Origin of the sequence: Ilumatobacter sp. (genome assembly GCF_030065885.1) — a bacterium.
GTDB lineage: Bacteria > Actinomycetota > Acidimicrobiia > Acidimicrobiales > Ilumatobacteraceae > Ilumatobacter.
Window position 1 is genome coordinate 1 of sequence record NZ_JASJCS010000027.1, and the last position, 44220, is coordinate 44220.

A 44220-nucleotide genomic window follows, 5' to 3' on the forward strand; every position below is an offset into this window, starting at 1 on the left:
CCCGGCGGCCGCCCGAGGTGTTCACGACCGGCGCAGAGCTTGCCGGAGCCGGGCCCGCCATCGGCCCGGCCCCGGCGATGGAGCGGTCGTCGCCGCCGACGGGTGCAGGTCCGGCGGCGGCTCGTTCGGCTCCAGGGACGTGCCGAGCAGCGCGTCGCTCGTGTACTGGTCGCCGCTGTACTCGGTGATGCCGGTGATCGACCCACCGTCGACAGCGAGGTGGAAGCCGACCTCGAAGTCGAACGGACCCCGGCGTGACGACCCGCGCATGGCGATCACGACGAACGCTCGCTGCCCATCGACGAGGACGTCGGTCACCTCGGCGTTCTCCACGACGACGCCCGCCTCGGCCGGCGGTGTCAGCGCAGCGAGCACGGCATGGCGCCCGCGGTGCAAGCCCGCCGAGGCGGCGCGGCCCGGGGCGAGATAGACCACGTGCTCGGCCAATCGCCGCGCCACCGAGGCGGGGTCGGTGACGAGAGCGTCGGCGAACGCCGTCGCCAGATCCCTCGTCGTCGTGTCGTCCATCTCTGCCGCCGGGCCGTCGTCGGCCAGGGTCGTGTCGAGGTCGTGGGGGACGTCCGCGGTCCGGATGTCGTCGGTGCTGGTCATGCGCGCAATGCCTCCGTGGGTGCGAGCCGTGCGGCTCTGGTGGCCGGGTACAGGCCGGCGATCGCGCCGATCAGGAGCGCGGCGACGAAACCACCGGCGGCGGCCTCGGTCGGGATGATGACCCGCCAGTCCTGGGTCGCCGAGTAGACGTACGTGGCGACGATGCCGAACCCGACGCCGGCGATGCCGCCGAGCGCTGACAGCAGCACCGCCTCGGTGAGGAACTGGCGCCGGATGTGGGCGCGGGTCGCGCCGAGCGCTCGCCGGAGGCCGATCTCGCCGCGCCGCTCGATGACGGCGATCACCATGACGTTGGCGATGCCGATGCCGCCGACCAGCAGGGCGACGGCGCCGAGGCCGAGGAACAGCGTCGTGAGTGCGTCGTCGGCCGCAGCTTCGGCTTCGAGTGCGTCGGTCGGCCGGCTCACGGTGACCTCCTCCGGGCTCTCGGCATCTGCGGTCGCCGGAATGATGTCGCGGGTCGCGTCGACCTCGCCGTCGACGACCCGCGTGTAGATCGTCGTGGGTGCCTCACCGGCGTCGTAGAACGCCTGGGCCGCATCTCGACCCATGATCACGGCACGGTCGAGGTCCGCCGAGAGCGGGAACTCGTCGAGGATGCCGACCACCTGGACGTACTGCTCGCCGACGTAGACGTACGTCGGTTGATCGAGGCTGGTGATGCCGAGCCGCTCGGCGGACACCGATCCGAGCGCGACCGCCGGGTACTGGCTGGTCGCCTCGTCGAGCCACTGGCCGTCGACGACGGCTCCGTTCAGCGTGTCGAGCAGCTCGGTGTCGGCGGCGACCACGCTCAGGCCGCCGGTCTGGCCGGGGTCGACGAACTCGTTCTTCAGGATGCTGGCGTCGACGGTGTACACGGCGGCTGCCGATTCGACGGTGTCGAGCCGTTCGATGCTCGCCACCGCGCTCTCCGGGAGCTCGCTGTTCCCACCGCCGAAACCGGCCCCCGCCTCGACGGTCAGGAGGTTCGTGCCGAGCGCCGAGATCTCGTCGAGCAGCGCCGACTTCGACGACTCGCTCAGGCCGAGCACCCCGACCATCGCTGCGATGCCGATCGAGACGCCGAGCGCCGAGAGCGCTGTCCGCATCTTGCGAGCGCGGGGCCCGGCAGCACCAACACGGAAGATGTCGCCCGCACGCAGCCGGCTGCCGTCGACGCCGTTGTTCGGTGCGTGTGCGGCGGCCGTCATGACGTGGCTCCCTCGAGTGCGGAATCGGACTCGATGCGGCCGTCGAACACGGCGACCTGGCGGGGGAGCGACGCCGCGATCGCCGTGTCGTGGGTGATCACGACGATCGTGGTGCCCTCGTCGTGCAGGCCACCGATCAGGTCCATCACGGCCGCCGTCGACTTCGAGTCGAGGTTGCCGGTCGGCTCGTCGGCCAGCACGAACGCCGGCTCGTGGACGAGCGCCCGGGCGATCGCCACCCGCTGCCGCTCGCCGCCCGAGAGGTGGTTCGAGTCGTGCCGCAGGCGGTGCCCGAGACCGACCCGCTGCAGCGCGACGACCGAACGCTCGCGCCGGTCCCGGGGCGGAACACCCTGGTAGAGCAGGCCGTTCGCGACGTTGTCGAGGGCCGTCATGCCGGGGAGCAGGAAGAACTGCTGGAACACGAACCCGATCCGGCGGGCGCGCACACCGGCGACCCTGCGGTCGCTCAGCGTCGACGTGTCGGCGCCGTCGATGCTGACGACGCCGTTCGTCGGGCGGTCGAGCGTGCCCATCACGTTCAACAGCGTCGACTTGCCGCTCCCGGACGGACCGACCACGGCGACGAGCTCGCCGTGGTCGATCCGCACCGACACGTCGTCGAGGGCCCGGACCGGGGGGTGTCCCGGGTACTCCTTGACGACGTTGCGCAGCTCCAGCGCTGCGGGTCGCCCGCCCGCCGCCACACCCGGCGTCGTGCCGGGGGTGACGGTCGGGCGAGCGCCCACCGCAGGGAGGTGCGAGGTCATCTCGGCTGTCGTGGTGGTGGTTGCCGGCGTGGTCGTGGTGGTGGTCGTCGGGGTGGTCATGACGGCACCACCACCTGGGTGCCGGGCTGGATGCCGCTGACCTCGACGAACCCGTCGTTGAACATGCCCGGGTCGACCGGCACGAACGTCGTGCCGCCGTCGCTGGTGAGCGCCTCGATCACGAAGCTGCCGTCGCCGGTGGCGACCAGGGCGCTGACCGGCACGACGGTCACCCCGGCGGCGATCTCGTCGACGAGCTTGACCTCGACGTCGAGCTCGTTGAGTGCCGCTGCGGACTCGGGGATCGACGTCAGCAGGATCTCGACCGCGAGGGCCGCCTCGGCGTCGGCGTCGGTCGGATCGACCGTCGAGGAGTTGGCCACGTCGATGACCGTCCCCTGGACGATCTCGCCGCTCGGGAACTCGATGTCGACGGTCGTGCCCTCGGTGAGCTGGTCCTGCTCGGACACTGCGATCTCGGTCTCGACGATGCGGTTGCTGGTCGACGCCTCGAGCGACCACAGCTCGGTGCCCATCGGGAGCACGTCGTCGTCGGTGATGCTCGACGTCCCGACGACCGTGCCGGGCTCGAGCACGACGTACTGCGATCGCTCGAGCACCCCGTCGACGGCGACCGTGCCGTACACGTCGGAGAGCTCGTCCTCCCAGTCCTCGACGGCTTCGGTCGTCGCCTCGTCCCACTCGTCGTCGACGTCGAGCTCGCCGTCGGCATCGAACCCGAGCGCGAGGAGCATCTCTTCGATCGCCTGGATGTCGTCGCCGTCGTCGACGCCCTCTTCGAGGTCGCGGTCGAGCTCGGCGTCGGTCACGACCGCCGTGATCGGGATCTCGCCGACGGTGTAGAGCACCGTGCCCGAGCTGATCTCGGCGCCGGGCGCGGCGATCAGCTCGAGCTCGCCCGTGTGCTCGACGTACCCGGTGCTGACGCTGCCGGCGCCGGTGAGCTCGAGGACGGGGGTGCCGGTCGAGGCGCGGTCGCCCGACTCGGCCGTCACGTTCGTGACGATCGCCGGCCCGTCGAGCACGACGACGTCGCTCGGCGACATCGAGCCGGTCGTCGCTCGACCGGTGTCCTCCTGCCATCGCAGCACGGCGTCCTCCGTCGCCTCGTCGAAGATGTCGTCGACGACGAAGCCGGTGTCGACGAGCTCGCCGTCGTCGTCCTCCTCGGTGTGGTAGCCGAGGCTGGCGAGGTTCTGCTCGAGCAGCTCGACGTCGTCGCCGATCGCGCCCAGCGACAGCTCGCGATAGAGCGCCACGTCGCCGTAGAACACGGTGATCGGCGTCGAGTCGACCTCGTACAGGGTGTCGCCGCGTGCGACGGTCGCTCCCTCGGCGACGAGATCGGTGATCACGCCGTCGCTCGCGCCCGTGACGGCGATGCTGTCGGCGTAGACCATCCGGCCGTCGAGGTCGGTGAACTCGATGAGGTCGCGCTGCTCGGCGCTGACGACCGAACGGGTCGCCTGTGTGGTGGTCGTCTCGGCCGCGTCGTCGCCGTCGCCGAGCAGTAGTGCACCGGCGACGGCCGCCGCGGCGACCATGCCGAGGAGCACGACGACGGGCACCCATCGACGCCGGGGTCGACGTGTCGCGACCGGGGCGGGCGTCGTGGCGGCCGGGGGAGTGGCCGAGGCCGGTGCCGGTGCCGCGGTCTCGGCCGAGTCGGTGTTCGAGCCCGGCGGCTGTTCGATCGTCGCCGGCTCGTTCTGGGGGTTGGTGACGACGGGCATGTCAGTTGCCCTCCCCGCCGCGGTTGCCGCCCTGCCCGCCGCCGGGGCCGAAGCCGCCGCCGAACAGGCCCTGGCACGCTTCGATGGCTGCCTGGCTGTCGGGGTCCTGGGGGTCGAAGTTCTCGCCGAACAGACCGCCGCCGCCACCGCCGCCCTGGCCGGGCTGGAAGTTGCCGAAGTCGGGGTCGTCGACGTCGAGGCCGTTGTCGCGCAGGCACTGGGCGAACTCGAGGAACTGGTCCTGGAACTCGGGATCGTCGAAGCCGCCGCCGGCACCGCCGCCGGGCAGGAAGCTGGCACCCTCGATGATCTCGCCGCAGACCTCGAACGCGGCCTGCAGCTCCCCGGTCGGGCCGCCGTCCTGGCCGCCGCCCAGGCCGCCGCCACCGCCGCCGGGACCGGCACCGCCGAGCAGGTCGATGCTGCCGTCCGCGCTGGTCGTCGGGTCGGGCCACTCCTCGATGCCCTCGTCGCGCATGCACTGGGCGAAGGCCAGCGCCTGTTCCTCCTCGGTCATGTCGCCGGTCGATGCTGCGCCGTCGCTCGCCGCCGCGTCGCCGCCCGAACCGGCGATGACCAGCTCGCCGGCACCGGCATCGTCGGCACCCCCATCGGTACCGTCGCCGGTCGCCACATCGCCGGGACTCTCGTCGACGACGATGGCCGCGTCGCCGGCGCCGTCGACGACGATGCCGGCGGCACTCTCGCCCGCCGAGTCGTCGTCGCCGCCGCACGCTGCGGCGATCAATGACGTCGCGGCGAGTACCACGACCAATCGTTGCTGCTTCACGCTGTCTCCTCAGGTCAGGGGGCTGGTGAGAACCAGCGTGAGGGAGGGGAGTGAGACGAGCCTGAGCCCGACCTGAAGCGTCCCTGAAGCTCAGGCGCCGACGAGGGTCGTGAACAGGAAGCCGCCGAGGGCGGCGAGGCCGACGAAGCCACCGGATCGGTCGAGCGCCTCGGGCATCATCGTCTGGGTGATCACGGTCAGCATCGCGCCCGCGGCGACGCCTTCGACCACCGCGAACAGCTCGTCGGGGGCCTTCTGGAACACCACGCTGCCCAGTGCGGCGCCCAAGCCCGTGATGAGGATGACCGTCGCCCACAGCCATCCGATGTTCCGCCACACCAGCCCGTGCTCGCGCATGCCGACCGAGCTGGCGAGCGCCTCGGGGTAGTTGGACAGGAAGATGCCGACCACGAACGAGACGCGGATCGAACCGGCGGTCGCGCCGATCACCAGCGACTCGGGGATCGCGTCGAGCAGCAGACCCAGCCAGATCGCGATCGGCGCGCCCCCGGTCGTCACCATGGTCGCGACCGGGCACAACGAACCACGCCGCAACGCCGACACCGACCGGCGGCGGACCGCTGTGACGTCGTCGGGGTCCAGACCGTGCTCCTGCCGGAGGTAGCTCGCCACCCGCGGGCTCTCGACGAAGTCGACGATGGCATCGCGGAGCTCCGGCTGCTCGTCGACCAGCTGGGCGAGATCGGCGTGGCGCAACACCCAGACGTCGGTCTCGGTGTGTGTGATCGCCGTCGCCGTGTGGTGCATCCCGGTCAGCACCGAGAAGGAACCGAACTCGTCACCCGCCTCGAGCGTCGCCGTGGCGTCGAGCTCGGACGCCGCATGAACCAGGCTGATCTCGCCGTCCGACACCACGTAGATGCGGTCCGACACCTCGCCCGGCCGGAAGAACACGTACCCGGGGTCGTGCTCTTCGGGGAACATCACCTGCGCCACCTCGACGAGCACGTCGTGGGAGACGCCACGGAAGGGCCCGGCGTCGGCGAGCCGGTCGACGACGCGCTCCGGGGCTGCGGTGCCGGCGATCTCGACGAGCGGTGGCAGCTGCTCGATCCCGTAGCGCTGGATCGTGGTCCGCCACCGCTCGATCTCGTCCTCACCGATCTCCGAGTGGTTCGAACGGAGGTACTCCAGCAGCTCGTCGCTCGCCGTCCGGGCTCGCAGCCGTTCGGCGAACGTCGGGCAGCCGCCCAGGATGCTCCGCAGCCGACCGTGACTCAGCCGGAGCACCTCGCTCTCGGCCTTCGCGATCGCCGTGGACCGATGTTGCGTGCCGGTGACGAAGGCGAGATGCCCGAACGCCTGGTGCGGGTGGAGCTGGACCACGCCGTCGCGCGTGGTGAGGGCGATCTCTCCCTCGGCGAGCACGTTGAGATGATCGCAGGGATCGCCGAACCGGTAGAGCGTCTCGCCCGCGTCGAGTCGCTCGGTCCGGAACGCGTCGGCGATCGCGTCGAGCTCACGGTCCGGGAGGCCCTCGAAGACGTCGATCCGTTCGAGATCGTCGAGGATCTCTCGCTTGCGACGCTGTTCCCGGTCGCGCAGGAAGGTGATCGACGTCGAGGCCTTGCGGAGGAAGCCGCCCCGGGCGTTGATCGTGCGGTTGAGGCCCTCGAACGCCAACCCGCCTGCGACGGCGCCCACCGCGAGCCAGCCGAACTCGCCGACCTCGACCGACGGAGCGACGATGTCGATCGTCACGGCCGACAGCAGCGCTCCGGCTCCGAACGCGGTGAGCAGACCGAGCACGAAGTTGGTCGGCTTCCAGATCCGGGCGGTGGTGACGCCGAGCCCGAGGGACGCCGCCGAGAGCACGCCGAGCAGGAACGCGCCGAGGACGTCCGTCACCCCTCCATCATGGCATCGGGGCCGCCGGGCGGTCTCGGGCCGTTCGGCCGTGATTCGACGACGTCACAGCAGCGTGTGCGACTGCGCGATGCTGTCTCACCGGGCCCGAAACGGTGGCTCTCGGCAGCTCATGAGCACTTCGACCCGTCCGACCGTCGACGACGTGATCGTCTTCGAGCCACCACCCCGCCGCCGGCCGTTCTCACCGGGGGACGTGGTGCGGCTGCTCGTCGGTCTCGTCCTGGTCCTCGCCGGATGGCTGCTGACCGAGCTGGGCCGCGAGACCATCTCGGGCATCGAACGCGATCTCGTCAGCGCGGTCGCCCGCCTCCCCGACGACCTCGAGGACCTGATCCTCGGAGCGGCCCGCCTCGTCACCAGCCTCGTGCCGCTCGCCGTGCTGCTGTACCTGCTCGCGACCCGCCGCTGGCGGCGCTCGGCGTTGCTCGTGCTGGCCGGCGTGGCGGCGAGTGGCGCGATCGAGATCGTCGACGACCTGGTGCTCGAACCACGGCTCGCCGACCTGGAGACGTCGGCCGACGAGACCGACCGTGCGTTCACCGGGCGCGCCTGGCCGGGGTCCGACGTGATCGCCTCGACCACCGCCGTCGTGACGGTGGCCGCGCCGTGGCTCAGTCGGCGGTGGAAGCGCGCGCTGTGGAGCAGCATCGGCCTGCTCGTGCTGTTGCGGCTCGTCGCGGTCGCGCTGCCGGCACTCGACGTGCTGATGGCGATCGGTGTCGGCACGGTCGTCGGTTCGCTCATCCTGGTGCTGTTCGGGTCCCCGACCAACGAGCCCGGGCCGGGTGAGCTGCTGTCCGCGCTGCGATCGGCCGGTGTCGACCCGGCGCGCATCGACCGCTCCGAACCTCGTGAGGACGCGTTGCGGTACCAGGTGGTCGAGCGCGACGGCACCGAGCTCGTCGTCCGCCTGCGGACCCCCGACGAGTACGACGCCGACCTGCTGAACCGCTTCTATCGCGGCCTGCGCTACCGCGGCTCGGAGGTGCGCTCGCCCTACGCGACGCTCCAGCGGCGGATCGAACACGAGGCGCTCGTGCTCGGCCTCGCCCGCGGGGCGGGCGTCCGGGCCGCCGAGGTCATCAGGATCGGGACGACCGAACGTGGATCTGCCTTCTTCGTCGCCTCGAAGCTGCCCGCCCGGCCGGCGACACCCGAGGACCTGGGTGAGCCCGGCCTCCTGCTCGACGTGTGGGACCAGGTTGGCAGGCTGCATCGGGCCGGCCTCGCCCACCGCCATCTCGCGGTCGAATCGATCGGCGTGGACGACGACGGTCACGTCTGGATGCGCGACTTCGATCACAGCGAGACGGCGGCGACCGAGCGTGAGCGGGCCCGTGACATTGCCCAGCTCCTGACCGAGACGGCCGCCGTGGTCGGTGCGCCGCGCGCCGTCGCCGAGGCGGTGTCCGTGTTGGGTCCGGCCGCAGTCGCACCGTCGCTGCGGATGCTGCAGCCGCTCGCACTGCCTCCCGCGACGCGGGCACGGGCCGCGGGTGTCGCCGACCTGCTCGAGGACGTCCGGGCAGCCGTGACCGCGGCCACGGGTGAGCCCGAGCTCGAACTCGAAGAGCTCGAGCGGTTCAAGCCGCGCACGTTGCTGATCATCGCGGTGTCGGCACTCGCGTTCTACTCGCTGCTGCCGCAGTTGGTGAACCTCGACGAGACCATCGACGCGTTCGGCGATGCCGAGCCGTGGTGGATGGTCGCCGCCGTCGGCGCTTCCGCGCTGACCTACGTGTTCGCCACCGTCTCGCTGCAGGGGGCGGTCGCGGATGCGTTGCCATACGGTCCGACGCTGCGGGCGCAGGTGGCGGCGTCGTTCGCCGGTCTCGTGGGGCCTGCCAACCTGGGCCGGTACGCGCTCACCGAGCGCTTCCTCGAGCGTCTCGGCGTGCCGCGTGCCGAGGCAGGCGCGTCGGTCGCCGTCAACGCGATCGCCGGGCTGGTGGTGCACCTCGCACTGATGGTCGGCTTCTTCGTCTGGGCAGGCAGCTCGAACATCGGTGGGTTCTCGTTGCCCGACAGCGGGACGCTGCTGCTGGTCGTGGCGGTCGCGCTCGCCGTCGTCGGCGTGCTGCTCTCGGTTCGTCCGGTCCGGCGCAAGGTGTTCGTGCCGTTCTGGTCGGGCGTTCGCGACGGGACCGCGGCGATCGGGCGGGTGTTCACCAACCCGACCCGCGTGGCAGAGCTGTTCGGCGGGTCGGCGGGGATCACGCTCAGCTACCTCGCCGTCACCGTGTTCTCGGTCGAGGCGTTCGGTGGTGGGCTCGGTGTGGCCGAGATCGGAGCGGCTTATCTGGGGGCGATCGCAATCGCGACATTCGCGCCGACACCCGGCGGGCTGGGCGCCCTCGAATCGGCGATGATCGCGGGTCTCACGGCGTTCGGCCTGCCGGCCGGCGTTGCGGTGTCCGCGACGCTCACGTTCCGACTGTCCACCTTCTGGCTTCCGGTCCTGCCCGGCTGGGTGGCGTTCGGCTGGATGCAGCGCAACGACGAGCTCTGACCCGGCCGCCGACGAGCTCGGGTCGACGGACGATCGTGAGCTGAGCGCCTCAGCGGTCGGCGCGCTGGTCCACGAGGTCGAGGAGGTGGGTGAGGTCGAGGTCGGCGAGGATCGTGCGGGCCTCGTCACGCAGCGCCGTCGACGCCGCCTGATCGCCTGCGGCGGCGGCGACTGCCGCGCGGTCCGCCAGGGCGAGTGCACGGTCGCGCTCCATCGCGGCACCGGCGAACACCGACGCGCTCCGCTCCAGGCACTCCTCGGCACCGACGAGCCTCTCGTGGTCGCCCGGCACGGCGATGGGTCGACCGCGGGACGCGGCGACCAGCCCCAGCACCCGCCAGCCGTGCCCGAGGTGGTCGGGGTTCTCGTCCTGCTGGGCGAGCTGCAGGGCGGTCCGCACCTCCCGTTCCGCGCGGGTGTCGTCGCCCAGTGCGAGGTGTGCCTCCGCGAGGAAGCGGTGTGTCTCCGACGAGTGTTCGGTGCCTCCGGTGCGTGTCGCGGCGCGCACCGCGTCCTCGAGGTGGGCGACGCCGACGGTCGTGTCGCCGACCTCGACGAGCGCCCCGCCGAGGTTGTTCAGGGCGAGGGCCTCCTGGTCCAGATCGCCGATCTCGCGGACGATCTCGACCGCGTCGCCGAGCATCTCGATCGCCTGCCGGAGCTCGCCCTGGAGGCGTGCGACCTCGCCGAGGTTGATCAGGTTCGCGGCTTCGCCCCGACGGTCACCGCGTCCGCGGTCGAGCGCCAACGCCTCGGTGAACTGCACCGCCGCCTCGGCGTAGTGACCCAGCGTGAGATGGGCCGCCCCCAGCATCGAGCGCACGCCTCGCAGGCTGCGAGGGCTCGTGCCGCCCTCGATGATCCCGAGCGCCTCGATGCCCTGAGCGACGGCCTCGTGCGCGTCGCCGAGCCGGAGCAGCCCCCATCCCAGCTCGATCATCGAGTCGACCAGCGCCTCCGCCGCAGCGTCGCCGCGACGAAGGAGAGCGTTGGCTCGCCGTGCGACGTCGAGGGCTTCGCGGCTACGGCCGGTGCGGATGTGCAGGTGGGACTGGTGGAGGAGTGCCGACGCGACGTCGCGCTCGTCGCCCGACGACGCGGCGACCCGCTCCATCTCCTGGGCGGTGTCGAGCGCCTCGTCGTACTGCGCCGCGATCGTCAACGACTCGCAGAGGTCGTCGAGGACGCGCATGGTGGTGGCGGCGTCGAGGATCTCCGGTTCGAGGGCCGAGCGACATGCGTCGATGGCCTCACCGATCGCGTGTCGCGTGCGCGCCTGGTTCGCGGCGCGCGCGAACCACTGTGCCGACTCGGACACGGCGCCGCCGGACGCGTAGTGACCCGCGATGGTGCTCGCCGACGCCGACGCCTCGCTGCGCGACGCCATCCAGTCGGCGACCGCCCGGTGCAGGTCAGGTCGATCCTGGCGGAGCACGGTCTCGTAGGTCACCTCGCGCAGGATGGCGTGCGTGAAGTGGTATTCGACGGTGCCGGTGAAGACCGACGTGCTCTGCCGTTGGATCAGGTCTCTGCTCGCCAGGGTGTCGAGCGCCGCGTCGAGATCGGCGGGCGCCACACCTGCGCTCGATGCGACCTTGGGGATGGCTGCGTCCCAGAAGACCGACCCGACCACCGCGGCGCGCTGCAGGGCGGCCAGTTCCGAGTCGGCGAGGAGGTCGAGGCGGGCCTGGATCACGCCCGTGACCGTCGGGGGGATCGACAGATCGCCGAGGCGCTCGGCGTGCAGCTGCCATTCGTCGCCGTCGATCACGATCACGCCCTCGTCGACCATCATCCGCACCAGCTCCTCCACGAAGAACGGGTTGCCTCCGGTCGCCTCGACGATCCGCTGTCGCGGCTCGGGCGGGACGGCGCCGATGCTCTTGAGGACTTCGTCGACGAGCTCTTCGGATTCCGTGGGCGAGAGCGGTCCGAGGAAGATGCCGTCGGGGTCGGCCCGGGTCGGTGTGCCGATCGGTTCCGTGGGCCGGCTCAGGGTGACGACGAGCACGGGGCTCGCGGCCACCTCCCGACGAACTCGCGCGAGCAGGTCGAGCGAGGCGCGATCGGCCCAGTGCAGGTCCTCGATCAGGACGACGATCGGCATCTCGACCGCGGCTCGGGTGAGCAACCGTCCGATCGCGAGCGCCGCTCGGTCGGCGACCTCACGGGTGCCGGCGAGGTCGGCGTCGGCGCCGGTGAGCGCATCGACATCGACGTCGACGCCGATGAGGTGACCGACCCACGGCGCATCGGCTGCGGCCCCCTGACCGGCGAGCTCGCGGAAGCCCACGGCCAGCTTGGCGAGCGCGATCTCGCCCGGATCGTCCTCGGCGATCTCGAACCTGGCGAAGAGCAGGTCGCGGATCAGCGAGTAGGGGACGCCCTGGCGCCCGTGATCGGCGCGGCCCGTGAAGAGCCTGACCTCGCCCGGTCGCACCCGGAGCCAGTCCTCGAACTCGTACAGCAGGCGCGACTTGCCGATGCCGGCGTCGCCGACGATCGCCAGCGAGGTCATGGCCGACGCCTCGATCGTCGTCGACAGTGCCTGCTGCAGCCGCTCGAGCTCCTGCCGTCGACCGATCATGTCCGTCTCGACGCCCTCGATGCCGCGGCTCGGTAGCCGGAACGCGCGTGGCCGGACCCCCTCCACGAGGTAGGTCCGCAGCGACGCTCGCTTGCCCTTCACCTCGAGCGGCTCCTGCACTCGCACGCTGAAGACGCCCCGGACGTGGCGATAGGTGTCGTGCCCCACCAGCACAGCGCCCTCCGGGGCGGCCCGCTCGAGGCGGGCTGCGACGTTCACGGTGTCGCCCATCGCGGTGAACTCGTCGGTGCTCGCGATCGCTCCGAGCACCACCGGACCCGTGTTGACGCCAATGCGCATCGTGAGCTCGGGGACGGCCGCCTCGTCGCGTAGCGCGCTCAGCATGGACTGCATCTCGAGCGCGGCCCGGATGGCTCGCTCAGGGTCGTCCTCGCGGGCTTGGTCGGCGCCCCAGAGGCCCATGACCGCGTCGCCGATGTGCTTGTCGATCCGACCTCCGAAGCGCTCGATGACGCCGTCGAGGTGCTTCCAAAGCGCGTCGAAGCGGTCGCTCAGCTCCTCGGGGTCCAGTGTCTCGCCCAGCGCCGTCGACCCCGACACGTCGGCGAACAGGACGGTGATGAGCTTGCGCCGCTTCGCCCGTGATGGCCCCGACAGCGCCGTGCGGCGCTCTTCGAGCGTCGCGATCGTGGCGTCGACGACCTCGTCCGGCACGGTCCCGCGCAACTGCTCCTGCGCCGCGATCGCGATGCGGAGCTGCTCACGCTCGTCCATGTCGACGTCGCCGGAGGTCGATCGTGCGCTCAGGTCGGCACGGAGGCGCGCCGAGGCCGGAGCGTCATCGCGTCTTCGATGTCCCCAGGACGTCGGGGAACTGCTGGTAGTCGTCGTCGATGACCTCGGAGCTGCCACCGTTCTCCTGGTGAGCGCTGGACGCCGAGTGGCGCTTGCGATCGTCGTCGCCGACGGTCTGGTCGCATCGAACGCATCGGTACATCGGTCATCCTCCTCGATCGGACGGGCATCGCGGCCGTCTCGTCGATCCACCCAGGATCGATCCCCCGGAGCCGCACCTTACAGCAGGCCCTCCTGCCGCCCGGCGGATCGACCTGCTCGCCATCGTCGGGCCGGCCGACGGCTCGATGCAGCGCAACGTCGAGGTCAGGCTCGAGCTCGAATCATGGAGCGGCGATCACGCCGGCTTCGTCGCCCGGACGAACGCCGAGATCAGGCGACCGTCGATCGCCGTGACCTCGTCGACGTCGAACCCGGCCGACCCGAGCAACTCGCCGGCGTCCGCCAGGTCGTACACGCGGGTGGGCGCGATGTCGATGCCGATGAAGCCGGCCTGGGCCAGCAGCGCGCGGTACTCCTCGTCGTCGAGCGCTCCGGCGACGCACCCGACCCATGCTTCGACGCTCGAGCGGATGCGGGGGTCGATCGCGCCCCGGACCACGACGTCGGCCACCGCGAAGCGCCCGCCCGGTCGGAGCACGCGGAACGCTTCGCGGAGCACCTGGGCCTTGTCGGCCGACAGATTGATGACGCAGTTGGAGATGACGACGTCGACCGAGTCGTCGGGGAGCGGGATGTCCTCCATCCGGCCGTCGAGGAACTCGGCGTTCTCGACGCCGGCCTCGGCCTGGTTGCGGCGAGCGAGCTCGAGCATCTCGTCGGTCATGTCGAGTCCATAGGCGAACCCGCTCGGGGCGACCCGCCGAGCCGAGAGGAGGACGTCGATCCCTCCACCCGAGCCGAGGTCGAGGACGACGTCGCCGTCGCGGAGCTCGGTCAGCGCGGTCGGGTTGCCGCAACCCAGCGACGCTGCGCCGGCCGCGTCGGGAATCGTTGCGGTCTCTTCCGACGTGTACAGGTCGCGGGTGATCGGATCGTCGTGGCCGCAGCAGCTCGAGCTCTGCGCGGAGGGCGTGTCGAGGACGTGGCGGGCGATCCGGCCGTAGTCGTCGCGGACGCGCTCGACGAGGCGCGTCTCGTCGGTGTCGGAGCTGTGGGTCACGGGAACCTCCTCGTGGTGTTCGCATCTCCATCATATCGATAGTTCTCGATATGTCGAGAGCCAATCGCGCACTCCGATGGCGAAGGCGATGGAACCCGTGATGATGAACGGCGACGCCGAGCCCAAGCGTCCCGCCAAGAAGCAGGCCGAGCCGGTCGCGAAGGCAAGCCCCCCGCCGCACGACCCGACAGGGGGCTTCGGTTCCCGCGCGATCGAGCGGGCTGGCCCGCTCGGCCGTTCGCGTCTCGGCGTCGAACCGGACGCAGTGGCTCCTAGTGCTCGGCGAGCCAGAGGAGGACCGAGCGCACCCGGCGGTTGCTCTCGGGTTCGTCGCTGAGGTGCAGCTTGGAGAAGATCGAGTTGATGTGCTTCTCGACCGACTTCTCGCTGAGGTGCAGCCGCTCGGCGACGGCACTGTTGCGTAGACCCTCAGCGACCAGCGACAGCACGTCGCGCTCGCGCTCGGTCAGGTCGTCGAACGGCGACGGCCGGCGCGACCGTGCCTGGACGAACACCTCGATCGCTGCAGCGTCGATCGACGAGCTCGACGAGCACACGGCATCGATCGCGCTCGCCAGCTGGCGGCGGTCGGCGACGTTCTCCTTCAGCAGGTAGCCGAGTCCCTCGGTGCCGTCCTCGAGCAGCTCGATGACGTAGTCGGCGTCGAGGTACTGGCTGAGCACGATGACGCCGGTGTCGGGGTAGCGCGACCTGATCTCGCGCGCCGCCGCGATGCCTTCGTTGGTGTGCGTCGGCGGCATGCGGACGTCGGTGATCACGAGGTCGGGCCGGTGCTCGTCGACGGCAGCCATCAGGCTCGGGTGATCGTCGGCCTCGGCCACCACCTCGACGCCGTCCAGGGTGGTCAGTACCGACGTCACGCCCTGCCGGAGCAGCAGGGCGTCGTCGGCGATCACGACCCGCCTCATGCTGTTCCGCCGATCGCCGCGGCCGCGAGGTGCGGCAGCCGCGCCGTGACGGTCGTGCCCGACCCGGGTGCCGAGTCGATCGACAGGTCGCCTCCGAGCGCACCGACGCGGTCGGCCATGTTGAGCAGCCCGCGAGAGTCCTCGTGCTCGCCCGGGTCGAACCCCGGCCCGTCGTCGGCCACCGTCACCACGAGGCCGTCACCGTTCGACGCCAGCAGTACTTCGATCGTCGTGTCCGGGCTGCCGTGCTTCGTCGCGTTCTGGATGGCCTCGACGCAGACGTAGTAGAGGGCGACCTGGGTGCTCTCGTCGATCTCCTCCGACGTCGTGTCCTCGATCTCGATCGGTACCGGCGATCGACGTGCCACCGCGTGCAGAGCACGGGCCAGCCCGATCTCGTGCAGCCGTGCCGGGTACACGCCCTGGGCCAGGTCGCGCAGCTCGTCCACCGCCTCGGTCGCCTCCCGGTGCATCGCCATCAGCGTCTCACTGGTCGGGGCCGTGCCCTCGTCGGTCAGCTCGGCCGCCAGGCGGAGTTGCAGCGACAGCGACACCAACCGTTGCTGGGCGCCGTCGTGCAGGTCGCGCTCGAGCCGGATCCGTTCCTCGTCGGCTGCCACCAGCAGGCGACGTCGCGAGTCGCGCAGCGCCCGGTCGGCGGCTCGGAGCTCGCGGTTCTGGCGGACCGCTCGTTGCAGGCTCCGCAGGTGCACGAGGTTCAGCTCCTGGACGTCACCCATCACGAGCCACATGTTGGCGCCCACGTAGGCGAGGATGACCGTCAGGTACAACCATCGGGGTCCGACGTCGTCCAGCCCGACGCCGTCGGTCGTGAAGCTGATGAGCGAGATGGCGACGGCGATCGCGATGGTGCCGGGCACCATCCGCCGGACGACCCGCCGCTCCAGGTACGTGGCTGCCAGGATCGCCGGCCCGATCACGTTCTGCATCGCGATCGGCAGCGTGTCGGGGATGATGATGACCAGCGGGAAGAGCAGGTACCACGACCCGAGGTTGGCCCACAGGATCCCCCGCCGGAGGTCGCCGCGCCCGAAGTGCGGGCCCGCCATCCAGCGGAACGGCACGACCAAGAGGATGCAGCCGGCCAGCACGGCGGCCCACCACGCCTGGAGCACGATGGCCATGACGGCGACACCGACCGCGAAGACGGTGATCGCTCGCTGGTCGGAGCTGTTGTTCCTCAGGAGCCATTCCCGTGCCTCGCGTCGAACCTCGGGGATCTCGGACTCGGCGATCGACGGGAGGTCGACGTTGTCGCCGCCCTCGATCGCTTCGCTCGTTGCGCCGCTGCTCGTCTCGGCCCTGCTGTCGGACATCTCGGCAGGGTAGATCCCGGACCATGCTCACCTGTGGTGCCGAGCGACATGCCGAGCGACATGTCGCTCGGCGCACTGCCGGCTCAGTACCGGCTCGTCGAGATGACCTTGCCGAACATGTCGATGTAACCGATCCAGTTGGCGTCGCCGACATTGACGGTCGTGCTGTGCTGGTCGTTGGTGTCGATGATCACCCAGCGGTCCCGGATGGTGCCCGAGTCGGTGGTGGGTGCGCTGGACCGGTTCCACAGGCCGACCTGGTCGCACGGCCCCTCGATCGGGGTGCTCCAGTGCATGCGCAGGTTGTCGATGCCGAAGGGGATCGGGTCGTCGTACGAGGTGAGCCACACGCTCGGTGCTCCGTAGTAGAGAGTGGCGCCGACCCGGCGGTCGTACTCCGATCGGCCGTGGTCGCCGAAGTCGGGGATCAGGTAGGCGCAGCCGCCGTAGTCCCTGCCGTCGCCGAAGTTGCGCCGGACCTTCCTGGTCCCATCGATGCCGTGCAGCACGGTCATGTTCCGGAGGTGGGCGTACGGGTTGGAGGTGCCGATCGCGCTGGGGACGTGCGGCACCGGGTCGTTCGGGTTGACGACGGCGAACGACACCGGGACGAGCGAGCGGTGATGGTTCACCATCTCCTTCGACATCGAGCGAGGGGCGCCGAAGGTGTAGGTGACCACCTCGGTCTTCTCGTAGCCGAAGCCCATCAGCTCGTCGACGAGGTCGATCGATGCGATCGTGGCCAGCGCACCACCGAGGCTGTGGCCCGTGAAGAAGACGCGGGTGCCGTCGCCGCCGGCCTGCTGTTCGTCGCGGAGCACACGCAGCAGTTGCTCCTTGACCGCGCCGTAGGCGGCACCGAAGCCGCTGTGCACGGCATTGGACACGGTGCCCTTGCCGTGCACCGGCCAGGGCACCCGGATCGCACTGGCGTCGTTGAGGATGTCGGCGAGGTTGAGCTCGGTCCCTCGGAACGCCACGGCGAGATCGTCGGTGTCGACGTTCCGTGCGACGATCACCTCGGTATCGGTGATCGCGGCGAACCCCGGGTGACCGCCGCGCAGCGCGGCGAGGAGCTCCCAGCACTCCATCTGCTCCCGGAAGTGGACGGTGGCGGAGCCGATGTCGTCGAGCAGCTGGCCGCGGACGGCGATGCCCGGTTCGACCTCGTAGGCGCGTGACGAGAGGCCGAACATCGTGTGCGCCGTCGACGTGCTGTAGCTGGTCGTCGTCGGCGTGTCGCACTGCGGGCGGACCACCCGCGGCTCCTCTTCCTCTTCCTCGCCGAGCCCGATGCGGGTGTCGACCTTGCGGTCGGGTGCGCCGGTGGGCGTGGCGGGGGTGTACGCGCTCTCGGCGATCGTGCCGAGGTGGTCGGCGACCAGGTCGACGCTGGCGTGCTCGGAGTTCTGGAAGCACACTTGCCCGTCGCCACCGACCGCTGCGACGGCGACGTTCGGGTCGATGGTGCCGGGTCCGAAGTTGGTGTTCGACGCCACCGGGGGGTTGGCCTTGACGTCGGAGGAGATCAGTTGCCCGTTGCCGGCAGCCGACGCGGCCAGCGGCGTCAGGTTGACGATCGCGGCGTCGCCGGCGCTGCCGTCGACGGCGAAGCACAGCTGTCCCGAGGGCGGGACCCGGTTGCCGCCCTGACCAGTGCGCGTGTCGACCTTCCGGTCGGGCGCACCGCTGGGCGTGGCGGGGGTGTAGGCGCTCTCGGCGAGCGTGCCGAGGTGGTCGGCGACCAGATCGATGCGGGCGTGTTCGGAGTTCTGGAAGCAGACCTCCCCGTCACGTCCGATGGCAGCCACGGCGACGTTCGGGTCGATGGTGCCGGGTCCGAAGTTGACGTTCGACGCCACCGGCGGGTTCGCCTTGACGTCGGAGGAGACCAGCTGCCCGTTGCCCGCCGCCGAAGCGAGCAGTGGTGTCAGGTTCACGATCGCCGCATCACCCGAGTCGCCCTTGACCTCGAAGCAGCGCTGCGCCTCGCGATCGATGTCCGCCGCCGCCGGCGTCGAACCCGCGACGACGCCCGCTCCGACGACGACAGCTGCCGTGACCGCCCACGCGGCTGCGTCGCGAGCGGACCTGTTTGATTCCCGCATTCCCATAACGCCAGTATCCGGAACGACGATGGCGGTCGGCCACTGTGGAGCCCCGTCATCTGTGTGGGGTCAACCCGGTCGTGGGCGAGGGATATCCCTACCTCCAGTCGGGATGGCTGTATTCGAACCGGCGCCCCGCTGCTCCCTCAGCCGAGCATCGGGGTGCCGATCGCCTGGACCGTGTCGCGCCGGCGTCACGGCCAGGTGACGTCGAGCGACGCGAGGACTCGCTCCATGGCGGCTTGGTCGATGGGCGCGATGGTGTTGAACACGACCTGGACGAAGTAGTCCTCGCCGGGTGCTTGGAGCACGTAGGCGACCCATCCGGCGTTGCCTGCGCCGCAGTGGTCCTGCGTGCGGTAGACACCGGTGTAGTGGCCGTCGTCGTAGCTGCCCGTTTCGACGGGCGCGCAGTCGTCCCAGACGCCCCAGGTGGCCATGTAGTCAGCTGGGCTGGCGTACTGCTTGGCAGCTTCCCGAAGCGCGCGGATGAGCACGCCGGCCGCTCCCCAATCGTCGAGTACCACGTCGAGGTTGGTGGCGGCGGCAAGTGACGGTTCGGGCGGTTCACCGATCGGTTCGGTCCACGTTTCGTCCCAATCGGCCGGAACGTCCACGGTGATGGCGCCGGTGTCGTCGGTGAGGGTGACCCAGTCGTCGTAGGCGGTGTCGTCGGTGAAGTAGCCGAACACGTCCGCGATGAGGTGGACCGTGCCGTACCGGTTGTATGCCCTGAACGCCATCGGGTAGTCGAGGTGAGCGCAATCGACCGGCTCGGCGAGTCGGACGATGACGTGGTTCGGGACGGTCTGGCCCGGAACGAAGTTGAGGTTCGATGCCAGCGGGATCTCGCACAGGTCGTCAGGGAACACCGTCACGAAACCCACCGCGGTCGGCTGGGTCGCGGTCAGGTTCAGGACCAGGGCGCTCACGCCGAACTCGGGTACGCCCATGTATCCCGACATGGATTGCCACAACCAGCAGTCCTCACACAACGGGCCGCCGATGACGCCCTCTCGGGTGTCGAACACGCGGCCGGGATTGAGTCCGATGAACCGGCCGGCTTCGGTACTGCGGTCGTCGTCGTAGTAGCCGACGACGTCGGCGAGGACGTGCACCGTGCCGTAGCGGTTGTAGAAGTTCACGATCCCCGATGCCGGCACCCGGACCGTGACCAGGTTCGGGACGGTGAGCCCGGCCACATAGTTGAGATTCGACGCCAGCGGCGGCGACCCGACGTCGTTGGGATACACCGTGAGATAGCTCGGCGCGGTCGGCTGGGTGACCGTGACGTTCATCACCACCCCGGTCACACCCGTGGTGGGCACGCCGCCCTTGCCGAGCACGTTGAACTCGAGCGTGTCATCCGGACCCAACGGTGCGGTGCCGACGCCGCCGCGCCCGCTGCGGGTGTCGAAGTACCGATACGGGTAGTCGATCGAGTGGAACCGGCTACCCGCCGGGCCTGCGTCGCCGGAGTAGAAACCGACCACGTCGAAGATCACATGGGTCGACCCGTACCGGTTGTACGCATTCACCTGGCCGCCCGAACCGACAGCGACGGTGACCAGGTTCGGGACCGTCTGCCCGGGCACGAAGTTCAGATTCGACACCAACGGGCGAGGCACGCCCTTGGGCCACACCGTCAGGTAGCTCGCCTGTGTCGGTTGGGTGACCGTGACGTTCATCACCACCGCTGACACCCCGGCCGACGCGACACCGCCACGACCGGTGACCTGCACCGAGATCGTCTGGTGCTCACCCACCGGCTCGATCGCACCGTCCTGCCCGTTCCCCGTTCGCGTATCCAGAATCCGAGCAGGCGTCAGCGACGTGAACTCGCCCGTCGGCGACGGACCGGCGACGGTTGCAGACGGCAGAACTCCGATCGCCGCAGCCGTCAATGCGGCGACGACCCCGAGATGCTTCGCGCGCATCCTGACGCACCTCCACAAGCCCCGTACTCACATGAAGAGGCAGTGGGTCGGGGGCGCAACCCCCTCCCTCAACCCCATCGAACACCATTCGTCGACGCCCCACAACAACGAAGTGCGCACCAGCCGGTCGCGTGGTGTCCCGGGATGGGACGCCCTTCTCGCACAGCGCCAGGATCTCCGAGCAACTCGCGTCCGAGGTCGTCGACCAGGCGCCACTCGGCGGTGGACCCGCCCGGCTACGTCAAACCCAGCACTCCGCGGGACGCCTACGGGGTGGCCGGATTCCAACCGGCGACCCCTGCGCCGCAGCTTGGAGATCGGCCGTGTCTGCCAGCGTCAAATCGCCTCGGGCTTGGCTGTCGCACCGAGGTGAATGCACGGATTGCCTCGCTGCCCGGACAGGCAGTTCGGCGGCGCCTTCACGGCCGTCCGATTGTGGCTCGGCGACTCGGGCGCGGAACCGGCCATGCCTCTTGCGTCTCGGGTCGAGCTCCCGTTTACTTGATGTACAAGCCGATGGCGGGTTGAGGGGTCAGACCATGGGAATCGGGCGGTATCGAGCGGGCAAGCTCGACCTGATCGTGTCGTTCAAGTTCTCCCCCACTGCGGCGGACCTCTCGAACTGGCTGGGGTGCTTCACAGCGGTGTCGGCGCACTTGCATGGCCTGACCGGAGGCACCGTTCAGCTCAGGAACCTCAGGTGGGTTGCGGACACCGCCGGCGTCCACGTCGCCGATGTGTACATCTCGGAGACCGCGCCCATCGGATCGTCGTCTCAGCACTCCATCTCCGGGCTGGGCTACGACCAGCACCTCGGGCAGCCGGATCTTCAGGTGACGCTGCCGAACTCCTGGTGGTCGCGGCAGAACGGCGTCACGCACGAGTTCATGCACTACCTGTTCGACCACGGCGACGAGTATGGCTCGAGCGATGTACCACCCAAGCCGGGCTGCCTCCAGGACATCGAGGGAACACCCCCCGACACGGCTTGCCTGCTGGAGAAGGAGGCGGCGAACGGGCTCTGCACCACGGCCGGCTCGGGTGCCGCCACCAGCCACATGAGCGCCGACGACGCGACGGGCGGTGACCAGCAGGTGTTCCACCAGATGTCCTGCCGAGACTGGCTGGACAACCTCCTGACGCCGCCGGGGCCGTACACCACTTCCGTCGCGCTTGGCAACGTCAGCTGGGTGCCGCTCGATTCACGGGCCCGCACCGTCTTGGTGCTCGATCGGTCGGGCTCGATGACCGGCGATCCGATCGCCGGGGTGCGCGACTCGGCGCACTATTGGCTCGACCACTCCAATGCGGTCGCCCAGACCGCAGTAGACGCCGGGAGGCCGGAGCGCCTGCTGGGCATGATCTCCTACAACACGACGCAGCAGGAGGTCCTCGCGCTCACCCAGTTGCCGCTCACGGCGGCGGACCTGACGACGGAGCTCACGAACATCCTCACCACCGGCGATCTGGACGCCGGCGGACTCACCAACATCGGCGGTTCGCTCGATGATGCGCGGGTGCGCATCCTGGGGCCGGTTCCACCCTCCGCCGCCCAGAGCCTCGTGGCATTGACCGACGGGTTGCACAACGACCCCAACGGACAGCCGCCGAGCGGTGCAGTGCTGGATCAGCTGGTGGACGATTGGGTCCGGGTGTTCACGCTGGGCTACTCCGATTCCGCCGACGCGAACACCCTCCAGAACATCGCCAAGGTCACCAAGGGGGAATACCTGCCCATGACTGGTGCGCCCGGCAGTCTTGGTGCGCACACGATCCTCGACGGCTTCGTCAAGGCAGCCGGCGACGATTCCAGCGGGTTCATCGTCCATCAGAGCGTCACGGTCGGCGCCGAGCCCGTTCGGATCGACGTGCCGGTCGAGCGAGGAGCCGACTACGTATCGTTCGTCGTGACCTACCTCCGTGGGGCACAGGTCGCACTGCAGGTCTTCGACGAGCACGACACACAACCCTCGGGGCCCTCGGTCATCCCGTCGAACTCGAGCGACGTCCCCTACGACTTCGTGGTCGTCGGTGCGCCCGAACCCGGCGACTGGTACATGCTGGTCTCGCCGGTACCGGGAGCTCCTCCGCCGGGCGACGTCACGGTGTGGGCGATTTCGGGCAACGGACACGTCTCGGTGGGTGTGAGCGGCCACCAGCAGGTGTACGAGTTGGATGAGCCGGTCGAGTTGCGGATCCGCGCACACCACCAGTTCGCGTTGAGCGGACTCGACGCGCCGACCGTCCGGTTCCCGGAGCTCGATCGCCAACCCGAGGCTCGCGCGGAGGAATCCCCGCCCGGTTCCGGCACCTACTTCGCCCGGATCGAAGGTCTGCCGGAGGGGTCACACCGCGCCGAGATCGTCGTCGAGAACGACGGCCGTGCGGTGTCGGTCGTCGACCCGACGCTCGAGCCGGACGGCGATCTGCCCGATGGTTCGCTCCCGTTCCGCCGTATCCGCACCGTTCACATCCACGTCGGACGGCTGGGCGAGGGCGAGGACACCGACCCTCGCGACGAAGCGTCGGTCTGAGGTCGGCCCCGGGCTTCGTGCCCGATCGTCAGGTCGACGTGTAGTCGATCGACAACGGGTGTCGGGTCGACCCGAACGACACGCCATGGACGGGGAGCGGCCCACACTGGTCGACGACCGTGCCGTCCGCGGCGAACTCGGTGATGGCGAACGCCGCGACGGGCACGTCGCCCGGCTGCGGTCCGCCCCCCGGCACCTCGCTGTATCCCCCGGTGAAGAGGTCGGAGCAGTTGACATGGAGCGGACCGGAGAGCGCAGCGCCCGGTGTGGTCCCCACATCGATCGAGGTGTCGTTGGAGGCGCCCTCAACGACGACGTCGCTCTGGCCGGCAACGCAGGCACCGAAGTAGAACGTGAAGGAGAAGCGGCCGCCTTCGTACGGGTGGCCGGGATCGATCTGCGGGAGCACGAGACAGTTCGTCGACTCGCCTTGCCGAACCCCCCACGTCTTGCCGGAGTCGATGTCGAGTGAGATCGAATGCTGCCCCGGCGTGGCATCTGCGGTGATCGGACCGACGACGCACGACGCCGAGGCGCCCGGTCCGACTGGTGCCGACGCCGAGCAGATCGTGCCGCCGAGATCTGCGGACGTGATGGCGAACGACCGGAGCTCACCGATGTCGAGGTTCGTCACGATGAGGCGCACCCAGAACGAGCTACCCGCAGCGACCGTGGGCGCCGGCTGCGTGTCGTCGGGCGGTGGCTGCGGTCCCGAAGGCGACCAAGGCCCCGAGGCCGACGGGCCGATCGCGACGAAGAGATCGAAGCTGGGTGTCGGCCCGCGGTTGAAGCTGAATGTGTCGGTCCGGATCGTGGTGGCGAAGGGTGCCGTCGTGGTCGTGGTGGTCGTCGTCGAAGTCGAGCTCGTGGTCGTGCTGGTCGTCGAAGTCGAGCTCGTGGTCGTCGTCGTCGACGTCGACGCGGTGGTGCTCGTCGAGGAGCTACCAGTCGTCGGAGGCGTTGACGATGTGGTCGTGGCCGTCGTGGTGGCAGAGCCAGTACCTGGACGCTTCGTCGTCACGGTGACCGGTTGGCTCGTCGTGGGGCCTGCTGATTCGACCTGTGTCGTGGTCAACGACGTCGACGCCACCGAGCTGGATGTCACGGAGCCGGGTGTCGCGGAGCTCGATGTCGCGGAGCTCGACGAGGTCGACGTGGACCGCCCGGGCGCGGTATCGCTCGAGCCATCCTCCGATGCGCTCGTGCTGCGCGTGGTCGAGTCGGTCGAGGTGTCGGTCGACTCGGAGGCGAGGTCGTCGTCGGTCCCGGAACTGCAGGCCGCGATCACGAGCGCAGCGAGCACGCACCCGCCTGCCCAAGCCCGTGCCCCCATGTCAGGTCCCTTCGTCTTACGATTCCAGCGTGTCAGGCCGGGATCTTCGATTCCAGGGGTTTCTGGCGGTTCTCGTCAGCACCATCCTGAGATCACAGCTCGGAGCAGTCGGTCGGCGGGCTCTCCGGCCGGAGCTCCACCGCCATCGCGTACTCCCGTCGTGCGGCGGCTTCGTCGTCGAGTCGACACTCGTACAGCGTTGCTCGCGCTCGGTGGAACGACGCCTTGCGGGCGTCGTCGATCGCGAGATCGAGCGCCGCGGCGTACTCGTCCAGAGCCAGTCGGTCCTCACCCAGCTGAGTCGCTGCGAAGGCTGTTAGCTGGTGAGCCTCAGAGGCGAGGTCGCGTAGACGAGGGTCGGTCGTCACGCCCAGTGCGGTGATCTCGCCGAGCACGACTTCCAGACCTTCCATCGACGCCCGGAGATCTGAGGCCGACGTCTCGCCGCGACAGAGGTCTGCGCGCGCAACGCCCAGACCTGCCCGAAGGTTGAGATACGACTTCGGTGGCGCGGCGAGCTCGCTGATCATTCGAAACGAATCGGCCGTTGCCTCCAGGCGATCGTCGCTGGTCGGGACGCTTCCGCAGGCCAACTGGAACTCGATCTCGGTGATCCCGAACTGTGCGCGCGGGTAGTCCGGGTCGATCTCCAGTGCGCGCTCGTAGGCCTCCCGAGCAGCGTCGAGGTCGCCCTGGGTGCCCGCTACGTTGCCGATCAGCTGGAGGATCACGGTGCGGCCGTCGTCGCCGATCCAGTTCGCTTCGGCATCCTCCAGGAACGCGCTCGCGGTATCGAAGTCGAACGTGGTGTAGTAGCTCAGTCCGATCATCAGGTCGGCGAGCGCTTCGGCCTGCGGCACCATCGTGTCGACGACACGGCGTTGTACGGTGATGGGATCGGCTGATGGAATCGTCGAGGACGCAAGGACGTACACGCCAGCGATCTCCTCCGCGTTCTGCGCGTTGCGTGCCGAGACGAGCAGTTCGGCGGAGAACTCGCTGAATCCCCCGATGTTCGTGACGGTGCCGTAGAGCACGGCGTCGGCGGCCAATCGTTCCGCTAGTCGAGTTGCCTGCTCGGCCCGTTCGGTCGACGTGTCGCCCGCGATGACGCCGACGTCGGCCGGGGCAGCCATGGCGAGATCGAGATCATTGTCGGCAAGGGCGGACCGGATGCCGTCGAAGACCGCATCCGCCAACACCAATCCGAGATCGGATTGGTCGGACGTGGTGGCGATCTCGGCGACGGCGATGTTGAATGCCCCCTCGAGCCGGCCGAGCTGGAGATCTACGAACACGGTCGCCGAGGCCGTTGCCCCTTCGCCGTCGATCGCCGTCACGGTGAAGCTGTCGGTGCCGCGGGCCGAGGCTGGTGCCTCGTACTCGAGGCGTGTCCCGTCGACTGCGATTTCTGCACCGAGCGCTGACCGAGCGTCCGTCGACCAGCGGATAGCGCCGTCCGAGTCGTCGGTGGCCCACTCGGCGATCTCGAATTCGGCACCGACGCCGGCCGTCGCCTCCAAGCTGCCGGGCAGTTGGATGAGCGGTGCCGCATTGACGTCGCCGTCGGTTGCGCGTTCGAGGAGCAGTGCGCCGCCGACCACTGCAGCGAACGCAACAACAAGCCAGACGACCAGGGGGACACCGAGTGGCCGACGCCGGCCCCCGATCGTCTTGATGAGATGTTTGACGTCGTCATCGAATCGATCGACCCGGATGGACCGTGCCTGTCTGCCGGGGAGATCGCGAAGGCCGGCGGGGAGGGCGTCAGAGTCGGGCATCGCTGCCCCGCCGACGGTGACGGGAATCACGCGCACGTCGCGATCGAGCGAGCTCTCGATCTCTCGCCGTACCCAGTCGTCCGGGGCGTCGATGCGGCGTGAACCGTCGGGCTCCGATGCAAGCCAATCGGGTCCGATGACCGCAAGCACGACCTCGGCTCGATCGAGCGTCGCCGTCAGCCGTTCGGCGAAGTCGTCTCCGGCTCGGATCGTCTCATGATCGAGAAAGAGCGTGCCGCGGCCGTAGTAGCGCTGGAGTTGGTCGAGCAGTCGACCGGCATGCCCGCCCGTGTCGGCGCGCCGGTAGCTGATGAAGACCTGTGGCGCAGAGAGACCAAGGGCCATCCTGAGCCGTTTGAGCCTCACTCAGCATCATGATAGGCACCGGCTACCGCGCAAGCGTGTCGTCGAGCGGGTCGCACGTCAACGACCCGCCGTCGAGGTCTCGGCCGCGAGATTCCGGGGGAGGGTGCTCGACCCACGCGGTCGAGCGCCGCGCGGATCCACGCTGCCTGCAAGTGGTCGGGATGGCCGGATTCGAACCGGCGACCCCCTGCTCCCAAAGCAGGTGCGCTAGCCAGGCTGCGCCACATCCCGTGGTCCGGCTCGGCCGGACGGGTCGCAGCCTACCGGCGCGGTCCGATCGGGGCGTGGCGAGTTGCTCGGCCGGTTGCGGGCGCGATCGGCGGGCCGAATGCGTCATGCTGGTGGTGTGAGCGACTTCCCGCCACCCGGCGTCTCGCACGGCGGGCCGATCCTGATCGGGCTGTCCTTCCGCGACGCGTTCCGCGCCCAGGAGTTCCTGACGGCGATGCGGCGGCTCTCGAGCATCGGTTCGCTCCGGCTGCGCGACGCGGTGCTGGTCAGCAAGGACGCGTCGGGCGAGGTGCGCGTCCGCGAGACGATCGACCCGCAGCCGGGCCGGTCCGCCCTGTCCGGGGCGGTGTGGACCGGTCTGCTCGGCCTGCTCGTCGGTGGGCCGGTCGGGTGGATCGCGGGGCTGGGCGTCGGTGCAGGTGCCGGTGCGATCACGGCGAAGGTCGTCGACCTCGGCGTGCCCGACGAGTGGGTCGACTGGTTCCGCGAGGCCGTCGCCGAGGGGACGAGCACGATGGTGATCCTCGCCGAGGACGTCGATCTCGCTGCGCTGCGCGACGAGGCGAAGCGGTTCGCCGGCGCCGACCTCGTGCACAGCACGTTGCCCGAAGCCTCGCTCGACGAGCTACGGCGGGCCCTCGAACCGGAAGGGGATGCGTGACCGGCAGGCCGCGCGACCGGACGCACCACGCCTACATCCGGGGTGAACGGGCGTCCGGGCGCTTCGCCCGTGTCGACAGTCGAGTCGTCATCTTCGGGTCGCTGTTCCTGGTGGCTGCCGTGCTGGTCGTCCTCGCGGCAGCCGAAGGTTCGCCCGACGACGCACTGGCCACGACGGTCGAGAGCTCCGAGCAGGACGGCGCTCCGGTGGTCGCCGGGACCGGCCCCACGGGCGACGGCGGGGCCGTGGCCGGCGACGACGCCGCGGTCGCCGGCGACACCGCAGGGGCAACCATCCCGAGCACGACCACGAGCACGACCACGACGACGACCACCACCCTTCCGCTGGTGCCCGACGACGGCAAGACGTCGAGCGAGCGACGGCTCGTCGACGCGTTCACGGTGTGGGACGACGACCTGCAGCCCAAGAGCATCGTCGCGTCCGGAGACGGGCTGTTCTTCGCCCAGAACATGATGTACCGCCACAACGTGGCCATCTACGACCGCTCGGGCAACGAGGTGGCGGTGATCCCCGACGAGGTCGACCTGTCGGCGTTCGGGATCGCCGGGGGAGGGACTGCCCAGGGCTCGCCGGTCGAGGCGGCGTTCACCCCCGACGGCCGGTTCGTCTACGTGTCGAACTACAAGATGTTCGGCGACGGCTACAACCCGGTCGCCGACGACGACTGCGACCGCGGGGATTGGGACGACAGCTTCGTCTACAAGATCGACGTCGGCCGGTTCGAGATCGTCGAGGTGATCCCAACCGGCGCCGTGCCGAAGTACCTCGCCGTGTCGCCCGACGGGTCGCGGCTCGTCGTGTCGAACTGGTGCGGTTTCGACGTGTCGGTCATCGACACCACCAGCGACTCCGAGCTCGGTCGCGTCGACGTCGGCCGCCATCCGCGCGGCGTCGCCATCACCAGCGATTCGCGGTTCGCCTACGTGACCGTGATGGGCGAGGCCCGGATCGACGTCGTCGACCTGCAGTCGCTGAACGTCGTCAACTCGATCGACGACGCGGCGGGCACCACCCCGCGCCACATCCTGCTGTCCGACGACGACCGCTACCTGTACGTCTCGAACCACCGCATGAACTCGGTGCGCAAGATCGACCTCAGCGTCGGGGCGGTCGATGGCATCGCCAGCACCGGTACCCAGACACGAACGATGGCGCTCGCCGACGACGGCGAGAGCCTCTACGTCGTGAACTACCAGGACGGCACGGTCAGCAAGGTCCGCACCAGCGACATGGAGATCCTGCAGACGGTCTACTCGGGCGTTCGCCCCGTCGGCATCACGTACGACCCCGAGACCCGTCAGGTCTGGGTCGCCAACTACGCCGGCAGCCTCCGCGTCTTCAACGACGAGTGACCGCGCGGCGTGCGCCATCTCATCATCTCTGCGACACCCCGTCGTCAGGATGGGCGACATGACCAACCGCCGCATCACCATCTCGTGCGACGACTGCTCGATGCAGTGCACGGCGACCTGCGACGACTGCGTCGTGTCGTTCGTCCTGCGCGACGAGCCCGGCGAGGAGGCACCGATGGTGCTCGACCTCGAACAAGCCCGCGTCGTGCGCCTGTTCAGCCACGCCGGCCTCGTCCCCGACCTGAAGTACGACGTCGCCGGGCACGGCCGGTTCGCGGGTTGACGCCCGGGCCCCGGCCACGGCCGCCGACTGGGTCGTCGACACGCACCGACCGGAATCTGGGCCCGCGTGTCGAATCACGTGACCGTCGTCCGTCTCTTGTCTGACGGCGTCGCCGTCGACTCGACAACGGTCAAGGAGAAGGAGGCCTGACATGGCCAAGTACGTGTTCACCTACCACGGCGGTGCCGGCATGGCGGAGGATCCCGAGGAGATCGCCCGGGTGATGGAGGCGTGGGGCGCCTGGTTCGCCACCATGGGCGACGCCGTCGTCGACGGCGGCAACCCGGTCGGCGCCACCAAGACCGTCGCCGCCGACGGTTCGGTCACCGACGGTAGCGGCGCCGAGGTCGGCGGCTACTCGATCATCAGCGCCGACAGCATCCACGACGCGGTCGCGCACGCCAAGGGCTGCCCCGTCCTCGAGGGCGGCGGCCGCGTCGAGGTGCACGAAGCCATCGACATGTGACCCGTACGCTGGCGGGGTGCGGCAGCCCGAACCACCCCCGAGCTGGGACGAGATCGTCGATCTCGGTGCCCGGTTCGGCATCCCCCATCTGGGTGTCGCCCCCGCCGGCGTGCTCGAACGTGCTCGTGCCGCGCTGCACGAGCGCAAGGCCGCCGGCCTACACGCCGGCATGAACTTCACGTATCGCAACCCCGACCGTTCGACCGACCCACGGCGTGCCGTCGAGGGCGCTCGGTCGATCATCGTCGCCGCCCGCCCGTACCGGGCCACCGACGAGCCCGGCCGTCCCGCCGGCACGCAGGCCCGCATCGGTCGGTATGCCTGGGTCGACCACTACGCCCCGCTCCGAGTCGGGCTCCGGGAGATCGCCAGGCGCCTCAAGCGCGCCGGTGAGCGAGCCGTCGCCTTCGCCGACGACAACGCCGTCGTCGACCGCGAGGTCGCCCACCTCGGCGGCCTCGGCTGGTTCGGCAAGAACGCGAACATCCTGCTGCCGGGTGCCGGCAGCTACTTCGTGCTCGGCTCGATCATCACGACCGCGGAGTACCCGGCGAGCCGGCCGGTCGAGGACGGCTGTGGTACCTGCCGGCGCTGCCTCGACGGGTGTCCGACCGGTGCGATCGTCGCGCCCGGCGTGGTCGACGCGAACCGGTGCCTCGCGTGGCTCGTGCAGCAACCGGGCACGTTCCCGGTCGAGTTCCGCGAGGCGCTCGACGACCGGCTCTACGGCTGCGACGACTGCCAGGAGGTCTGCCCGCCCACCATCCGGCTCGGCGAGCGCCACCGCATCGCCCTCGGCGACGACTCGTCCCAGCCGACGGTGCGTGCGTGGGTCGACGTGCTCGATCTGCTCGAGTCCGACGACGACGAGCTGCTCGCGCGCCACGGTCACTGGTACATCGCCGGCCGGAACCCGGCGTGGCTGCGCCGGAACGCCCTGATCGTCCTCGGCAACCGCGGTGACGCCGGCGACGAGCGGACACGGCGCGTGCTGCACGAGTATCGGGCCCACACCCATCCGATCCTGCGCGAGCACGCCGACTGGGCGGCCGGTCGCCTCGGGCTGCTGTCGGTCCCGTGAAGCACCTCCTCGTCACGAACGACTTCCCGCCGAAGATCGGAGGCATCCAATCGCTGCTCTGGGAGTGGTGGCGCCGCCTGCCCCCGGAACGGTTCGCAGTGCTGACCAGCCCGCACCACGGTGCCGACGAATTCGACCGCGAGCAGCCGTTCCGGATCGAGCGCATCCCCGAACCCGTGCTGCTCCCGCATCCGCTGATGGTCCGCCGCGTCGACTCGCTGGCCCGGGAGATCGGGGCCGACCTCGTCGTGCTCGACCCGGCCGTGCCGCTCGGGCTGATCGGACCCTCGGTGGCGTTGCCCTACGACGTCGTGCTGCACGGCGCCGAGGTCACCGTGCCAGGTCGGCTGCCGGGCACCAAGCAGGGCCTCGCACATGTGCTGCGCAACGCACGCCACGTGATCGCAGCCGGGCAGTACCCGGCCGCCGAAGCGAACCGAGCGGCCGGGCGCGAGCTGCCGACCACCGTCGTGCCCCCGGGCGTCGACACCGACCGGTTCCGCCCGCTCGGCGACGGCGAGCGTGCCGCGGCCCGCCGCGACCTCGGCCTGCCGGTCGACGGCCGGCTCATCGTCGGCGTGTCCCGGCTCGTGCCGCGGAAGGGATTCGACACTGCGATCCGCGCCGTGGCGCGACTGCGCCATCGGTACCCCGACCTGGTGCTGGCCATCGCCGGGAAGGGGCGCGACGACGGTCGCCTGCGTCGCCTCGCCGCCGAGCTCGACGCGCCGGTCACGTTCCTCGGCCGCGTCGGCCACGACGATCTTCCACGTCTCTACGGGTGTGCCGACGTCTTCACGATGCTGTGCCGCAATCGATGGGGCGGCCTCGAGCAGGAGGGCTTCGGCATCGTCTTCGTCGAGGCGGCCGCGTGCGGGGTCCCGCAGGTGGCCGGTGACAGCGGCGGCGCGGCCGAGGCCGTCGCCGACGGCGAGACCGGCCTGGTGATCGAGCAGCCGGGCGACGAGACCGCGGTCGCCAGAGCCGCCGACGCGTTCTCACAGCTGCTCGACGACCCGGCCGAGCGCGCGCACATGGCTGCCGCGTCACGGCGGCGGGCCGAGCGCGAGTTCTCCTACGACGTCCTCGCGGCCCGCCTCGCCGCCGCCCTCGACATCGACGGCATCGACTGACGACTCGATCGACGCACTGATCGACGCACCGATCGACGCACCGCCGTCGGGCCGGCGGGCCGGAACACGGTTCGCGGTGACGCGGCGGCCCCGGTGCTCGTAGCCTGGCGGAGTGACCGAACGAGCGGCACCGGCGGGCGACTGGATCGTCCGGGGCAACCTCGCCGCCACCGCGCTGTTCGCCGTCACCGCGTCCTATGCGGCAGTCGTCTTCAACACGCCGTCGCAGTGGATCGGCGCAGTCACCGCGATGGTGCTGTTCGCCGTCGGCGTCGTCGCGTTCCTCTGGTCGTACTGGAGCGCAGTCCAGCGCAGCCGTTCACACCAGATCGCCGTCAGCCAGCTGTACGTGCTGCTCGGTCCCGCGATCCCCGCGCCGGTCCGCAGGGTCATGAACGTGACCCTGCTGGCCCAGTTCGTCATCGCGATCGCCACGACGCTGGCTCGGCCGAACGGTCCCGACGGCAATCCCGGCTCGTCGCTTGCGGTCGGTTTCCTCGTGCCGATGCTCGGTTTCGGCCTCAACGGCCTGTGGGCCTCGGCCCACGGCAACTTCGCGACGCGCACCGACGTCCCCACTTCAAACAGCGAAATCAGGCAGAATGCAGACCATGGCTGAGACCGCCACCGAGTCCATCACCATCGCTGCGCCCCCCGATCGGGTCTGGGCCATCGCGATCGACCTCGAGGCGTACCCGGTCTGGACACACGACGTGAAGGACGTCGTGATCACCCACCGCGACGAGGAGGGTCGGCCGAGCACGGTCGAGTTCCGGACGTCGGCGCTCGGCCGCAGCACCCACTACACGCTCGCCTACGACTACTCCGACGCGCCGAACGCCCTCGCCTGGAGCATGATCAAGGGCGACATCCAGCGATCGATCGACGGCGCCTTCCGGTTCGAACCCACCGGCAACGGCCAGACCCACGTGCACTACGACCTCGCGATCGAGCTGGTCGTCCCGCTGCCCGGCTTCGTGAAGCGCCGCGCCGAGCGCCGCATCCTCAACGCCATCAAGGAACTCAAGGCGTTCGCCGAGGCGTGATGCTCGCCGAGGTGTGATGGAGCTGCCCCGATGAGCGTGGGGCGCAGCGTCGGCATCGACGTCGGCGGCACGAAGTGCCTCGGCGTCGTGCTCACCGACGACGGCACGGTCGTCACCGAGGACCGACGGCCGACGCCGCGCGGTCCGGGCAGCCTGCCGGCCCTGATCGAGACGCTCGCCGAGCTCGCCGAGTCGCTCGGCCCGTACGACCACCTCGGCGTCGGGGTGCCCGGCCTCGTCACGCGCTCCGGTGTGCTCCGTGCCGCCCCCAACCTCGACGGCGTCGCCGAGTTCGACGTCGCCGGTTTGCTCGGCGAGCGGATGGGTCATCCGGTCCAGGTCGACAACGACGCCACCGGTGCGGCGCTCGCCGAGTGGCGGTTCGGCGCCGGCCGGGGCGCGACCGACATGGTGCTGGTCACGCTGGGCACCGGCATCGGTGGAGGCCTCGTGGCGGGCGGTCAGCTCCAGCGCGGCAACCACGGCTTCACCGGGGAGTACGGCCACATGGTCGTCGATCCGGACGGACCGCCCTGTCCGTGTGGGCGCCGCGGCTGCTGGGAGCGGTACGCGTCGGGTTCAGGGCTCGCACGGCTGGCGCGCGAAGCGGCCGTCGGGCGTCGCGTCAGCCGCGTGCTCGAGATCGCCGGCGGCGACCCCGAGGCGGTCCGCGGCGAGATGGTCCAGCAGGCCGCCCGCGAGGGCGACGCCGACTCGATCGCCGTCATCGACGACTTCGGCCGCTGGGTGGCGCTCGGGTTGGTCAACCTCACCAACGCGCTCGACCCCGAGATGTTCGTGCTGGGGGGCGGGCTCGCAGCCGGCGCCGACCTGTACCTCGATCCGATCCGCACGTGGTTCCGCGAGCTGATCTACCAACCCGAGCTGCGCCCGATGCCGCGGGTCGCGTTCGCGGAATGGGGTGAGCAGGCGGGCGCGGTCGGCGCTGCGCTCCTCCACACGGTGCACGGATGAGGGCGCCCGGCGTCCGCCGTGACGCCCTGCTGCCCCTCTATCTCGTCAGTCTGATCGGCGCGCTCGGCTTCTCGATCGTCCTGCCGTTCCTCGTGTTCCTGATCGAAGAGTTCGGCGGCAACGCGTTCGTGTACGGCCTGGTCGGCGCGACCTATCCTGCCTTCCAGTTCGTCGGCGCGCCGGTGCTCGGTCGGTGGTCCGACCGGATGGGGCGGCGCAAGGTGCTCCTCATCAGCCAGCTCGGCACGCTGGCCTCGTGGGTGTTGTTCGCGATCGCCCTCTTCCTGCCCGTCGACGCGATCACCGACGTGTCCATGCCCGTGCTCGGCGACTTCACGCTCACCGTGCCGCTGCTGGTCGTGTTCGTCGCTCGAGCCGTCGACGGGCTGACCGGCGGGAACGTGTCGGTCGCGAACGCCTACGTCGCCGACGTGTCGACCGAGGACACCCGCGCCCGCAACTTCGGCCGCATGGGCGTCGCGTTCAGCACCGGCATGATCGGCGGCCCCGCCCTGGCGAGTGTCCTGGGAGTGATCAGCACGAGCACGAAGCTCCCCGTGTTCGCGGCGATGTTGATCGCCGCGGTCACCGCCGTGATCATCTACGTCGCCCTGCCGGAGTCGTCGCCGTGCACCGGTGACCTCACCAGCCCCGAGGTCTCGGCGTTCGTCGTCCAGGGCCGGGAACACCGGGACTGCCACTACGCCGCCCAGGCCGCCGAGGTCGACAAGGAGGCACCCCTCGCGCAGACCGGCGTGCGCTTCACGCTCGGTCTGCAGTTCGCGATCCTGCTGGCGTTCAACCTCTACTACGCAGCGTTCCCGGTGTACGCGGCGACCGAGCTCGACTGGTCGGTGCAGGACGTCGGGCTCTACTTCTCGATCCTGGCGGGGTTGCTCGTCGTCGTCGAGGGGCCCGTGCTGTCGCGCGTGTCGAAGCGGTTCACCGAGTGGCAGCTCGTCGTCGCCGGGTTGGTCGTCATGGCGGTGCACTTCCTGGTGCTGATGGTCGCGGAGGGCAACCAGGTGTACGCGGCCACGGCGCTCTTTGCGATCGGCAACGGCATCATGTGGCCGTCGGTGTCGTCGTTCCTGTCCAGCTTGGCGAGCGCTCCGACGCAGGGCACGGTGCAGGGCTTCGCCGGGAGCGTGTCGAGCCTCGCCAGCATCGTGGGCCTGCTGATCGGCGGCGCGATCTTCACGAGCCTCGAGGGCGGCGTGTTCGGGTTGTCCGGCGTGGTGATGTTCTTCAGCGCACTCCTGGCGGTGCACCTGCGGAGCTACTCGTCGGCGGTGCCTCGGGCCCCGGTGGCGGCGTAGTTGGCGACCGCAAGCTCGATCTCTCCCCACGCCGCGTCCTTCCCGCCCACCCCTGCGGTCGACGAGTGCTTGTTGGGTTCGAGCGCCTTGTACACCTCGAAGAAGTGCTGGATCTCGGCTCGGAGCTGCGGCGTCAGGTCGTCGATGTCGTCGACGTCGGCCCAGCGCGGCTCGTGCGGCGGCACGCAGATCAGCTTGGCGTCCTCGCCCGCCTCGTCGCGCATGTACAGCACGCCGACGGGGCGCGCCTCGACCCAGACACCGGGGTACACCGGGTCCTCCAGCAGCACGAGCGCGTCGAGCGGGTCGCCGTCGCCGGCGAGCGTGTCGGGTACGAAGCCGTAGTCGGCCGGGTAGGTCGTGGCCGTGAAGAGCCTGCGATCGAGGAACACGCGACCACCTTCGTGGTCGATCTCGTACTTGTTCCGGCTCCCGCGAGGGATCTCGATCACCACGAAGATGCACCCATCGGCCGGCTGTGCGCTCATCGCCGCATCATACGATTCGCACGAATCCGTCCCAGGCTGCCCGGCTCCGGCCAGGTAGCGTCGGGGCCATGGAGTTCCGACGGATCACGAATCTGCCGCCGTACGTGTTCACGATCATCAACAACCTGAAGGTCGAAGCACGGCGAGCAGGCAACGACGTGATCGACCTCGGCTTCGGCAACCCCGACATCCCCTCGCCCGACATCGCCGTGGCGAAGCTCGCCGAGGCGGCACAGAATCCGCGCAACCACCGGTACTCGCTCAGCCGCGGGCTGCCGAAGCTCCGCGAGGCGGTGGCCGGCTACTACAAGCAGACCTGGGATGTCGACCTCGACCCCGAGCTCGAGATCACCAACACGATCGGGTCCAAGGAGGGGTTCAGCCACCTGATGTGGGTGCTGCTCGACCACGACGACGCGGCGATCGTGCCGAGCCCGAGCTACCCGATCCACATGTACGGCCCGCTGTTCGCCGGCGCCGACCTGCGGCAGGTGCCGATGCGTGGCCTCAGCCACCCCGAGGCCCGCGACAACTTCGCCGAGGACTTCTTCGACAACCTCCACACCGCGTACGACGTCGGCTGGCCGAAGCCGCGCGTGCTCGTCATCTCGTTCCCGCACAACCCGACCGGTGCCAGCGTCGACCTCGACTTCATGCAGCGCGTCGTCGACTTCTGCCGCGACCGCGACATGATCGTCGTCCACGACTTCGCGTACGCCGACATCGGCTTCGACGGCGTGCAACCGCCGAGCATCCTCCAGGCCGAGGGCGCGAAGGAGGTCGCCGTCGAGCAGTACTCGATGACGAAGAGCTTCTCGATGGCCGGTTGGCGGTGTGCGTTCATGCTCGGCAACGCCGAGGTCGTGCAGGCGCTGGTCAAGCTGAAGAGCTACCTCGACTACGGCATGTTCCAGCCGGTGCAGATCGCGGCGACCGTCACCATCAACGAGGCGTCGGAGTTCCCCAAGGAGGTCTGCGCCACGTACGAGAGCCGTTGCGACACCTTGATCGACGGGCTCGAACGCATCGGCTGGCACGTGCCCAAGCCGGGGGGCTCGATGTTCGTGTGGGCGCCGATCCCCGAGGCGTACGCCGAGATGGACTCCGTCGAGTTCTGCTCGATGGTCGTCGAGGAGTGCGACGTCGCGCTGTCGCCGGGCGTCGGGTTCGGACCCGGCGGCGAGGGCTACGCACGATTCGCGCTGATCGAGAACGAGAAGCGGATCCAGCAGGCCATCCGCAACCTCCGGCGCGGCCTGACCAAGCTCGGCTGACCGACCGCCGACCTGGTGGGGCTCCCGCGCCCCGACACAGTTCACACCGCCGACATGACCGCGCAACACGCCATCCCTAGCCTCGAACCGGTGCACACCGTGGTCGTTCGCGTCTGGTTGCCGGACCGGCCGGGCGCGCTCGGGCAGGTGGCGAGCCGGATCGGTGCCGTGAAGGGCGACCTGCTGTCCATCGAGATCCTCGAGGTCGGCGGCGGCAAGGTCATCGACGAGCTCGTCGTCGCGCTGCCCGATCCCGATCTCGTCGACCTCATGATCGCCGAGGTGCACGCCATCGACGGCGTGTCGGTCGAGCACGTCCGCCCGGTCGGCGGCGACCACAGCGACGGTGGCCTGCTCGCGCTGGCCCTGGCGGCCGAGCTCGCCGAGACCGACGACGCCGAGCGGATGACCGCCGCGGTCGCCAGCGTCGCCCGCCTGACCGACGGCGCGTGGGCCATGGTGGTACGCGGCGACGATGTGCTGGCCTCCTACGGCGACGCACCCGATCCCGACTGGGTGATGTCGCTGCTGGCCGGCACCCGGCACCTCGGCGACCCGATGGTGGCGTCGAGCGACATGTTCTGGGCCGATCTGCCGACGTCGGGGATGTGGCTCGCGGCCGGACGCGACGGCAGGACCGTTCACGAGCGCGAGCGGGTCCGCCTCGACCTGTTCGCACGCATCGCCGACGCACTCTTCGCCACCTGAACCGGCGTCGTCGTCAGCCGCCTTCGGTCGCCTCGATCGGGGCGAAATCGGCCGACCGGGGGTCCGGACGGACGGTACTGTCGCCCCGGGAGGTGGCGACATGTCGGACGTTCCATCGCACTACACGCAAGCGGGCGGGATCCTCGAGCGGATCCTGACGGGACTGGGTGACGCCGGGCTCGATCGCGAGCGCTTCGACCACCGCTCTGTCGCCGGCGCGGACGAGTTCCATCTCGGTGGCCCGGCGGCGACCGCCGAAGTGGTGGCCGCCGCCGGCATCACGGCCGGACACAGCGTCCTCGACGTCGGCTGCGGGATCGGAGGACCGGCACGCCACATGGCGAGCGCGGCGGAGTGTGTCGTTCATGGCGTCGACGTGACCCCGGAGTTCGTCGACGTCGCGGCGGAGCTCAGTCGGCGTGCCGGCCTCGGCGAGGTCACGACGTTCGAGCTCGGCGACGCGACCGAGCTCCGTGCAGCCGACGAGTCCTATGACGTCGTCACCGTCCTGCACGTCGGTATGAACGTCGCCGACAAGGCGCTGATGTTCGACGAGATGGCGCGCGTCGTCAGGCCGGGCGGCGCCGTCGCCGTGTACGACATCATGCAGATCGGGGATGGCGAGATCGACTACCCGGTGCCGTGGTCGACGACCGCGACGACGAGCCATCTCGAGTCGCCGGATGGGTATCGAGCGCAGTTCGAGCGCTGTCGGCTGACCGTCGAGACGACGGTCGAGCAGACCGAGCTCGTGCGAGCGGCAATCTCGCGTGCGACGGAGTCACCACCGCCCGTGAATCTCAGCCACCTGATGGGCGACGGATTCACCGAGATGTTCGGCAACCTCTTCGCGGCCATGAGTGCCGGCACCGTCGCCCCGGTGTTGATGGTCGGCCGGCGGTGACCGGCCTCGGTCAGCTCGTCGCCTGATCGGCGCTCGCCCACCCACGGGATCGTTCGACGGCGCGCAGCCACTGCGCGTGCAGCACGTCGGCGACGGTGCGATCGGGCTCGGGTTCGAACGTCGCGTCGAGCTGCCAGGTGGCCTGGATCGCGTCGAGGTCGGGCCAGACGCCTTCGGCGAGACCGGCGAGGAACGCGGCGCCGAGCGCCGTGGTCTCTTGGTCGGCCGGGCGATGCACGGTGACGCCGAGTTGGTCGGCCTGCATCTGCAGCATCAGGTCCATCACCGAGGCGCCGCCGTCGACGCGCAGGTCGATGATCGGAGTGCCGCTCGCGGCGACCATCGCGTCGACCACGTCGCGGGTCTGGTACGTCATCGACTCGACGACGGCCCTGGTGAGGTGGGCCCGCGTCGTACCCCGTGTGATGCCGACGATCGTGCCGCGTGCGTAGGGGTCCCACCACGGCGAACCGAGCCCGGCGAACGCCGGTACCACGAACACCCCGCCCGAGTCGTCGACGCTGGCCGCCAGCGGGCCGGTCTCGGCGGCGTCGTCGATGATGTTGATGCCGTCGCGCAGCCACTGGATGGCGGCGCCGGTCACGAAGATCGCCCCCTCGAGCGCGTACGCCACCGTGCCGTCGGCGAGCTCCCATGCGATCGTCGTGAGCATGCCCTCGGTCGGCGGCGGGCAGGTGTCGCCGACGTTGAGGAGGACGAAGCTGCCGGTGCCGTAGGTGTTCTTCGCCATGCCCGGCTCGAAGCACGCCTGACCGAAGAGCGCGGCCTGTTGGTCGCCGGCGACGCCGCTGACCGGGATGCCGCCGGGCGCGCCACAGGCCTCGGAGGTGACCCCGAAACGGCCGCTGGAGGGCCGGACCTCGGGCAGTGACTCGATCGGCACGTGCAGCAGCTCGCACATCTCGGGGCTCCACCGGCGGGCGACGATGTCGTACAGCATCGTGCGGCTCGCATTGGTGACGTCGGTGACGAACGCCTCGCCGCCGGTCAGGTTCCAGATCAACCAGGTGTCGATGGTCCCGAGCGCCAGGTCGTCGTCGACCGGGATATTGCGTTCACGCAGCAGCCACTCGAACTTCGTGCCGCTGAAGTACGGGTCGAGCACCAGGCCGGTGGTGCGCCGCACGAGATCGAGGTGCCCGCCGGCCTCGAGCTCGTCGCAGCGCGCAGCGGTTCTGCGGTCCTGCCAGACGATCGCCGTGCCGAAGGGCTCACCGGTCGAGCGGTTCCATGCGACCACCGTCTCACGCTGGTTGGTGATCCCGATCGCGGCCACCCGTTCGAGGCCGACCTGCCCGATGACCTCGTCGAGCGTCCCGACGACGGCCTCCCAGATCTCGGCGGCGTCGTGTTCGACCCAACCCGGCTGCGGGTAGTGCTGGGTGAACTCGCGGTACGAGGCGACGGTCGGCTGGTCGTCGACGAACACCGCTCGGCTACGGACGCCGGTGGTACCGGCATCGATGGCGATCACACACTGGTCGGTACTCACGGCTCCGACCGTAACGCGGCGCCCGAGTCAGGCGCCGGTTCGCCGTGGCCGGCAGGGAGTCCAGGTCGTGCCCGAGGCCGGCGTGCGACGACGGCGCGTCAACGCCGGCGCTTCCGGTTGCCGCCGGGGCGTCGATGACCACCACCCGTGCGCTTCGTCGGAGCGGGTTTCGGCCGAGGTCCTGGTGCCGAGGTGGCCTCGGCGCGCGCCGGCTCGGCACGTGGCGTCCGCATCTCGCGCAGCGTCTTGCGCTGGTACCCGAACTTGGCGAGGACGTATCCCAGCGCGAGGTAGAGCGGTCCGCTCGCGAACAGGCCGGCGAAGATGCCGATCAGCGGCCGGTCGCGCATGAACAGCAGGAAGACCACCGCCATGATGGCCACGTAGACGAGCCACTCGCGGGTCAGGCGCTGCCACGGTACGGGTCGAGAGCTGTCCCAGGCCACGAGCCGTTCCTACCAGCTCGTCGCCGCAAACGGACCCACCGGCCGCCGTGGCGCGCGGGAATCGCGGTCTGCAAGCGTTTGCAGCGGGTGGCCAATAGGATCCTCCGCCGTGCGAGTCGGCGTGCTGACCGGTGGTGGCGACTGCCCCGGGCTCAACGCAGTGTTGCGCGCCGTGGTGCGCAAGGGCGAGCGCTTCCACGGCGACGAGATCGTCGGCTTCGAGGACGCCTGGGACGGGGTCATGGAGCGACGAACGATGCCGTTGACCGTCGAGTCGATGCGGGGCCTGTTGCCGCGCGGCGGCACGGTGCTCGGCACCCGGCGGGGGAGTCCGTACGACATCGAGGACGGCGTCGACCGCGTCCAGGCGACGATGTCCGACATGGGCATCGACGGATTGATCGTCGTCGGCGGCAACGGATCGCTCAGCGTCGCCAGCAAGCTGTTCACCGACTGCGGATTGCCGGTCGTCGGCGTGCCGAAGACCATCGACAACGACATCGAGGGGACCGAGGTCACGTTCGGGTTCAACACCGCTGTGCAGATCGCGACCGACGCCATCGATCGACTGCACACCACGGCCGAGAGCCACGTCCGGGTGATGGTCGTCGAGGTCATGGGCCGTCACGCCGGCTGGATCGCGACCCATGCCGGGATCGCCGGCGGTGCGACGGCCGTGCTCGTCCCCGAGCGGCCGTTCGACATCGACGAGGTGTGCGACCGCTTGGTGCGCCGTCAACAGCGTGGCCGGTACGCGTCGATCGTGGTGGTCGCCGAGGGTGCGCTGCCCCGCGAGGGCACGATCGAGCTCGCCGATCGCGAGGTCGACCGGTTCGGTCACATCCGGCTCGGCGGCATCGGCCACCTGGTGGCGGGCGCGATCAACGAGCGCACCGGGTTCGAGACCCGGCCCGTGCTGCTCGGCCACGTGCAGCGTGGTGGGACGCCGACCGCGTACGACCGTGTGCTCTCGACGCGGTTCGGCGTGGCAGCCATCGACGCCGTGCACGACGAGGCCTGGGGGCAGATGGTCGCGATCCGTGCCGATCAGATCGTCAGGACCCCCCTCGAGGACGTGATCGGGCGGACGCGAACCGTCGATCTGGCGCTCTTCGACGGCGTCGCCCAGGTCTTCTCCGCCTGAGCCGGTCGGGGTCAGCCGACCGTTCGCGGCGCCGTCGGCGCCGAGCCGGATCGTCAGCGCGTCGTCAGACGCCCGAGGGCAGGCCGGGGTAGTCGGGCTGCGCCGTGCGGACGAGGCCGGGGTAGTCATAGGTCCGGAGCGCTCCGGTCGTCGTCTCCCCATTCGCCTTCGGCCACGAGAGGCTCTCGCCGTCGACCGTCAGCTGCACCGCCTCGATGCCGTCGAGCTCGGTGGCCGTGTACACGACCTGGGCGAGCGCCTGCACGAGGCTGTCACCGGTGAGCTCGGAGATCTCGGAGCTGACGTCGAGGAACAGGAACGAGCCGCGCGATCGTGCCGGCTGCAGCAGGCGCGTGCCCGACGGGATGACCGTGGAGAACTGGGTCTCGATCTCGGCCTCGTTCGGGCCGAGCAGGAGGATCTCCATCAGCGTCAGGCCGGCGACTGCCTCGCGGGGCACGGATCGCAGCAGGCCGTCCTCGCCCGGCCCGACGAGGTAGATGCGGTCGGCGCCTTCGGCGTCGGCGCCGACCGGGACGCCGGCGACGGCGATGATGCGCTCGTCCTCGGCCAGGTCGCGAGGCTCGGCATCAGGGCTGATGCCGCAGCCCGTGCCCACCAGCGCCACGGCACACGCCACGAGGGCGAGCGTCGAGGCCGGGCGGAGGCGGAGCCCTCGCCGCGGCAGTACCGATGGGGCTCGGTGCGGCGAGCGCGCGACGGCCGTCGTCGAAGCCGGCTCGGTGCGACGTCTCATTCGTCGATCTCCTCGGCCATCAGCTCGATCACGAAGCGGGCACCGGGTTCACCGTCGGCGCGGTCCTCGACCCAGACCCGGCCGCCGTGCATCCGGACGTGTTCGTCGACGAGCGACAGTCCCAGCCCCGCGCCGTCACTGCCCGCTCGGCGCCCGGCGACGCCGCCGCGGGCGAATCGCTCGAACACGAGGTCGCGTTCGTGGTCGGGGACGCCGGCGCCGCGGTCCTCGACCACGATGCGGATCCTGCTCACCGGTTCGCTGTCGGGGTCGACCACCTCGATCGACACCTCGGGTTCGCCGCCACCGTGGATGCGGGCGTTGTCGATCAGGTTGGCGACGACGCGCGCCAACCGGCGTCGATCGCCGTTGATGAGCACCGCCTCGGCTCGCGGTGCCACCGTGACCGGCGTGTCGGGCTCGCTGCTCACCGCGACGGCCTGGCGGACGAACTCGGCCGCGAGCAGTTCTTCGAGGTTGAGGCGCACCGCCCCGGCGTCGAACCGGCTGATCTCGAGCAGGTCCCCGACGAGGCCCTGGAAGCGGGTGACGTCGCTCTTCAGCAGGTCGAGCGCGGCCTGGGCCCGCTCGGGCATCTCGTCGCGGCGGGCGTCCATGACCTCGACCGACGCCGACAGGGTCATCAGCGGCGAGCGCAACTCGTGGCTCACATCGGACGCGAACCGACCGTCGCGCTCGATGCGTTCCTGGAGCGCCGAGGCCATGTCGTTGAACGAGTTGGCCAGCACACTCAGATCGGGGTCCTCGGTGGGTTCGAGGCGGGTGTCGAGCCGCCCGCTGGCGAAGGACTTGGCGGCTTGGGCCGCCACGCCGACCGGGCGAACCGCGCGCCTCGCGGCGAACGAGCCGGCGAGCACACCCAGCGCGGTCGTGATCAGGGTGCCGAGGACGAGCGAGAGCTGCACGGACTGCAGGGTGTCGCTGACCTCTTCGAGGCTGAAGAACTCGAAGTACGCGGTCTCGGCATCGAGCAGGAAGCCGACCACGATGTTCGGCTCGGAGTCGACCTCGACGATCATCCGGGAGGCGATGCCCTCGTTGATCACCCGGTCGATCAACTGCTGCGGCACCTCGTTCTCGTTGTACCCGGGGCGGGCCGAACGCCAGGTGTTCGCATACCAGATCAGCGGGCGCTGCACGCCGAAGCCCTCGAGCCGGTCCATCGCCGGCTGTGCGTTGGCCGGGCTGCTGCGAAGGGCCTCGATCACGATCGTGCCGCTCAGCCGAGCTGCCTCCTTCGCGGCCTCGTCGCGCTGCTGGAGCACGCTCGAGCGGGCGAGACCGTACGTGATGAACGCCAGCAGCACGGACAGCATCAGCGCGCCGAGCGTGAACATCAGCAGGATGCGGCGGCGCAGGCCCCACTTGCGCTTGGACGGCCGCGACGCCTCGGCCGGCGTGTCGGCGGTCGTTTGCTCGTCGGTGACCTTGCTCATGGTCGGAGCCTCGGCTCGTGGTTCACGGCGTGAACCACACGTTCACGGCGTGCGCCGGCCGTTCATGTCGTGAGCGGGTCGTTCACGTCTGGAGGCGGTACCCGAGGCCACGCACGGTGACGACGTGGCGCGGGTTGGCCGGGTCCTGCTCGACCTTGGTGCGGAGGCGCCGAACGTGCACGTCGACCAGCCGGCCATCGCCGAAGTAGTCGTACCCCCAGACCTTGTCGAGCAGCGACTCGCGACTGAACACCTTGCCCGGGTTCTCGGCGAGCTCGCACAGCAGGCGGAACTCGGTCTTGGTGAGATGGACCTCCTCGCCGCCCCGCAGGACCTTGCCCTCCTCGGGGATCAGCTCGAGGTCGCCGAACACGAGCCGGGCATGGGCGGGCGACGACGGGCGGATCCGGCGCAGCAGCGCTCTGATCCGCGCCGACAGCTCCTTGGCGGCGAACGGCTTGGTCAGGTAGTCGTCGGCACCCGCTTCGAGGCCGGCGACGATGTCGTGGGTGTCGTTGCGGGCGGTGACCAT

Annotated in this window: 38 protein-coding genes and 1 tRNA gene; 16 read left to right on the plus strand and 23 right to left on the minus strand. The window is 70.0% G+C overall.

Features of this window, described 5'->3' with window-relative positions; translation table 11 throughout:
- Window positions 1–21: 21 nt before the first annotated feature.
- The 6 genes from QNJ12_RS08140 to QNJ12_RS08165 form a co-directional block, all read right to left on the minus strand.
- Window positions 22–612 (minus strand): nuclear transport factor 2 family protein, encoded by a 591-nt coding sequence (locus QNJ12_RS08140; protein WP_300621374.1) that lies wholly within the window; start codon window positions 610–612, stop codon window positions 22–24.
- Window positions 609–1826, minus strand: coding sequence for an ABC transporter permease (locus tag QNJ12_RS08145; protein WP_300621377.1), 1218 nt, complete (start codon window positions 1824–1826; stop codon window positions 609–611). Before QNJ12_RS08145 ends, QNJ12_RS08140 begins: the two co-directional genes overlap by 4 nt.
- Window positions 1823–2656, minus strand: a complete 834-nt coding sequence (locus QNJ12_RS08150) for an ABC transporter ATP-binding protein (RefSeq protein ID WP_300621380.1) — start codon at window positions 2654–2656, stop codon at window positions 1823–1825. Before QNJ12_RS08150 ends, QNJ12_RS08145 begins: the two co-directional genes overlap by 4 nt.
- A complete protein-coding gene (locus QNJ12_RS08155) occupies window positions 2653–4350 on the minus strand; it encodes a peptidoglycan-binding protein (protein ID WP_300621382.1) in 1698 nt (565 codons plus the stop codon). The genes QNJ12_RS08150 and QNJ12_RS08155 overlap by 4 nt, the downstream gene beginning before the upstream one ends.
- Window position 4351: 1 nt before the next feature.
- Window positions 4352–5140, minus strand: coding sequence for a hypothetical protein (locus QNJ12_RS08160; protein WP_300621384.1), 789 nt, complete (start codon window positions 5138–5140; stop codon window positions 4352–4354).
- Between the two features lie 90 nt (window positions 5141–5230).
- The gene (locus QNJ12_RS08165; RefSeq protein ID WP_300621386.1) at window positions 5231–7009 is read right to left on the minus strand and encodes a cyclic nucleotide-binding domain-containing protein; all 1779 of its coding nucleotides are present in this window, start codon (window positions 7007–7009) and stop codon (window positions 5231–5233) included.
- A gap of 130 nt (window positions 7010–7139) precedes the next feature.
- On the opposite strand from QNJ12_RS08165, the gene QNJ12_RS08170 reads away from it, so the two are divergent.
- Window positions 7140–9539, plus strand: coding sequence for a lysylphosphatidylglycerol synthase transmembrane domain-containing protein (locus QNJ12_RS08170; RefSeq protein ID WP_300621388.1), 2400 nt, complete (start codon window positions 7140–7142; stop codon window positions 9537–9539).
- A gap of 49 nt (window positions 9540–9588) precedes the next feature.
- Here the strand turns inward: QNJ12_RS08170 and QNJ12_RS08175 are convergent, their stop codons facing one another.
- The 7 genes from QNJ12_RS08175 to QNJ12_RS08205 all read right to left on the minus strand — a co-directional run bounded on the left by QNJ12_RS08175 (window position 9589) and on the right by QNJ12_RS08205 (window position 20415).
- Window positions 9589–12861: an adenylate/guanylate cyclase domain-containing protein gene (locus QNJ12_RS08175; protein ID WP_300621391.1), complete on the minus strand. Its 3273-nt coding sequence runs from the start codon at window positions 12859–12861 to the stop codon at window positions 9589–9591.
- 64 nt (window positions 12862–12925) lie between these two features.
- Window positions 12926–13084: a hypothetical protein gene (locus tag QNJ12_RS08180; protein ID WP_300621394.1), complete on the minus strand. Its 159-nt coding sequence runs from the start codon at window positions 13082–13084 to the stop codon at window positions 12926–12928.
- 195 nt (window positions 13085–13279) lie between these two features.
- Window positions 13280–14104, minus strand: a complete 825-nt coding sequence (arsM, locus tag QNJ12_RS08185) for an arsenite methyltransferase (RefSeq protein ID WP_300621397.1) — start codon at window positions 14102–14104, stop codon at window positions 13280–13282.
- A gap of 272 nt (window positions 14105–14376) precedes the next feature.
- Window positions 14377–15033, minus strand: coding sequence for a response regulator transcription factor (locus QNJ12_RS08190; RefSeq protein ID WP_300621400.1), 657 nt, complete (start codon window positions 15031–15033; stop codon window positions 14377–14379).
- Window positions 15030–16370, minus strand: a complete 1341-nt coding sequence (locus tag QNJ12_RS08195) for a sensor histidine kinase (protein ID WP_300621403.1) — start codon at window positions 16368–16370, stop codon at window positions 15030–15032. Before QNJ12_RS08195 ends, QNJ12_RS08190 begins: the two co-directional genes overlap by 4 nt.
- Window positions 16371–16453: 83 nt before the next feature.
- Window positions 16454–18484 (minus strand): lipase family protein, encoded by a 2031-nt coding sequence (locus QNJ12_RS08200; RefSeq protein WP_300621405.1) that lies wholly within the window; start codon window positions 18482–18484, stop codon window positions 16454–16456.
- Between the two features lie 188 nt (window positions 18485–18672).
- Complete coding sequence (locus QNJ12_RS08205) at window positions 18673–20415, minus strand: hypothetical protein (protein WP_300621409.1); 1743 nt, start codon at window positions 20413–20415, stop codon at window positions 18673–18675.
- A gap of 539 nt (window positions 20416–20954) precedes the next feature.
- Here QNJ12_RS08205 and QNJ12_RS08210 point away from each other — a divergent pair.
- Window positions 20955–22949, plus strand: coding sequence for a vWA domain-containing protein (locus tag QNJ12_RS08210; RefSeq protein WP_300621412.1), 1995 nt, complete (start codon window positions 20955–20957; stop codon window positions 22947–22949).
- A 28-nt stretch (window positions 22950–22977) separates the two neighbouring features.
- On the opposite strand, the gene QNJ12_RS08215 is transcribed toward QNJ12_RS08210, so the two are convergent.
- The 4 genes from QNJ12_RS08215 to QNJ12_RS08230 all read right to left on the minus strand — a co-directional run bounded on the left by QNJ12_RS08215 (window position 22978) and on the right by QNJ12_RS08230 (window position 26660).
- Entirely contained in the window at window positions 22978–23583 is a 606-nt protein-coding gene (locus QNJ12_RS08215; RefSeq protein ID WP_300621415.1) for a hypothetical protein, read from the minus strand.
- 307 nt (window positions 23584–23890) lie between these two features.
- Window positions 23891–24256: a hypothetical protein gene (locus QNJ12_RS08220; RefSeq protein ID WP_300621418.1), complete on the minus strand. Its 366-nt coding sequence runs from the start codon at window positions 24254–24256 to the stop codon at window positions 23891–23893.
- A 118-nt stretch (window positions 24257–24374) separates the two neighbouring features.
- Window positions 24375–26429, minus strand: a complete 2055-nt coding sequence (locus tag QNJ12_RS08225; protein ID WP_300621421.1) for a TIR domain-containing protein — start codon at window positions 26427–26429, stop codon at window positions 24375–24377.
- Window positions 26430–26582: 153 nt separating this feature from the next.
- Window positions 26583–26660 (minus strand) — tRNA-Pro (locus QNJ12_RS08230).
- 115 nt (window positions 26661–26775) lie between these two features.
- Here QNJ12_RS08230 and QNJ12_RS08235 point away from each other — a divergent pair.
- From QNJ12_RS08235 to QNJ12_RS08280, 10 genes are all read left to right on the plus strand, one after another.
- Window positions 26776–27321, plus strand: coding sequence for a DUF1269 domain-containing protein (locus QNJ12_RS08235; protein WP_300621424.1), 546 nt, complete (start codon window positions 26776–26778; stop codon window positions 27319–27321).
- Window positions 27318–28694, plus strand: a complete 1377-nt coding sequence (locus tag QNJ12_RS08240) for a YncE family protein (protein WP_300621427.1) — start codon at window positions 27318–27320, stop codon at window positions 28692–28694. Before QNJ12_RS08235 ends, QNJ12_RS08240 begins: the two co-directional genes overlap by 4 nt.
- A gap of 58 nt (window positions 28695–28752) precedes the next feature.
- Window positions 28753–28977 carry a hypothetical protein gene (locus QNJ12_RS08245; protein ID WP_300621430.1) on the plus strand — a complete coding sequence of 75 codons (225 nt, stop codon included), beginning with the start codon at window positions 28753–28755 and terminating at the stop codon, window positions 28975–28977.
- 151 nt (window positions 28978–29128) lie between these two features.
- Window positions 29129–29443 carry a hypothetical protein gene (locus QNJ12_RS08250; RefSeq protein ID WP_300621433.1) on the plus strand — a complete coding sequence of 105 codons (315 nt, stop codon included), beginning with the start codon at window positions 29129–29131 and terminating at the stop codon, window positions 29441–29443.
- 16 nt (window positions 29444–29459) lie between these two features.
- Complete coding sequence (gene queG / locus QNJ12_RS08255; RefSeq protein WP_300621437.1) at window positions 29460–30524, plus strand: tRNA epoxyqueuosine(34) reductase QueG; 1065 nt, start codon at window positions 29460–29462, stop codon at window positions 30522–30524.
- Complete coding sequence (locus tag QNJ12_RS08260; protein WP_300621440.1) at window positions 30521–31657, plus strand: glycosyltransferase family 4 protein; 1137 nt, start codon at window positions 30521–30523, stop codon at window positions 31655–31657. The genes queG and QNJ12_RS08260 overlap by 4 nt, the downstream gene beginning before the upstream one ends.
- A gap of 112 nt (window positions 31658–31769) precedes the next feature.
- Complete coding sequence (locus tag QNJ12_RS08265) at window positions 31770–32276, plus strand: hypothetical protein (protein ID WP_300621443.1); 507 nt, start codon at window positions 31770–31772, stop codon at window positions 32274–32276.
- Window positions 32269–32703, plus strand: coding sequence for an SRPBCC family protein (locus tag QNJ12_RS08270; RefSeq protein ID WP_300621445.1), 435 nt, complete (start codon window positions 32269–32271; stop codon window positions 32701–32703). Before QNJ12_RS08265 ends, QNJ12_RS08270 begins: the two co-directional genes overlap by 8 nt.
- A 30-nt stretch (window positions 32704–32733) precedes the next feature.
- Window positions 32734–33678, plus strand: a complete 945-nt coding sequence (locus tag QNJ12_RS08275) for an ROK family protein (protein WP_300621468.1) — start codon at window positions 32734–32736, stop codon at window positions 33676–33678.
- The gene (locus QNJ12_RS08280) at window positions 33675–34997 is read left to right on the plus strand and encodes an MFS transporter (RefSeq protein ID WP_300621470.1); all 1323 of its coding nucleotides are present in this window, start codon (window positions 33675–33677) and stop codon (window positions 34995–34997) included. Before QNJ12_RS08275 ends, QNJ12_RS08280 begins: the two co-directional genes overlap by 4 nt.
- Here the strand turns inward: QNJ12_RS08280 and QNJ12_RS08285 are convergent.
- Window positions 34958–35485 carry an inorganic diphosphatase gene (locus tag QNJ12_RS08285; protein WP_300621473.1) on the minus strand — a complete coding sequence of 176 codons (528 nt, stop codon included), beginning with the start codon at window positions 35483–35485 and terminating at the stop codon, window positions 34958–34960. The genes QNJ12_RS08280 and QNJ12_RS08285 overlap by 40 nt on opposite strands.
- 68 nt (window positions 35486–35553) lie before the next feature.
- Between QNJ12_RS08285 and QNJ12_RS08290 the strand changes: the two genes are divergently transcribed.
- The 3 genes from QNJ12_RS08290 (at window position 35554) to QNJ12_RS08300 (ending at window position 38371) form a co-directional block, all read left to right on the plus strand.
- Window positions 35554–36759 carry an aminotransferase class I/II-fold pyridoxal phosphate-dependent enzyme gene (locus QNJ12_RS08290; RefSeq protein ID WP_300621476.1) on the plus strand — a complete coding sequence of 402 codons (1206 nt, stop codon included), beginning with the start codon at window positions 35554–35556 and terminating at the stop codon, window positions 36757–36759.
- A gap of 90 nt (window positions 36760–36849) precedes the next feature.
- Complete coding sequence (locus tag QNJ12_RS08295; protein WP_300621479.1) at window positions 36850–37467, plus strand: hypothetical protein; 618 nt, start codon at window positions 36850–36852, stop codon at window positions 37465–37467.
- A gap of 100 nt (window positions 37468–37567) precedes the next feature.
- Window positions 37568–38371, plus strand: coding sequence for a class I SAM-dependent methyltransferase (locus tag QNJ12_RS08300; protein ID WP_300621481.1), 804 nt, complete (start codon window positions 37568–37570; stop codon window positions 38369–38371).
- A gap of 10 nt (window positions 38372–38381) precedes the next feature.
- On the opposite strand, the gene glpK is transcribed toward QNJ12_RS08300, so the two are convergent.
- Complete coding sequence (glpK, locus tag QNJ12_RS08305; RefSeq protein WP_300621484.1) at window positions 38382–39884, minus strand: glycerol kinase GlpK; 1503 nt, start codon at window positions 39882–39884, stop codon at window positions 38382–38384.
- A 98-nt stretch (window positions 39885–39982) separates the two neighbouring features.
- Entirely contained in the window at window positions 39983–40330 is a 348-nt protein-coding gene (locus QNJ12_RS08310; RefSeq protein ID WP_300621487.1) for a hypothetical protein, read from the minus strand.
- A 109-nt stretch (window positions 40331–40439) separates the two neighbouring features.
- Here QNJ12_RS08310 and QNJ12_RS08315 point away from each other — a divergent pair, with 109 nt between their 5' ends.
- A complete protein-coding gene (locus QNJ12_RS08315) occupies window positions 40440–41474 on the plus strand; it encodes a 6-phosphofructokinase (RefSeq protein WP_300621490.1) in 1035 nt (344 codons plus the stop codon).
- A 64-nt stretch (window positions 41475–41538) separates the two neighbouring features.
- Here QNJ12_RS08315 and QNJ12_RS08320 read toward each other — a convergent pair whose 3' ends face one another.
- The 3 genes from QNJ12_RS08320 to QNJ12_RS08330 all read right to left on the minus strand — a co-directional run.
- On the minus strand, window positions 41539–42114 hold the full coding sequence (locus QNJ12_RS08320) for a GerMN domain-containing protein (RefSeq protein ID WP_300621493.1): 576 nt from the start codon (window positions 42112–42114) through the stop codon (window positions 41539–41541).
- Between the two features lie 113 nt (window positions 42115–42227).
- Window positions 42228–43688 carry a sensor histidine kinase gene (locus tag QNJ12_RS08325; protein WP_300621496.1) on the minus strand — a complete coding sequence of 487 codons (1461 nt, stop codon included), beginning with the start codon at window positions 43686–43688 and terminating at the stop codon, window positions 42228–42230.
- 82 nt (window positions 43689–43770) lie between these two features.
- Window positions 43771–44220, minus strand: a 450-nt coding sequence (locus QNJ12_RS08330; protein ID WP_300621499.1) for a response regulator transcription factor, incomplete at its 5' end; no start/stop codon positions are given.

What these genes read in the sequence shown, in the direction of transcription:
- QNJ12_RS08250 (WP_300621433.1), top strand. Translation starts at nt 29,129, where the DNA reads ATGGCCAAGTACGTGTTCACCTACCACGGCGGTGCCGGCATGGCGGAG.
- QNJ12_RS08325 (WP_300621496.1), bottom strand. Translation starts at nt 43,688, where the DNA reads ATGAGCAAGGTCACCGACGAGCAAACGACCGCCGACACGCCGGCCGAG.
- QNJ12_RS08175 (WP_300621391.1), bottom strand. Translation starts at nt 12,861, where the DNA reads ATGGACGAGCGTGAGCAGCTCCGCATCGCGATCGCGGCGCAGGAGCAG.
- QNJ12_RS08290 (WP_300621476.1), top strand. Translation starts at nt 35,554, where the DNA reads ATGGAGTTCCGACGGATCACGAATCTGCCGCCGTACGTGTTCACGATC.
- QNJ12_RS08180 (WP_300621394.1), bottom strand. Translation starts at nt 13,084, where the DNA reads ATGTACCGATGCGTTCGATGCGACCAGACCGTCGGCGACGACGATCGC.
- QNJ12_RS08210 (WP_300621412.1), top strand. Translation starts at nt 20,955, where the DNA reads ATGGGAATCGGGCGGTATCGAGCGGGCAAGCTCGACCTGATCGTGTCG.
- QNJ12_RS08150 (WP_300621380.1), bottom strand. Translation starts at nt 2,656, where the DNA reads ATGACCACCCCGACGACCACCACCACGACCACGCCGGCAACCACCACC.
- QNJ12_RS08140 (WP_300621374.1), bottom strand. Translation starts at nt 612, where the DNA reads ATGACCAGCACCGACGACATCCGGACCGCGGACGTCCCCCACGACCTC.
- QNJ12_RS08170 (WP_300621388.1), top strand. Translation starts at nt 7,140, where the DNA reads ATGAGCACTTCGACCCGTCCGACCGTCGACGACGTGATCGTCTTCGAG.
- QNJ12_RS08145 (WP_300621377.1), bottom strand. Translation starts at nt 1,826, where the DNA reads ATGACGGCCGCCGCACACGCACCGAACAACGGCGTCGACGGCAGCCGG.
- QNJ12_RS08270 (WP_300621445.1), top strand. Translation starts at nt 32,269, where the DNA reads ATGGCTGAGACCGCCACCGAGTCCATCACCATCGCTGCGCCCCCCGAT.
- QNJ12_RS08190 (WP_300621400.1), bottom strand. Translation starts at nt 15,033, where the DNA reads ATGAGGCGGGTCGTGATCGCCGACGACGCCCTGCTGCTCCGGCAGGGC.
- QNJ12_RS08155 (WP_300621382.1), bottom strand. Translation starts at nt 4,350, where the DNA reads ATGCCCGTCGTCACCAACCCCCAGAACGAGCCGGCGACGATCGAACAG.
- QNJ12_RS08300 (WP_300621481.1), top strand. Translation starts at nt 37,568, where the DNA reads ATGTCGGACGTTCCATCGCACTACACGCAAGCGGGCGGGATCCTCGAG.
- QNJ12_RS08285 (WP_300621473.1), bottom strand. Translation starts at nt 35,485, where the DNA reads ATGAGCGCACAGCCGGCCGATGGGTGCATCTTCGTGGTGATCGAGATC.
- QNJ12_RS08195 (WP_300621403.1), bottom strand. Translation starts at nt 16,370, where the DNA reads ATGTCCGACAGCAGGGCCGAGACGAGCAGCGGCGCAACGAGCGAAGCG.
- QNJ12_RS08280 (WP_300621470.1), top strand. Translation starts at nt 33,675, where the DNA reads ATGAGGGCGCCCGGCGTCCGCCGTGACGCCCTGCTGCCCCTCTATCTC.
- QNJ12_RS08200 (WP_300621405.1), bottom strand. Translation starts at nt 18,484, where the DNA reads ATGGGAATGCGGGAATCAAACAGGTCCGCTCGCGACGCAGCCGCGTGG.
- QNJ12_RS08205 (WP_300621409.1), bottom strand. Translation starts at nt 20,415, where the DNA reads ATGCGCGCGAAGCATCTCGGGGTCGTCGCCGCATTGACGGCTGCGGCG.
- QNJ12_RS08245 (WP_300621430.1), top strand. Translation starts at nt 28,753, where the DNA reads ATGACCAACCGCCGCATCACCATCTCGTGCGACGACTGCTCGATGCAG.
- QNJ12_RS08275 (WP_300621468.1), top strand. Translation starts at nt 32,734, where the DNA reads ATGAGCGTGGGGCGCAGCGTCGGCATCGACGTCGGCGGCACGAAGTGC.